Here is a 55446-nt window from a genome sequence, read left to right as displayed (position 1 = left end):
GCGTCACGTTTTCAAGTACGTTGAGGTATGGCAGCAAATTGAATTGCTGAAAGATATAGCCAATATGTTCAGCACGAAACAGATCGCGCTGACGGCCATTTAAACCAGTGAGATCGTGACCAAGAACGGTTACGTTTCCGCTTTGTGTGTGGTTGATGCCAGTCAGCAAGCTCAGTAGTGTCGATTTACCGCAGCCGCTAGGTCCTTTGATAAACACGTGCTCACCTCGTTCGATAGCCAGTTCATCAATGATTAGGGTCGGTTCACTATTGGCTTGCCATGCAAAACGTACGTTTTCGAGTCCAATCACCTTGGCGTTGGTTGAAATACTCATAACAAGTGGGGTCCTTCACAACACACCAACCTCAGAAGAGGTTGGTGTTTATCCAATTACAACTTAATCACCGTATTGTCTGGGGTTAGAGACAGGGCTGTTTGTAGCGAATCGGTGAGCAGATTAACGTCCAGTTTTTCTGTGTGTGTGAAGTGCGTAAACCATGAAGTATTAATCTGTTTGAGTTGATTAAAATCACCACATTGATAATGGTATTCCACACTAAATGAACCGTGACTACCATGATGCTCATGCTCATGCTCATGCTCATGCTCATGCTCATGCTCATGTGCGTCATCGTGATGATGAGAATCATGCTCTTCTTCATGGAGCTCATCATGGTCATGGTGTTCATCATGATCATGGTCTTCGTCGTGATGTGCTTCACCAGCAAGTGTATGCCTTACTTCGTGATGTTCAAGCTGGCAGTCAGCTTGCTGGCTCAGCTGCAAGACATTGTTCGGTTGATTTAACAGCGCAATGGCTTGCTCGAGTTGCTGCTGTTGCTCATCGGTGTTTGGCTGGTGTTCAAACCCAACAACATCAGCACCCGGCGCGGTAATTTCAACTAAAAGTTCGTTGCCATCTTGCGCAATGTTCAATTCGACGTGACCATGTACATGAGCTTCATGCTGGCGGTATTCTTCGTTGGCCAGGGCGCTGGTGCTTACTACCAGCCCAATTGCCAGTGCTAGTGATGTGTACGAAGACATATCATTTCCTTATTTGTTTGTATTTTAAAGTGGTTATAGCAAGTTAAGATGTCAAACAAATAACGGAGGAGAGCGGGGTTGGTAGTTAAAGTAGGTGGCAAATGCTGAGAGGGTTTCTTGTGTATGGGAGTGACGCTCGGGAACAGAGTTATCATGCCAGATGAAACTGCCGTTACAGGTTGCATGTTGCGCGTTAGCAAACAGCTGACAATCGTGGTGAAGATGATGCTCAGCCACGAGGTCTAAGTTATGCTCAATAGCAGCGAAATTAAGCCACAGTGTAAGTAGTACTGCACAAACGCTAAGCAGCTTTACTGTTTTTAATTTCACTTTATCAAACCATCGCCATACGCTAGACACTAAGCTGTTATACTATAACAGCTTAGTGGTTGCCGCAAAAACTTCTATAAAATTACAAGCTTTGCCCTACTAGTTTGATGACGTGTTCAATCTCTGCATCGCTTAATGGACCTTCTTTGACAAATAACACTTGGCCCTTTTTGTCCTGCACGACAATCGCTGATGATTCCGGTTTGAGTTGCCAAGTACTTGCAACAACACCATCTTCATCCAACACAATAGATGACCAAGAAAACTCTTGTTTACTGTCTTCAGCCGAGGACTTTACAAATGAACCAGTCCCCCACATTGCGTCATCTTGATTGATGATGGTGGTGGTTTGATAGTCCTGCTTAGGAAAATCCGCGTCGGTAATCGCGGACATGAGTGGCGCATTCATTTCTTTGGCACTGCTGCGACCAGCAATTGCCTGAATGACGCGGACTTTGCCTGTCATCTGCTGGCTTTGCCAAGTTTGATAAGCCGTGTCTTTTCCCTTCAAAATGACTTCACCATAGCGGTCAACATTGACACTCGGTACGTTGTGGCCAAGTTCGATGTTATGCGCTAGGGCGGGAGAGCAGATAAATAAAAGAGAGAGTAGTGTTTTAATTTTCATTATGTCGCTTCCTTTTGAATAAGCGCACAAAGTATAACCACAAAAGAATTACAGTGGTTTTTGTCAGGCTGCTTAATCCGGCAGATTGCTAGGAGGATCAAAAAAGGAGCACACAAAGCGCTCCTTTTTCGTTACTTCTCGCCGCTTATAGGTTTGGTGGGAAACACACACCAGTGCCACCTAAACCACAATAGCCTTCTGGATTCTTAGCCAGGTATTGTTGGTGGTAGGTTTCAGCGTAGTAATAGTCCCCAGCGGGAAGGATTTCTGTTGTAATCGGTTTATCTGCGCCCAGTAGTGTTTGATATTGCTGTTTTGAAGCCAGTGCTTGTTCGTGTTGCGCTTCGCTGTAAGTAAAGATGATTGAGCGATATTGAGTACCGAGATCGTTGCCTTGCTGCATGCCTTGAGTGGGATCGTGACGCTCCCAGAAGTGATGCAGCAGTTGCTCTAGAGAGATGGTCTTAGGATCAAAAACAACCCGAACAACCTCTGCATGACCAGTTTGACCTGTACATACTTCTTCATAAGTCGGGTTTGGTGTGTAACCGCCAGCGTAGCCAACCGAGGTGCTAACCACCCCATCAAGTTGCCAAAAGAGACGCTCTGCTCCCCAAAAGCAACCCATGCCAAGTAAGATTTGTTGCTGTTCACCTTGAGGCTGTGCGCTTAAACTACTTTGGTTAATAAAATGCGTATCATCGACAACTAAAGGCGTAGTGCGTCCAGGAAGGGCTTCTTCAGCCGAAATCATTGTTTGTTTTTTGTGCATGTGACTGTCCTTACTCTTAATTCTTACATCTACAACGTTAATTGACTGTTTTCGTACAGACTTATCATTAGACTAACGTTATCATTTGGGTACGTACTATGGATAGCCGTTAATTAAGCATGTTCACAAAGTCATTGCCAGTTTTTATCGCGATTTCATGTCTGTCGACTATGGCTCATGCGAAAGATATTGACCTTGTTGTTAACGGGTTAGATGGCAGCGTACAGCGTAATGTCGACGTATATCTGTCCTCCATTCCGCAAAAAGACTATTCGGCCGATTTGCGCTTTCAATCTCGAGTTCAAGATAGCATTAACGAAGCACTCAACGCTGTGGGTTACTACAACGCGACGTTCAGTTTTGTTTTTTCTAAAGCCGAGCAAACGCTGACGGTTAATATCGACTTAGGCGAGCCAACGCGTATTGCTGAGTTGGACATTGAACTGACTGGCGAAGCCCAAACAGACAAAGATTTTACGCAGGCGATAGAACGGAGTCCACTCCAAGTGGGAGAGGTGCTTAACCACAGCCAGTATGATTCTTTGAAGTCACAACTGCGTAATATGGCGTTGAAAAAGGGCTATTTTAATGCCAAGTATACAGCCAGTCGCTTGGAGGTCTCTCCGCCGCGTAACCAAGCTTTTTTACGCCTTCATTTTGACAGCGGCATGCGCTATCACTTTGGGCAAACGCATATCGATGGTAGCCAAATTGAATTGGATCGAGTGCACTCTCTACAACCCTACAAACGGGGTGAACCCTATTTGGTCTCCAAAGTGGGGAAATTTAACTCAAACCTTTCCAACACCGACTGGTTCTCGTCGATAGTGGTTGAACCTGATCTCAGTGATCTCGGCGATGATCGTGAATTACCCATCAATGTCTCGCTTGCACCGCAATCCCGTAATCAACTGGAAACGGGTATTGGTTATTCCACCGATGTTGGGGTAAGAGGTTCCCTGAAGTGGAACAAACCTTGGGTTAATTCACGTGGGCATAGTTTTGATAGTAGCTTTTCACTGTCCAAGCCAGAGCAGACCATTACCGCAGGGTATCGTATTCCGCTTGATGACGTGCTTCATCAGTACTATCGCATTCAATACGGAATGAAAAAAGTCGATAATCGCGACACCAATAGTTTGGAGTCGAATCTCCAGTTTGAACGTCATTGGGTGAAAGAGACCGGTTGGCACACGACCGCTTATATTCGGTACTTGGTCGAAAACTATGAACAAGGTTTGCAAGATGATACCGGGCAATTTGTTATGCCGGGGCTCTCTTTTAGCCGCACAAGAACCCGTGGTAGTGCCATGCCGTATTGGGGGGATAAACAGAGTGTCACTTTTGAATACGGTGACCGCTATGCATTATCGGAAACATCAGTATTGCGTATTATTGGTAGCAGTTCGTGGATTCGCAGTTTGAACGAAAATCATCGCGGATTATGGCGTATTAGTGGTGGGGTAAACTTAACTGAAGAGTTTGATAAGCTGCCACCATCGCTGCGTTTTTTCGCTGGTGGTGACAATAGCTTAAGAGGTTACGGTTACGAATCGATTTCACCAAGAGACTCAAGTGGCGCGTTGACAGGGGCGAAGTACTTACTAACTAACTCCTTAGAGTATCAATATCGTCTCGGAGGAAACTGGTGGGCGGCGCTATTTTATGACACGGGTGACGCATTTAATGATGAGCCGATTTTGAAAGATGGCGTTGGTATGGGGATTCGCTGGGGCTCACCCGTCGGGCCGATTGCTTTAGACTTTGCCTGGGGGCTGGATGCTGACTCAGGCGACGAGTTTCAAATTCACTTCTCTTTAGGGCCTGAACTATGACCAAAGCGGTTCTCAAATGGTCGAAGTGGCTATCGCTTTGTCTATTATCACTGTGCGTTGTGCTGGTGGTGTTGGTCGCGATACTGATGTTTACTTCTCCCGGCTTAAAGCTGGCGGTTTGGGGCGTCCATAAAGCGTTACCAGAACTCTCGATTGGTGAGGCGCAAGGCGCTCTGTTGCCAAGTTTTTCGCTGCATAACGTCGAATATCACAACCCAGATCTAAACTTAGATGCCAAGGTTGAGCGCTTATCTCTGGCGCTTAATCTGTCCTGTCTTACCGAGCCGTCACTGTGTGTGGATAATCTTTCACTACGTGGTCTTGACGTCAATTTACCCGAGCTGCCAGTGACTGGTGAAGACAGTAATCAGGCGCAAAGTGATGAACCTCTAGGTTCGATTACGGCACCATTGCCTGTGCGGGTTCAACGTTTAGCCCTAGGCAACATTAATCTTAATCTACTGGGCAATCAGGTGAGTTGGAAGCAATTGGTCACAGGGGCTGAATTCTCCGGAAACTTACTGCGCTTAAAGCCGACTGAGTGGCGGGATATTGCATTACGCTTGGCACCTAGTGACGCTGAGAGCAAGGAGCCGCCTGCGGTAAATCCTCCAACTTCGACGTCGCCACGTCAACCTCTCGTACTGCCGGAGGTGACCTTACCGCTACAAGTTGAAGTACCCAGTTTTGTGATTGAGTCATTCCGTTTGGAGCAAGCCCCTTCGCCGCTTGAGATCAATCAGCTGAAGTTAGCCGTCAGCGCGAAACAGCAATCGATCAATCTCAAACAGCTCGATGTCACTATGCCGCAAGGGACGGCGTTAGTGAAAGGTAACGCGACCCTCAAGGGCGATTACCCACTCAATCTACAGATAAATGCAAAGGTTGAAGATCCGATGGCCAAAGGTCAAAAGCTTGCTGTGAGTGCAACAGGAAGTGTCGCGGACTTAACGCTTAATGCTGATCTTTCGGGTCCGGCTCACGCTAAACTCAATGGGCATGTTGAAGCACTGAAAGCGAATGTACCCTTTGAGTTATCGCTGCGTGATGTAAATGCTCAATGGCCGCTTGTTGGCGAAAGCGAGTATCAACTCCAACGGACTCAAGCTCAGATTCAAGGCAATTTGGATGGTTACCAACTCTCGCTTAACAGTGAGATTGATGGCGCCGCGATTCCAGCCATCAAGGCCAAATTAAATGGACAGGGCGATGACCAGCATATTGCGCTTTCTGAACTGAATGTGGATAGCCTAGGGGGGCATCTTAAAGGCAGCGCAAAAGCTGATTGGGCCAAGTTGGTCAATTGGCAAGCGCAACTTGAGTTAACCGATATTCAGCCAGGATTACAGTGGCCTCAAGCCGAAGGTTCAATCAGTGGTCAACTGCGCACCCAAGGGCATCTTACGGCGGACAATGGGTGGCAGGTGTCTTTACCTGAACTGAATATTCAAGGTGTGCTTCGTGATTACCCTTTGACGATTCAAGGAGAAGCACACGCTCAAGACCTTAAAGGCAACGGTAACATTGAGATCGACACTCCGAAGTTAGTGCTAGCTCACGGCCCAAACCAGTTGATAGCCAAAGGGAAATTAGATCATCAGTGGCAAATGGATGTGAATGTGGATTTCCCCGATCTCGCAAAAACAGTTCCGGATTTAACCGGTCAAGTGGCCGGTGATATTAAGCTTGAAGGCGCAATACAGGAGCCCGATGTCGGGCTGAACTTAGCGGTTGAAAGCGTTACTTGGCAAAATCAAGCAAGTGTTGAAAAAATAACGCTTAACGGCCAAGTTAAACCAATGCCAACGCCACAAGGTAAGTTAGCGCTAACAATTGATAACGCAAAGTATGAAGACATTGATGTCAGTGAGGCGACTCTTGATTTCAACGGAGGCCAGAGTCAACACCAAGTGAGATTCGACCTTGCTTCGAATTTAGTGTCGACCAGCTTGGCACTCAACGGTAAGTTGCAACTCGATCCGAACTTAGTGTGGTCAGGCGAATTAGAGCGTGCCACAATCGAATCTAAACAGGGAGAATGGCGTTTAAACCACGCAACGCCACTGGCGTATAACGGCGAAAAAATTGAAGTCAGTGTTGGCCATCACTGCTGGCGTCAAGACGATTCTGCGCTGTGTCTCGATAAAGACTTAACCGCAGGGAGTTCAGGGCAAGCCACTCTGCGCGTTGAGCAGTTTAACTTTAATCAGTTAGCGATGTTCATTCCTGATACCACGAAGATTGAAGGCAGTGTCGATGCCAATCTTTGGGCTAAGTGGACGCCGCAAAATCCACCGCAGCTTAAAGCGCAAGTGACCTTGCCACAAGGAAAGGTGACCCAAAAAGCCGATAAACCAGTGACCTTGGGTTGGGATAGCATGGCATTTAATGCCCAAATCCAAAATAACAAACTGATGGCGGATTGGGACATTCAAGTGACAGACAATGGGGATTTAAACGGAAAACTGACTATTCCAGACTTAAAAGTTGAGAACAAGCAGTTAGACGGTGAACTCAATCTATCGCGGTTTAGTTTTGCGTTTCTCAGCCCATTATTGGGCCCATATAGTCAACTGGACTCGGTGCTCAGTGCGGACGTCGATATCAGCGGCCCGATGATGCAGCCCAAAGTACTCGGCCAAATCAAAATTGAAGATCTGTTGTTTGAAGGGGATGTCGCTCCCGTCGAAGTGAAATCGGGTGATATCGTCTTAGACTTAAGCGGCTATCAAGCCAAGCTAAGCGCTAAAATTAATACGCCGGACGGTCAGTTGAATGTCGATGGTGATGCCGATTGGCAAAATTTAAACGCCTGGGATACGCAAGTTCACGTGTTTGCTGATGACCTTAAAGTCGACTACCCGCCGATGGTTAAAGTACAAGTCCAACCGGATATGACGATTGCTGTAACGCCACAACATGCCAAGATTGACGGTAAAATCAACCTTCCTTGGGGGCGGATTACGGTTGAAGAATTGCCGCCTAGTGCAATAGGTGTCTCGAAAGATCAAGTTTTGCTGGATGAGTCACTGCAGCCAATCAATGATAGTGACAAGCTGCCGTTTGATATTGAAACGAATATTGATATTAATATTGGTGATGATTTTAAATTGTCTGCGTTTGGGCTCAACAGCGGTTTGAAAGGGTCACTTAAGGTCGCGCAAAAAGATCGTGGACCGCTGGTCAATGGTGAAATCAACATTGTTGATGGGTCCTACACCTCATTTGGGCAAGATTTGCTGATTCGTGAGGGGAAAATTTTGATGAATGGTCCGGTCGATCAGCCTTATGTGGACATCACTGCGGTGCGTAACCCTGAAACAACGCAAGATGATGTGGTTGCCGGAGTCAAAGTGACTGGGCCTGCTGATGAACCGCAGATGACAATTTTCTCGGATCCCGCCATGCCGCAAGCGAATGCGCTATCTTATCTATTACGGGGGCAGGATATCGACAGCGAGTCTGGCGGCAGCGCGATGACAACCGCATTGATTGGTTTGAGTTTGGCGCAAAGTGGTAAAGTCGTCGGTGAAATCGGCGAAGCCTTTGGAGTTCAAGACTTACAATTGGATACTGAAGGCGCGGGTGACGATTCACAAGTGACGGTGAGCGGTTATATTCTTCCGGGATTACAGGTCAAATATGGCGTTGGCATTTTTGATTCCGTCGGTGAATTCACGGTACGTTATCGTCTAATGCAAGATTTATACGTCGAAGCGGTGTCCGGGCTGGACAGTGCTGTTGACCTGCTATATCAGTTTGAATTTGATTAACGTGTAGAACAAGTAGTAAGCCAAGTCGGCTCTTAAGGATAGCTATGCAACATTTGGTTTTTGTGTATGGGACATTGCGTCAAGGAGAGAGCAATCACCATTTACTCGAGCACAGTGAACTGCTTGGTTCACATCAAACTCTCCCTGAATACGCATTGTATGATTTGGGGGCATATCCAGCGGTGATTCCTGGTCACCAAACCATTCGTGGCGAAGTTTATCTTATCGATAATCAGACGCTTTCTGAGCTTGATAAGCTCGAAGATGTTCCGGTTGAATACCGACGTGAGCAGATAGAGACACCGTTTGGGCTGGCATGGATTTATCTTTATCAAGATGCGAGTAATCTGGAATCTCTCATTGATTCAGGAGATTGGCGGCAAAAAGTGTAATCTGCTTTATCTTAATTTACGTTACTTTTCGTTACATTTACATTTATTTTGTGATCTCTTACATATCGAGACCTATACTGTATAAGTCTAATCAATGGGAGAACACAAAATGAAAGGACTACTAATTGCAGCGGCACTCGTACTTGCTGGCTGTAGCACTCAAGCGACTATGCCAATGGCACAGCAAAGCTGGCATGACTTCGGTTACCAACAAGCGATGGATGGCATGGCGAAGCAAATCAATGCCACGTTAGATGTTGATCAATCAACCTATGGTGAATACAGCGATGGTTATGAGCTCGGACGCAGCGAGTTTTGCCAGCAGGATGCTTTCCATCTTGGTTTGATAGGTCATCGTTATCAAGGCATTTGCGCCAGTGATCCCGCGTTCCACGATGAATATCAAGAAGGCTTATGGTGGGATGATGGTGCGAGTCTCGATTGAACGTCGCGTTTTCGTTTTGAGCGCAATGAAAAAAGCCAGTCCGTTGAAGACTGGCTTTTTTGATCGTTAAGCGAGAAGCAAATTATTTTTGCGCACGCTCGTATGAAGTTAGGATTTCTTGGCGTGCAGACTCTGCATTTTCCCAACCGTCAACTTTCACCCACTTACCGGATTCAAGCTCTTTGTAGCGCTCGAAGAAGTGCTTGATTTGCGCTTTCAGTAGCTCTGGCAAATCATCAACGTCATTGATGTGATCGTATTCTTTAGACAGCTTAGTGTGAGGAACCGCAACAACTTTCGCATCTTCACCTGATTCATCCGTCATCTTAAGAACGCCAACAGGGCGGCAGCGGATCACTGAGCCTGGCATCAATGGGTGCGGAGTAGGGACTAATACGTCTACTGGGTCGCCATCAAGTGATAACGTGTGGTTCACGTAACCGTAGTTACATGGGTAGAACATAGGAGCAGACATGAAACGGTCTACGAATACCGCGCCAGAATCTTTATCGACTTCATATTTGATTGGATCAGCGTTTGCTGGGATTTCGATTACAACGTAGATATCATCTGGCAGAGATTTACCCGCAGGTACGTTATTTAAGCTCATCGAAGGTTTCCTTTTAGAAAATTTATTTTGGGCTGAAATTACAACCGCACACTTTAGCCGTAAATAGTAGGATGTGTAAATAAACGATGTCGAGAATTGTTTCAAGTTTTATGTAAAAAGCGCTTAGACGAAGCTAAGCGCTGCAAGTGATCAACTTGAATTGTATTAAGAAAATCAGAACTTATTCCGAATCTGGGTAGTTAACCAAGAATTCTTCGACTTTTCGAACCATGTTTTTCGAACCGACAAAAAACGGCACACGTTGGTGTAGCTCTTGTGGGTCGATGTCCATAATGCGCATATTGCCGTCTGAGGCAATACCACCTGCCTGCTCGATTAAAAATGCCATCGGGTTACATTCATACAACAGACGTAACTTTCCTTGCGGATGGCTTTGGGTGCTCGGGTATAGATAGATACCCCCTTTGAGAAGGTTACGATGGAAGTCAGCAACCAGCGAGCCGATATAGCGAGAAGTGTATGGACGCCCCTCATCCGGTTGGCTTTCTTGGCAATACTTAATGTACTTTTTGACGCCTTGAGGGAAACGAATGTAGTTGCCTTCGTTGATTGAATAGATGTAGCCGTCATCTGGCACCATCATATTCTCATGAGACAAACAGAAAGTCCCCATTGAAGGGTCGTAAGTAAAGCCATTCACGCCATTTCCTGTCGTGTAAACCAACATAGTGGACGAACCATAAATGACATAACCCGCGGCGACTTGCTTGTTACCTGGCTGAAGAAAGTCTTCTTCCGTTGGCGGAGTTCCAATGGGTGACACTCGGCGGTAGATAGAGAAAATAGTACCAACTGAGACGTTGACATCAATGTTGGAAGAGCCATCAAGTGGATCCATCAATACCACGTATTTGGCGTTTTTGTTGAGCTGTTTACTAAACGTAACAGCTTCATCTTCCTCTTCACTGGCAACGCCACAAACTTGGTCTCGAGCTTCTAAAGCGGATTTAAATTTGTCGTTTGCATAAACATCGAGCTTTTGCTGAGCTTCGCCTTGTACATTCTCCGTACCGACGGCGCCAGTAATATCATCAACCAAACCTGCTTTATTGATTTCACGGTTGACGATTTTGGCTGCCAAACGAATGGAGGCTAACAGAGACGAAAGATCACCGCTTGCGTGGGGGAAGTCCGCTTGCTTTTCGACAATGAACTCGCCAAGGGTGCGCAATCCTGACATGTTTTTTCCTTTCATTAACAATTGTGGGGGTAGTGGGGCGTAATCTCATCTCTTACTGGATGTTATGCTCGGCCTCCTATTCGATTTTAAGCGGCGAATCTTTTTATTGGTAATGAAGTAACTGACTGAGATCTCAGTTTTTGATTTTTTTTGAAAATACGTTTCAGTAAAATTGAGCCATAAAAAAGTCGCTGTTATCACCATGTTGACGAAATGTGCAATGGCTCCATGGAATGCCAATAGAGTGATCAAAGCGACTCGCTTTTCTGATGTGTATGGGGATAATGGGCAGGTTATTGAGACTTTTCACAGGGTTAAATCTATGCATATTCATATCTTGGGTATTTGTGGCACTTTTATGGGGGGCGCGGCGGTACTAGCACGTCAGCTTGGGCATAAAGTCACAGGGTCAGATGCCAATGTTTATCCACCCATGAGTACCCTTTTAGAGTCTCAAGGTATTGAAATTATTGAAGGGTTTGATCCTTCTCAGCTCGACCCTCAACCGGACCTTGTCGTCATTGGTAATGCGATGAGTCGAGGAAATCCGTGTGTTGAGCATGTTCTCAATACCAATATTCGTTACACCTCTGGCCCGCAGTGGCTGCAGGAATTTTTACTCCATGACCGCTGGGTACTGGCTGTGGCAGGCACCCATGGTAAAACCACCACCTCGAGTATGTTGGCTTGGATTTTAGAAGATTGCGGTTATCAACCCGGTTTCTTAGTCGGGGGGGTACTGGGTAACTTCGGTGTATCGGCGCGTCTTGGCGAAAGTATGTTTTTTGTCGTGGAAGCGGATGAATATGACAGTGCTTTTTTCGATAAGCGGTCTAAGTTTGTGCACTACCACCCTCGCACTCTTGTGACAAATAACCTTGAGTTCGATCATGCCGACATTTTTGATGATCTTGAAGCGATCAAGCGGCAATTCCACCACTTAATTCGAACTGTTCCTGGTAATGGTCGCATTCTCATGCCGCAAAAAGACGTGGCGTTACAAGATGTTTTAAGTCGTGGTTGCTGGAGTGAGACCGAAACCAGTGGTGAGCAAGGGGATTGGCGAGCCGAGAAGATCACCAAAGAGGGTTCGCGGTTTGATGTTTATCTCAGTAATGAGAAAGTGGGACAGGTGAATTGGCATTTGGTGGGAGATCATAACGTGGATAATGCACTGATGGCGATCGCTGCGGCGCGTCATGTTGGTGTAACGCCAGAACTCGCGTGTGACGCACTGGGACGCTTTATCAATACTAAACGTCGTCTTGAGCTGAAAGGGGAAGTCAATGGGGTTACCTTGTACGATGATTTCGCCCATCACCCAACCGCCATTGAACTGACTTTGGATGGTTTACGTAACAAGGTGGGGGATAAAAAAATCATTGCGGTGGTTGAGCCTCGCTCAGCAACGATGAAGCGTGGAGTTCACAAAGACACGCTGGCCGCTTCGCTCGCTAAAGCGGATAGCGTATTTTTATTCCAGCCTAATAACATTGAGTGGTCAGTGAAAGATGTTGCTGAAAGTTGCTTACAGCCCGCCTTCGTTGGTCACCAGATTGATGATTTTGTCGCGGATATTGTGCGCCATGCTCACCCGGGGGACCAAATATTGGTAATGAGTAACGGTGGGTTTGAAGGTATTCATGACAAGCTGTTAACGCAATTAGCAACCGCACACGGATGAGTTCTATGACAGATTCAAAACGCATCACTTTGGCATGGACAGGCGCATCCGGTGCGCCTTATGGTCTGCGCTTGCTTGAAAGCTTACTCGCTGCTGATTATACCGTCTACTTGCTGATTTCATCTGCTGCGCGAGTCGTACTCGCCACCGAGCATCAGTTGCAATTGCCAGCTAACCCTGAAGCCGCGCAAAAGTTGTTGGTCGACCATTTTCAGTGTGATGCTCAGCAATTGGTGGTTTGTGGCAAAGAGGATTGGTTCTCCCCTGTCGCGTCCGGCTCTGCGGCGCCAAAACGGATGGTGGTATGCCCATGTTCGGCGGGTAGTGTGGCCTCAATCGCCCATGGCATGTCCGATAACTTGATTGAACGCGCCGCTGATGTCGTGATTAAAGAGAAAGGTCAGCTGGTGCTGGTTGTGCGCGAAACGCCATTTTCAGCGATTCACCTTGAAAACATGCTGACACTCGCAAAGCGTGGCGTCACCATTATGCCGGCCGCCCCTGGTTTTTATCATCAGCCAACCAGTATCGAAGACTTGGTTGATTTTATGGTGGCTCGAGTGCTGGACCATCTTGGTATTGAGCAAGGTCTCGTACCACGTTGGGGGTATGATCAACGCAGTTAATGGCTGCACTTATAGCCATTTCAGACATTAACCTTTACAATGCCGTTTCAACTCATCGGGGGGCTCATCATTCAAAGATGAATGACGCTGAGATCAAAGCTTGCTTTGGGACCCGTAAACCTGAACCAGATAATGCTGGCGTAGGAATTGAGTCTGGATACCTGCAAGTAACGCAACCCAACCTCAAGCCTGTGCCGCTCAAACAAGAGAGCGAGCCGTGAAACACGTAAAATATACCCTTCTTACTAGTATCTTGGTGGCGACTGCTGCCGTGTCTAATTCTGCGAACGCAGCGGATAACACATTAACCATTTATACCTATGATTCCTTTGCTTCAGATTGGGGGCCTGGCCCTAAAATCGAACAAGCATTTGAGGCTAAATGCGGGTGTGATGTTAACTTTGTCACGCTGGATGATGGGGTATCGATTCTCAACCGATTACGCCTTGAAGGTAGCAGTACTAAAGCGGATATTGTGTTGGGGCTCGATAATAATTTAATGAGTGAAGCCAAATCGACAGGGTTGCTAGCCAAACATTCAGTTGATACTCAAGCTGTTACGGTTCCAAATGGTTGGAATGACGAGGTGTTCGTTCCCTATGATTATGGTTATTTCGCGTTTGTGTACAATAAAACTCAGCTCTCCAATCCGCCTACGAGCCTCAAAGAATTGGTCGAAAAGCGTGATGATCTCAAGATCATTTATCAAGATCCGCGAACGTCAACACCAGGACAGGGGCTGCTTTTATGGATGAAATCGGTTTATGGAGATCAATCCCCGGCGGCTTGGCAGCAACTTGCTCAAAAAACCGTAACAGTAACCAAAGGCTGGTCTGAAGCTTACTCTATGTTTTTAGAGGGCGAGGCGGATATGGTGCTTTCCTATACCACCTCACCAGCTTATCATCTAATCGCGGAGCAAGATGATCATTACGCTGCCGCAAATTTTAGTGAAGGACATTACACTCAAGTTGAAGTGGCAGCGAAGGTGGCGAGCAGTGCACATCCACAGCTTGCCGATCAATTTATGGCGTTTATTCTCAGCCCTGAATTTCAAGGTGTGATTCCTACGACCAACTGGATGTATCCCGCGATGGATGTCGCGCTACCCGAAGGATTTTCGAGCTTAACGATACCGAGCAAAGCGCTGAGTTTCAGTGATCAGCAAGTTGCAGAAAAACGTAAAGCTTGGATTCGTGAATGGCGTAATGCGCTCACTCAATAGGCGTCGCTTTGAACTCAACACCTAAAATCGGTATCGGCGTTGCTTTTGTCATTGCAGCGCTGGTGATCGCTGCGCTTAGTGCGCTGTTAATGCGCGCGCCGCTCGGCGATATTAGCTTCTTATGGCAAGACAGCTATTATCGCCACGTGACGCAATTCAGTTTCTATCAAGCTTTCCTCTCGATGCTGCTTAGTGTGGGCGGGGCCTTGCCTGTCGCTTTGGCGTTATCACGGCGTCACTTCGCGGCGAAGAGCTGGATCATAAAAATATTTGGCACCACGCTGGTGATGCCAGTGTTGGTTGGCGTTTTTGGTCTATTAGCGATTTACGGCAACAGTGGTCTTGTGGCCAAGTGGCTTGAGCATTTCGATTTCACTCTGCCTTTTTCTATTTATGGCCTCGGCGGGATTCTACTCGCCCACGTGTTTTTTAATTTGCCCTACGCGACGCGCCTGTTATATCAATCGTTGGAAACCATACCCGGTGAACAGCATAAGTTATGCGCGCATTTGGGCATGTCAGCATGGGATAAATTCAAATGGGTTGAGTGGCCGCGGCTAAGGCAGCAATTACCTTCGGTATGTGGGTTGGTATTTATGCTGTGCTTTACCAGTTTCGCGACGGTGATGGCGCTCGGCGGAGGCCCCAAATCTACGACCATTGAATTGGCCATTTATCAAGCGATTAAGTTTGATTTTGACTTACAAAGTGGCGCACTCCTTGCGATGTGGCAAATGCTTTTATGTGGCACCTTAGCCTTGAGTATTCAGCGTTTTGCTAAGCCTTTACCAATCAACGGTATCAGCTATCGTCAAACCCAGTTTAAAGGGCGAGAGTCTATGTTGGTGAGAGTTTGGGATATGGGAGTCATCACAATAACGGTGATATTTGTTTTTTCACCTCTGCTGATGGTGTTTATCAGTGGCATCAACTCGGCATTTTTCAAAGTATTGGCAGATAGCGAGTTTTGGTCTGCACTTGGTGCATCACTACAAGTGGCCGTCATGTCGAGTGGCTTAGCATTAAGTGCGGGCATCGCCATTTTATCCACCAGTCGTCGCTGGCGTGTGCAAGACAAAAACCGTCGAGCAAACGGCATTGAGATGCTGGGGGCGATTATCTTAATTACGCCTGGTTTGGTATTGAGCACTGGGTTGTTTGTTTTGTTGCGTCAATTTACGGATGTCTTTCAACTGGCTTGGCTGATTGTGGTTGTGGTTAATGCATTAATGGGGCTGCCTTACGTTATCAAAACCTTGGCTCAGCCGATGTTGCATGTGGAGCAGCAATATCAATATTTGTGTGCTTCGCTCGGGCTCAAAGGTTGGCAGCGTTTTCGAGTCGTGGAATGGCGGGCTTTGCATAAACCCGTCGCGCAAGCGCTTTCGATTTGCTTTATGTTTGCGATTGGCGATTTAAGCGCTATCGCGCTTTTTGGTAGCCAAGAGTTTAAAACGTTACCGCTCTATTTATTCCAGTTGCTGGGGAGTTATCAAATGGCTTCGGCCGCGGTGGTATCGGTAGTCATGTTATTGCTGAGTATTGGCGTTTTCTCTCTGGTGGAATGGCTCATTAAACCCCGAAAAACGTCAATTATTGCTTCAAACACAGGTTTAAAGGAAACAACATGCTAGCCCTAGATAACGTTCTCTATGAGTATCAAAATGAGCATTTCTGTTTTGATTTACGTGTTACTGCAGGGGCGCGGGTGGCGTTACTTGGCCCGAGTGGGGCTGGAAAATCGACCTTACTGGCATTGATGGCGGGGTTTATTGAACCAAGCCGTGGTCGGATTGTCGCCAATCAACGTGATGTTGTCGGCCTGCCTCCTTATCAACGCCCCTTTGCAATGTTATTTCAAGAGCACAATTTATTTGCCCATTTATCGGTATTTGACAACATTGCTCTCGGGCTTAGTCCCAGTTTGAAGTTGTCCATCGACCAGCGTCAGCAAGTGGTGGACGCAGCCAAGCAGGTAGGCGTGAGTGAGTTGATGGAACGTCTTCCTGAACAGTTGTCGGGAGGTCAACGTCAACGGGTTGCTTTAGCCCGCTGCTTTGTACAATCACATCCTATCTGGTTATTTGATGAGCCGTTTTCAGCACTCGATCCTATATTGAGAGAAGATATGCTTGCCTTAGTGAATAAGCTAGCGATTGAACGTGAGATTACCTTGGTGATGGTGACCCATCATTTGAGTGACGTAAAAGCGATAGCGACGGATTTTGCGTATATCGACCAAGGTCATGTTGAGGTGAGTGACAAAGTGGGCAACTTGACGGAGCAACATGGTAATCCGAGATTGCAGGCGTTTATCCGCGCGGGGTTAGGTCAATTATAAAAAAAGCTGGCTCTAGGCCAGCTTTTTTTATACTGAAAAGGCGATTAGTATTCCTCGTCATTTAACTCTTTGAGAATTTGAAAAATCTCACGGTAGGCTTTAGCTGGTTTACCCGCTTGTTTTTCTTTTGCTGCTTGGCGAGCTAATTGACGTAGTCGCTGGCGATCTGCTTGTGGGTACAGCTCCATCACTTCTGCGATGGCTTCATCGCCTTTTTCCACGACGTCATCACGCAGCTTCTCAAGTTTATGCAGTACCGCTGTTTGCTGAGAGTGCTTGTTGCGTACTTTATCCAGCGCGGCTTGAATCGGCTCAGGGTCGATATTACGCATCAATTTACCGATAAACTGTAATTGTCGACGACGGGCTTCATTTTTAAAGCGTTGTGCGTCTTTGATGGCGTCAAACAGATCATCATCAAGAGGAAATTTTTCAAGGACTGAAGGTTTGAGCGCCACCAACTCTTCACCGAGTTGTTGTAGCTCTTCCATATCGCGCTTCATTTCTGATTTGCTGACCCAGATAATCTCTTCTTCTGGTTCCCATGGCGCTTTTTTATTCTTACGAGCCATTTTTTTGCCTGTATGTTCTATGAAATAATATTTCTCTATTTTAACAAGAATCGTGGGGAGAAAGCGAAATTCTTGTTATTCTATCTGTTCAACACAAAATGAATGAAAGAGATATGGACGTAAAACAGCAAGTCGCTCAGCAACGTGTTGAGCTTGAAGCCGCCGTTTCTAAAGCATTAGAGATTGCCGCCGAGAAGTCTGACGCCGCTGAAGTGGCGATCACCAAAAGTACCGGATTAAGCGTTTCTACTCGCATGCGTGAAGTCGAAAATGTTGAATTCAATAGCGATGGTGCTCTGGGCATTACCGTTTATCGGGGCCAATGCAAAGGCAGTGCATCCACCTCTGACTTAAGTGAAAAAGCGATTCGTGAAACGGTACTCGCCGCGTTAGACATTGCCAAGTATACCTCTGAAGACCCATTCGCTGGTCCTGCTCCTGCGGAGTTGATGGTTAAGGAGATTCCAGACCTCGATTTGTTCCATCCTGACACGCCTGACCCAGATTATGCTGCGCAGCAAGCGATTGAAGCTGAGCAACATGCACTGGGCTACAGCAGCAAAATCAAGCAAAGTGATGGAGCAAGCTATGACAGTCACTATGGTGTAAAAGTGTATGGCAACAGTCACGGCTTAGTGGCGAGCTATCCATCGAGCCGCCATAGCATCAGCTGCTGTGTTATTGGTCAAGGCAGCAACGGTGAAATGGAACGTGATTACAGCTACAGTGTCGCGCGCCACCGTGACGATCTTTTTAAGCCAGAGCAAGTCGGTCTGCAAGCGGCTGAAAAAACCGTAAGTCGTTTAGATGCCAAGCGTTTGGCTACCGGAAAGTATCCGGTGATGTTTGCAGCGGATGTTGCCACTGGCTTGATCGGCCATTTGGTGATGGCGATCAGTGGTGGCAACTTATATCGCAAATCTTCTTTCCTACTGGATAAGTTGGGTGAGCGTATTTTGCCGCAGTGGTTTAACATTGCTGAGCGGCCCCATATTCTGCGTGGTCTCGCGTCCAGTCCATTTGATAATGAAGGTTTGGCGACTCAAGATCGTGACATCATTACCGATGGTGTGTTGGCGACTTATCTTTTGACCAGTTACGCTGCGCGTAAAATGAAGATGACCCCGACGGGTCATGCTGGAGGGATTCATAACTGGTTTGTCTCGTCAACGGGGCAAGATTATCGTCAAATGCTACGTGAACTTGGTACTGGTTTACTTGTTACCGAAGTGATGGGGCAAGGGGTTAATACTGTGACCGGTGATTATTCTCGAGGCGCTGCAGGATTCTGGGTCGAAAATGGTGAGATTCAATACCCAGTTTCGGAGATCACGATTGCTGGCAACCTAAAAGATATGTTCAGTCAAATCGTGGCGGTGGGCTCAGACATCGAGACGCGCTCACAAATTCAAACGGGCTCTATCCTACTTGAATCGATGAAAGTCGCTGGTGAGTAAGTTTCTAGCTTTAAAAAAAGCCCAGCATTTGCTGGGCTTTTTCGTTGTAAAGACATCACACCAATCAAAACTATACAGATGAACTAGGTGAGCAAGATCGTCGCTAAACCTAAGAACACTGAAAGACCGATGACATCGGTCACGGTGGTTAAGGCCATTCCTCCGGCGAGTGCCGGATCAATATTCATCTTTTTGAGCAGTACCGGAATCATGACCCCAGCGACGCCGGCAACAAATAAGTTGGTGAGCATGGCGGCCGATATGATACCACCAAGCACCCAGTTACCTTTCCACGCGACCACGATACCGCCAATGATGGTGGCCCATAAAATACCGTTGAGTAAACCAACAGCGGCCTCTTTTAACAACAGTTCTCGGCGGTTCGCGTCACCGATATGACCGAGTGCTAAGCCGCGAATCACTAGAGCAACGGTTTGGTTACCCGCAACCCCGCCCATTGAAGGCACGATGGTCATCAATACGGCAATGGCCGCCATCTGTTCTAAGGTATTTTCAAACATGTTAGAAACAGAAGCTGCAGCCAGTGCTGCCAGCACGTTTGCGCCGAGCCAAATACTCCGTCTGCGAGCTGATTTTACGACCGGCGCAAAGGTATCTTCGTCATCATCCATACCCGCCATACTCATCATCGAGTGCTCAACGTCTTCACGAATAACGTCAACGACGTCATCGATGGTAATGCGGCCCACCAGTTGTTGATGCTCATCAATCACTGGAGCAGACACCCAGTTACGACGCTCAAACAAACTGGCGACATCGGAGTCACTCATTGTGACTTCAATCGCATCACTACTGCTTTCCATCACGTCGTGAACTTTTACATCAGGTTGCGTGGTGATAAGCGTGGTTAGTGACAAATAGCCAATTAGCTTATTTTCGGCATCGATGACATAAATGGCGTCGGTTGCTTCGGGAATTTCACCAAGAATCCGTAAATAGCGTAATACTACGTCCACATCCACGTCAGCACGAATAGTGATGACGTCGGTGTTCATCAAGCTACCGGCGGAATCTTCTGGGTAGGAGAGCGCGGTTTCGACCCGTAAACGGTCAGCGCTGTCCATCTGCGACAGGACTTCTTGTGAAAGATCGTCAGGTAGGCTTCGTAGTACGTAAGCCATGTCATCGGTATCCATCCCTTCAGTGGCTTCCACCAACATTTCGGGATCCATTTTGGAGACCAAATCGTCTTTCACATCCTCGTTTAACTCATCGAGGATGTCACCATAATCTTCGGGGTCAGCCAGTTGCCATAACACTTCACGGCTTTTTCGTGGCGAAGCTTCTAATAGATGGGCGATATCCTCCGGTTCCATGTCTTGCAATTGACGACGGACATGGACGAAACGGCCATTTTCCAGAGCCTCGCTGACTTCTTGGAGGGCTTGGTGAGCTTGGTCAAACTCTATTTGCTCTGCCATTGGTTCCCCCTGACTCTCTGTGTGTACAATGCTCTGAATAGTAACTTAATTTTAGAGCTTGTTTAACAAGTTAATAGGAAGGCGAACAAATATTTTTCTTTATTAGGGAGGGAGTTACTCACCTTCGTCGAATTTATCTTCAATAAGGTGACAAACCGCTTCTAGTGCGTCACTGGCATCAGGCCCCTGAGCATGAATCGTGACTTCTTCGCCTTGCGCCGATTCCAGCATCAACAAACCCATGACCCCATCGGCGGTGGCTTGTTTACCCTCACGGTTTTCTATGGTCAGTATCGATTCAAATGATTGAGCTAACTCGACGAGTTTGATGGCAGCACGAGCATGCAGCCCTAAGCGGTTTTGAATTAAGACAGTACGGCTTTCTTGCTGCGACATGTCGGTTATTCCTTGGGTTCTTTTTCAAGGCCAGTATGACGAATTTGTACTTGGTGTCCTAGGCTGGAAAAGTATTCACCCAACTGCTGAGCGATGTACACCGAGCGATGTTTACCGCCAGTACAGCCAATGGCAACAGTGAGATAACTGCGGTTATTTTTTTGTAGAAGATCGAGCCAGTTTTCAAAAAAGAATTGTATCTGCTGCTTGAGCTCGAGAACTTCTGGGTAGTTTTCTAAAAAGGATTTGATGGGAGTATCAAGACCAGTCATCGGACGTAAAGCGGGATCCCAATGCGGATTAGGCAGGAAGCGAACATCGAAGACATAATCGGCGTCACTGGGCAGGCCATATTTAAAACCAAATGACTCAAACACCATGATCAGCTTTTTCTGTTCGCGGCCTTCCACTCGCATGCGTACTGCCTCACTCAGCTCATGCAGGGATTTATTGCTGCTGTCGAGGATCAGATCTGCGTGATCGCGAAGTGGCAGAAGAACACGTTTTTCTTCTTCAATTGCTTGCTCGAGGGAGTTTTCCTGACCGATAGACAAAGGATGAATGCGACGAGTTTCGCTATAGCGTTTAAGCAGTGTTTCTTTACTGGCATCAAGAAACAGCACGTTCACTTCGGTGTCTTGCTTGAGTTGATCTAACGTGTCAGCGACCAGCTGCGGGTCTTTTGGGAGGTTGCGGATATCGAGGCTGACAGCCACATTCTGTTTGCTGTCTTCCACTGAGTCGATAAATGGAATCAACAGGTTGACTGGTAAATTATCAACACAGTAGTAACCTAAATCTTCAAGGACGCGCAGAGCGACACTTTTACCAGCCCCAGATTGACCGCTGACGACGATTAGACGCATAGCAAGGAGTTCTCTTACTGATTAACCATAATGTCGTAGAGCTCTTGATCACTTTGAGCCTTACGTAACTGTTTTAATACCTGCTTATCACTCAAGCGTTCTGCCATGCTGGATAGCGTTTTAAGATGCTCTTTGCACTGTTCATCTGGCACCAGCAAGGCAAACAACAGATCAACCGGACGGTTATCGACTGATCCAAACTCAATTGCCTCATCACATTGAAGAAGTACTGCAACCGCCTTTTGACTTGACTGCATACGCGCATGTGGAATGGCGATACCATTGCCAATTCCGGTGCTGCCCATTTTTTCGCGGCTGAGCATACATTCAAATAGCTCCGTTGAGCTTTGACCTGTTTGTTGGGCTACGAGTTCGCTGATCATTTCTAGAGCGCGTTTCTTACTCGTGCAGTGGACTGCACTTTTGGTGCAGTCCACTGTCAATATTTCATTTAGTCGCATGATTAATGATTGATTAGTTTTTCTTTGTGCTTATTCAACTGGCGCGTCAGTTTGTCGACCAGCGCATCGATAGCAGCATACATGTTTTCGTTTTCAGCGGAGGCGTGGATTTCGCCCTGACTTACGTGAAGGGTAGCTTCGGCGATTTGCGTGACTTTTTCAACACGCAGAACCACATGAACGTTGGTGATGTGATCAAAGAATCGTTCGAGCTTTTGAAACTTTTCGTTTACATAGTCTTGCATTGAATCGGTCAGATCAATGTTGTGGCCATTAATGTTGATTTGCATAGACTTTCCTTCTCGGTTGTAGGCCTTAAAGTAGGCGTTTACGCTGACTTGAAGGGGCAATACCTAGTGATTCACGATACTTAGCGATGGTTCGCCTAGCTACCTGAATCCCTTGGTCAGCTAGTAGTGCTGCAATTTTACTGTCACTCAGCGGTTTGGCTGTGTTTTCAGATGCGACCAATTTTTTAATCAGTGCGCGGATTGCAGTTGATGAACATTCTCCGCCATTGTCAGTACTGACGTGACTTGAGAAAAAGTATTTCAACTCAAAGATACCACGTGGCGTATGCATATATTTCTGGGTGGTCACCCGTGAAATTGTGGATTCATGCATGTCTACGGCCATGGCTACATCATTGAGCACCATAGGTTTCATGGCTTCTTCCCCATACTCAAAGAAATCGCGTTGATGTTCAACGATACACTTCGCAACTTTGAGTAAGGTTTCGTTTCGGCTCTCCAAACTTTTAATTAGCCACTTCGCTTCTTGCAAATTGGTTCGTATGTATTGACTGTCTGCGCTGTTACCTTTACCTAAACTGGCGTACTGCTGATTAACTTTTAATCGTGGTACGCTGTCAGGGTTGATGGTTACCACCCATTTTCCGTGATCCTTAAATACGGATACATCGGGAATCACGTATTCCGCATGGTCCGAGGCTATACGACTTCCCGGGCGTGGATCAAGTTGCTGAATGAGGCGAAGAACGTCTTTCAGATCCGTCTCTTTCAGTTTAGTGTCTTTAATGATTTGGCGATAGTCGCGGTTGCCGAGATGATCAATATAGTTGAGTAACACCTCTTTTGCTTCATTGAGCCACGGTGTATCTTCTGGATAGGTACCGAGTTGAAGCAATAAACAATCTTGCAAATTGACCGAAGCGACACCTAGCGGATCAAACTGCTGAATGCGCTTGCGCACCGCTTCCACTTCATCCAGTTCAACTTCTTCTTGCTCCACGCCTTCGGTATTGAGGCTTTCAACAATGTCTTCTAGTGACAGAGTGAGATAACCGTAATCATCGATGGCGTCGATTAATGACATGGCGATCATGCGGTCAGTGTCGCTAAATGGCGTCAAATCAAGCTGCCAAATTAGATAATCTTGTAAGGACTCGGTGGTTTCACCTTGATAAACAGGCGCATCATCATCAAGAGAAAGGCCTGTGCTACCGGAGTTGGCGCTATAGACATCGTCCCACGTCGTATCGATTTCCAATTCAGAACTAATTTCTGATTTCTCAATTAATTCTGAGCTATCTTGTGGGTCAGCTTCGCTATCGGCGACATCAACGGTTGGCTCTTTAACCTCATTTTCAGCTTCACTACTGCTATTGGCGCTATTGAGCTCATCATTTTGACCGCTCTCTTCAGCGCCTTCTTCGACTTCTAGCAGTGGGTTGGAATCCAACGCTTCTTGAATCTCCTGTTGAAGATCCAAAGTTGACAGCTGCAGCAGGCGGATCGCTTGCTGCAGTTGCGGTGTCATTGCTAACTGTTGGCCCAGTTTAAGTTGTAATGAGGGTTTCATTCAGTCGTACTTGCCTTAATCCTTAAGAATCTTACTGATATATTTTTATCATAGCCGGAACTGTTCGCCTAGATACACCTGTTTTACTTGCTCATTACTGAGGACTTGCTCAGGTGTGCCTTCGGCAATTAAGTTACCTTGGCTAACGATGTATGCTTTTTCACAAACATCTAGAGTCTCTCGCACATTGTGGTCGGTAATCAAGACTCCAAGACCTCTATCTCGTAAATGCTCGATGATCTTCTTAATATCGATAACTGAAATAGGGTCAACGCCTGCAAAAGGTTCATCCAAAAGAATGAATTTAGGGTTCGCGGCGAGCGCACGTGCTATTTCAACGCGTCGACGCTCACCACCAGATAGTGCCATACCTGCACTGTCACGAATGTGCTGGATATGAAACTCTTCCAATAAATCTTCCAGTCTATCTTGGCGCTGTTCGCGGGTCAGTTCTTCACGAGTTTCCAGCACTGCCATGATATTGTCGCGTACCGAAAGTTTACGAAAAATCGATGCTTCTTGCGGCAAATAGCCAATACCCATGCGTGAGCGGCTATGCATCGGCAGAATACTGATGTCGGTATCATCAATCATGATGCTACCTTCATCGCGTGCGACCAAACCAACAATCATATAGAACGAAGTGGTTTTTCCTGCTCCGTTTGGACCAAGTAGCCCCACAATCTGACCGGATTCCACCTGCAAACTGACATCGGAAACCACTCGGCGACTTTTATAACTTTTTGCTAAATGTTCTGCTTTCAATAAGGCCATAGTTACTCTTCAACGGCTTGAGGCTGTAATACGGTTGAGACACGATCGCCACTCTGTTTGCCATCGGCAATCAGCTTTTGCGAAGAGATTTTATAACGAATTTGTGAGCCTTTAATCACGCTATCGTCTTGCGAGAGCATGGCTTGGTTGATCATCGTTAGCTGGTCATCAGCCATTTTGTAGTACAACTCTTTGGCTTCACCGTATAAGGTTTTGCCATCATCGGTGAGCTGAGAAAATGTCGCGAGATTTCCATAGCCTTCAATTTCTTGAATTGCGCCATCTTTTGCGCCGCGAGTGACGATAATTTTATCCGCATTAATATTAATGCTGCCTTGCTTGAGCTTAACATCACCGGTAAAGGTGACTTTGTTGCTTTGCATATCCAGTTGCTGGCTATCGGAATCGATATAGACGGGTTGGTCCCGGTCTGTTGATAACGCCATTGCGCTCGATGAAACCATCAAGCAAGCCATGAGGCTAAGGTGTAAGAGTTTCATATCTACCTTGTACATGCTCGTAAAGAACAGCGGTGTTATCGGCAAAGTTGCCTTTCATTGCTTGTCCCACTGTTTCAAACTGCGGCCCAACCAGAGTGACCTGATTGTCTGCCCAAAAATCTCTATTGTCTAACTGAATGCTCAGCTCTATGGTGGTTAATGTATCAAAACCTGAGTCAGGAAGAAGGTTTTTTGCTTTTACATTGCCCTTTAGCGTTAGAACATGGTCTTTATCAAGAACACCTTCGTCTGCGGTGACTTCCCACTCGTGAATATCCCCTTCTTTGTACACTTTTAGCACCGGTTGTGCAAAAACAGTATCACCACTTTTAGCGAAGTGGTCGAGGTGTTCTGAGGTGATCACATAGCTGCGGATCCCCTCTTCATTATACGAAGTGTTGGTTAAGTTTTGGCCGCTAAACATTGGTAATTCGCTATTTGGTTCGACCTGTTGATCGTAACTTTCTTGGCGTTCAATAAGATAATATCCGCACCAGCAGACAACAAACACCAAAAGAACGTAACCAATACGAGTCAAACTCATATACTCAGTCCTTTATGCACATCTAGTTCACCGCGAGCTTGCAAGATCAGGTCGCACACTTCGCGCACTGCACCACGCCCGCCAGGAATGTGGGTGACGTAGTTGGCACGTTGGCGAAGTAGGGGGTGACCATCGGCAACGCAAACACGCAGTGCCACTTTTTCCATCACCGGCCAGTCGATCAAGTCATCACCAATATAGCCGGTATGCTGCGGGTCAATATTTAGCTGGCGGCAAATGTCTAGGTACGCTTTGACTTTGTCATCTTGGCCTTGATAAACCAAAGAAATACCCAGTGCACGCATGCGATTTTCTACGATCTTAGAGTTACGGCCGGTAATGATCGCCACTTCAATGTCAGCGTTCATCAGCGACTTAACGCCATAGCCGTCACGGGTGTGAAACGTTTTTAGCTCTTCGCCGTCATTTCCCATATACACCAGGCCATCGGAAAAGACGCCATCGACATCGCAGATCAGCAGTTTGATCTGTTTAGCGATAAGATAAGTGGACTGTTCGACTGGACCATACAGTGTTTCTACCATGGTTGTCATTACATTACCCCCGCACGCAGTAGATCATGCATATTGAGTGCACCAACCAGTTTATTGTGGTCACAAAGCAGTAAACCATTAATGCTCTTTGATTGCATTAAATTTAGGCCCTCTGCAGCCAACATGTCCGGATGGGCAACCGTTGGATTCTCGGTCATGACGTCACGGATTGCTGTGGTATGAATATCAATGCGTTTATCGAGAATTCGCCGTAAATCGCCATCAGTAAAAATACCCAGTAGGTGCTGTTTATCATCGATAACCGCGGTCATCCCTAAGCCTTTTTGGCTGATTTCAAGCAGGGCATCACGGATCAGAGTTTGAGGTGTGACCATGGGTAAATCATCGCCAAGGTGCATAATGTCAGACAATTTAAGCAGCAATTTACGTCCTAACGCACCGCCCGGATGGGAGAGGGCAAAGTCTTCGGCTGTAAAGCCGCGAGCTTGAAGTAAGGAGACCGCTAATGCATCCCCCATCACTAAGGTTGCGGTTGCACTTGAGGTGGGCGCTAACCCTAAAGGACACGCTTCTTTGGGAACATGAATACACAAATGCCCTTCAGACAACTTCGCCATATTCGATTGCGGATTGCCCGTCATACTGATGATTTTTATTTGTAAGCGTTTAAGAACGGGAAACAGGGCAAGAATCTCTTGTGATTCACCAGAGTTTGAAATTGCGAGCACAATATCACCAGGGGCAATCATCCCCAGATCACCATGCGCGGCTTCACCAGGGTGAACAAAAAACGCTGGCGTTCCGGTACTGGCTAAGGTTGCCGCTATTTTATTGCCGATATGGCCAGATTTACCTATGCCCATCACCACGACTTTGCCTTTGTTGGCCAAAATCATGTCACAGGCATCAAGGAAGTGCTGATCAAAGTACTGATCAAGCTGTTGCAGCGCTGCAATTTCGGTATTTAGTACTTCTAATGCGGCAGAGCGATAGTCAAACATTCAAGTTCTCCGAAAGACGGAAAGGCTTAGGCAGCCATGTTCATAAATAAATAGCTTTGGTAAGCGACAAAGCTCAAAAATAAAATCATTCCTTCGATACGGTTGATGCTACGAGATTTACCCAACGCCATCACGACAAGCAATAGGGATACACCAAGCATCACCCAAAAATCACGCCCCATCGCATACTCATTAATCACAGAAGGATTAATGATACCGGGGATGCCCATTACGGCGAGAATATTAAATACATTTGAACCGATGATGTTGCCCACTGCCATATCATCTTCGCCTTTGAGCACGCCTGCTAGAGAAGCCGCCAATTCTGGTAAGCTGGTTCCAATTGCGATGATGGTTAGGCCTATAACTAAGTCACTCATTCCGAAGTATTTGGCGATGATCACTGCATTATCAACCAGAATATCAGCAGAGACGGGGAGCAGAACTAAGCCGACAACAACCCAAAAAGCGGCTTTTCCATTACTGACACCTTGGGGAACCTCTGACTCTTGGTCAGACAACATGCTGTCGTTTTTGTTCTGATCTTTGCGGCTAATATGCATCATGGCGAGAATAAAAGCGGCGAATAGGACAAACAGCAGAACCCCTTCATAAAATCCGAGTAAGTCGTTCCACAAGATCGCCCCTGCCACGAGGGTGACGCCAATCATTAAAGGCAATTCTCTGCGCAGTACACCGGAACTAATAGACAGGGGTTTGATTAGAGCAGTAATCCCAAGAATGAGCGCGATGTTGGCGATGTTCGAACCAAGGACGTTGCCGACAGCGGTATCGGTTTTACCGCTAAGCGCTGCGGTCGCAGAAACCATCATCTCGGGAGCGGAAGAGCCCATTGCAAGAATCGTCATGCCGATGACCAAAGGTGAGATACCAAAGTTACGTGCAAGAGCTGCCGAACCGTATACTAATTTATCCGCACTCCAAACCAGTAATACTAAGCCCACAACGAGGAGCGCAACAGCTGTTAACATGACTATCCTTAAATAATTCTAAGACCAACAAATTAACCGCTAATTTTGACGGTTTGGATAGGAAAAGGGAAGCTGAACATCGCATTTAATGTCTGCTTTTTTTAAATCGGTTAAGGAATTTTTGCTCGATCCATCACCAAGCAAAGTAAAAGTAAATCAAGGGTAAATAATCGAACAGTGCTTTTAATTCGATTTCAATCTGCTTATGATTGCCATCAATAAACGCAGCATGCAAAGAGTTAACTATGAGCCAAGAAGATTTGGTCACAATAAAAAACTTAACCTTTTCAAGAGGTTCAAGGAAAATATTTGATGATATTAGCTTGCACGTGCCAAAAGGTAAGGTGACGGCGATCATGGGCCCTTCTGGTATCGGTAAAACAACCTTATTGCGTCTTATTGGCGGACAAATCGCGCCTGAAAAGGGTGAAATTTGGTTCGATAGCCACAATATACCAACATTAAGCCGTACTGAGCTTTATGCAGAACGTAAAAAGATGAGCATGCTGTTTCAGTCTGGCGCATTATTCACCGATCTGTCGGTGTTTGATAATGTCGCTTTTCCATTGCGTGAACATACGGATCTTGATGAAACGTTGATTCGTTCATTGGTTTTACTCAAGCTGGAAGCGGTTGGTTTACGCGGGGCCGCGCAGTTGATGCCTAGCGAGCTCTCAGGCGGTATGGCAAGGCGCGCTGCATTAGCGCGTGCGATTGCTCTTGATCCGCAAATGATCATGTTTGATGAGCCGTTTGTCGGCCAAGATCCGATCACGATGGGTGTGCTGGTGGAGCTCATCGGTAATCTTAATCAGGCGTTAGATTTGACCTCAATTGTGGTTTCCCATGATGTGCCTGAAGTCATGAGCATTGCTGATTGGGTTTATCTATTGGCCGATGGCAAAGTGATTGCGAGTGGTACGCCACAGGAATTGCGTCAAAATAGCGATCCGCGAGTCCAACAATTTTTGACTGGGGAAGCCGATGGACCCGTTCCATTTCGTTACCCAGCAGACAATCTAGCGAAGGATTTATTTGAATGATAGCCAGTATTACCGAGTGGGTGGCAGCGACTGGGCGACGCTCTTTATCGGTTTGCGCGGCTTTTGGGCGCGCCAGTTTAATGTTATGGGGAGCGGTTTGGTCAAAACCGCGGCCTATCAAGCACTTTCCGCTACTTATTCAACAACTTTATAGCGTTGGTGTTCAATCACTGATCATAATTGTCCTTTCCGGACTCTTTATTGGCATGGTGCTTAGCTTACAAGGCTATGTGATTTTAGTGGACTTCGGTGCTGAAGGTGCCTTAGGCCAAATGGTGGCGCTGTCGTTATTGCGAGAGCTGGGGCCTGTTGTGACCGCTTTGCTGTTTGCAGGACGTGCTGGCTCAGCGTTGACCGCTGAAATTGGGTTAATGAAAGCCACTGAGCAACTCTCGAGCCTCGAGATGATGGCGGTTGACCCTTTAAAGCGTATTATTGCGCCTCGCTTGTGGGCGGGGGTGATTTCAATGCCGCTACTGACCATGATCTTTATTGCGGTCGGTATTTGGGGCGGCCAATTGGTCGGCGTGGACTGGAAAGGCATTGATAATGGCAGCTTTTGGTCCGCGATGCAGTCCTCGGTCGAATTTGGCCAAGATATCGGCAACAGCTTAATTAAGAGTGCGGTGTTTGCGATTACCGTCACTTGGATCGCTTTATTTAACGGGTATGACGCGATTCCTACTTCAGAAGGAATCAGTCGAGCCACAACTAGAACCGTGGTTCACTCTTCACTTGCAGTTTTAGGCTTAGACTTTGTACTAACTGCTTTGATGTTTGGAAATTAATATGCAACCAACAAGAAAAACAGAATTATGGGTCGGCAGCTTTGTTCTGGCTGGAATTTGCGCAATTTTAGTCATGATTTTTCAAGTTGCTGACGTTAAGGGATTTGGATCGGGTGATACTTACACCCTGAAAGCAAGGTTCGATAACATCGGTAGCCTAAAAGTTCGGTCGCCGGTCAAAGTTGGCGGCGTGGTAGTTGGACGAGTGACTAACATCGATCTAGACCGCGAACGTTTGGTGCCGGTTGTCAGCATTGCTGTCGATCGTCAATTTGACCAATTTCCTGATACCTCGAGTTTACAAATACTGACCTCAGGATTAATTGGTGAACAATACTTGGGGCTGACGCCTGGATTTGTTTTTGATGATGAAGAGATGCTGAAAGAGGGTGACTTCATTGAAGATACGAAGTCAGCAATGGTGCTGGAGGATTTGATTGGTCAATTCCTTTACAGCAGTGGTAACTCAGATTCGGACCAGTAAGGAACTAAGTATGTTGAAAAATTGGATGATGGCGCTTGTCGCTGCACTGGGGCTATCGCTTTCGTTAGTAGGGCAAGCCGCTGAAATCGATAAAACTCAGCCGTATCAAATGATGAAGCAAGTGTCCGGACAGACTTTTGCTCGCTTAACCGCTGAGCAAACTCGTATTCATCAAGATCCTAACTACCTTAAAACGATTGTTGAAGAGGAGTTGATGCCGTACGTCAACAGCAAGTATGCGGCGTTGAAACTGTTAGGAACCAATTTGAAAGGCGCGAAGCGCGAAGATGTGGGTGAATTTATTGAGGCTTTTCATCAATACTTGGTCAGTTCTTATGCACAAGTTTTAACGCAATATACTGATCAAACAGTAAAATTTGGTCCTGAGCCCAAAATTGATGATCAAGAACGTATCACCAGCATTAAAGTCGATATTATTGATACACCACGACCAAACATTAATCTCGAGTTCAAACTACGCAAAGACAAAAGCGGAGATTGGGAAGCGTTTGATATGATTGCAGAAGGGATTAGCTTGTTGTCGAGTAAACAGTCGGAGTGGAGTGGAAAACTGCGCCAAGACGGTATTTTGTCGGTAGCAAAAGAGCTTGAGTCCTTGGCGGCACAGCCGATTCGTTTCGAGAGTAAGCAGTAATGACACATCCTCAGTGGCACCGCGCAGCGGATGACCAAGTGACTTTGTCTGGCGCTCTTGACCGATTAACAGTCCCTGCTCTTTGGTCGTATATAAAACAATGGACGCCTGAATCTGGTGGTATGGAGTTGTCTTTAGAGCGGGTTGACCGTGTCGATTCTGCTGGCATGGTATTGTTGATTCACTTAATAGAGCATGCAAAAAAACAAAACTGTCATATAATGCTGAGTTTTGTGCCAGAAAAATTGCTGATGCTAGTGAATCTCAGTAACGCAGACGCTATTCTGGCGGACCATATCAAAACAATTTAGGGGTGAAGTGTGGATAGCGCACAAGTACAACAAATACTCGCAGCGGCATTACAAATAGAAGAACTTCACGTAAAAGGCGAAGGCAGTCACTATGAAGTGATCGCTGTTGACGCGTGTTTCGATGGCATGAGCCGCGTGAAGAAACAGCAAATGATTTATGCGCCGCTGATGGAATACATTCAAAGAAACGACATTCACGCTGTATCCATTAAAGCTTACACGCCAGACGAGTGGGCTCGTGATAAGAAGTTGATGTCACTGTAAGGTTGATTAATGGAAAAGTTTCGAGTTATAGGGTCAGATAAACCGCTAAGTGGTGAAGTGACTATTTCAGGTGCCAAAAACGCCGCATTACCGATTTTGTTTGCTTCGATTTTGGCTGAAGAGCCTGTACAAGTGAGCAATGTTCCTCATTTGCGAGACATTGACACGACGATGGAGCTCCTCAAACGTTTAGGCGCCAAAGTTGAACGTAATGGCTCTGTGCACGTTGACCCAAGCCAGATTAACGAGTTTTGTGCACCGTATGATTTGGTGAAAACCATGCGTGCGTCAATTTGGGCACTGGGGCCTTTGGTTGCTCGTTTTGGTCAAGGCCAAGTCTCACTTCCTGGTGGTTGCGCGATTGGTGCTCGACCTGTCGATTTGCATATTCACGGGTTAGAGCAGCTGGGCGCGAAGATCGAACTTGAAGATGGTTATGTCAAAGCAAGTGTCGATGGTCGCCTCAAAGGTGCGCACATCGTTATGGATAAAGTTAGCGTTGGTGCCACGATTACCATCATGTGCGCGGCGACGTTAGCAGAAGGTAAAACGGTACTTGATAACGCTGCTCGTGAGCCTGAAATTGTCGATACTGCTGATTTTCTTAATACGCTAGGTGCCAAAATCTCAGGTGCTGGCACTGATACGATTACTATCGAAGGTGTCGAGCGTTTAGGTGGCGGACAACACGCGGTTGTCGCTGACCGTATCGAAACCGGAACTTTCCTTGTTGCGGCTGCAGTCTCTGGCGGTAAGATTGTCTGTCGCAACACCAAAGCGCATTTGCTTGATGCGGTGCTGGCGAAACTTGAAGATGCTGGCGCGAAGATCGAAATAGGCGATGATTGGATCAGCCTAGATATGACCGGACGTGAGCTTAAAGCGGTAACGGTGAGAACCGCGCCACATCCTGGCTTCCCGACAGATATGCAAGCGCAGTTTACGCTGCTTAACATGATGGCGAAAGGTGGTGGTGTGATCACCGAAACCATTTTTGAAAATCGTTTTATGCACGTGCCAGAGCTGATGCGCATGGGAGCAAAAGCAGAAATTGAAGGCAACACCGTGATCTGTGGTGATGTTGATCGCCTCAGTGGGGCACAAGTGATGGCGACAGACCTTCGTGCTTCAGCAAGTCTAGTGATCGCTGGCTGCATTGCCAAAGGCGAGACCATTGTTGATCGTATCTATCATATTGATCGTGGTTACGAAAAAATTGAGGACAAGCTCTCTGCTTTAGGCGCAAACATTGAGCGCGTGTCTGAGACAGGGTAAACTCATCACCGTTGAGACGTAAAGCCGAAACAACTGTTTCGGCTTTTTTATATAAAACGAGTTATCAGCATAATAGTTAACTTGATTTGGTCATTTTTTCGGAGACCCAGAATGATTGCACTGTTACGTGTATTGGCTGTCACGATTTGGGCAATTGTGATGTTTGTTTTTGGTTGTGGTTACTGCTTATTGAGTCCACGTAATCCAAAACATGTGTTTCGCTTTGGACGTTATTTTGCTTCCTTATCGCGCCTGTTCGGCATCAAACTAGAACTACGTTTACCGGAAGATGCATACTCTCGCGGTCAGCATATTTATATTGCTAACCATCAAAGTAACTGGGATATGTTCACCGTCTCTGCGGCTGTCACGCCAAAAGTCGTGACAGTGGGTAAAAAGAGCTTGGCATGGTTACCCTTGTTTGGTCAGCTGTACTGGTTAACCGGTAATATTCTGATTGACCGTGCTAATCGCTCTAAAGCGGTAGGGACCATTGACCAAGTTGTCGATAGTATTAAGAAAACGGATGTATCGGTATGGATGTTCCCAGAGGGCACGCGTTCTCGCGGTCGAGGCTTACTTCCATTTAAAACCGGTGCGTTTCATGCCGCGGTGGGGGCAGAAGTCCCTATTATTCCGATTGTCTGTAGCTCAACCGACGGGCTGAAATTAAACCGTTGGAATAATGGTCACGTGATTGTTGAGATGCTTCCAGTGGTTAGTACCGAGGATTACAGCAAGCAAAATGTTCGTCAATTAGCCAACCTCTGCCATCAGCAAATGAAAGATAAGCTCGCCGAGCTTGATGCTGAAGTCGCTCAGCGTAATCAAGCAGAAGGCGTAAAATAAACGCGAATACTTGAAAAACCAGTGAATCTTCACTGGTTTTTTGTTTCTGGGGTAGCGATAATATCGCTAGGTTAGCTCTATTCCTTGCTTCTGAAGGGGCCTGTGGCTGCACAGGACAAGACTTTATCGTTGATGCGTGACTTAGCCTAAATTAATGCGTATTGCTTTTCTCACGTAAATAGGCGAGTGATTTGTCTAAAGATTTATTTCGTCACGAGATACCTAGAGATGCTTAGATAAGAGAAAAGCCCAATCTGAAGAAGATGAGGCTTCCTAAAATGGCTCCCCGCGGGACTGAACGTGGCCGGCTAGGTCTGAGACAATGATTTGGTACAAATCAGGAGCTTTAGGTATAAAAAACCGCGTCTTGCGACACGGCTTTTTAAATTGGCTCCCCCTGCGGGACTGAACGTGGCCGACTAGGTCTGAGACAATGATTTGGTACAAATCAGGAGCGTTAGGTATAAAAAAACCGCGTCTTGCGACACGGCTTTTTTAAATTGGCTCCCCCTGCGGGACTGAACGTGGCCGGCTAGGTCTGAGACAATGATTTGGTACAAATCAGGAGCTTTAAGGTATAAAAAAACCGCGTCTTGCGACACGGCTTTTTTAAATTGGCTCCCCCTGCGGGACTCGAACCTGCGACATACGGATTAACAGTCCGCCGTTCTACCAACTGAACTAAGGGGGAATAAATTGTTTTATTTCTCTCTAAGAGAGAATGGTGCCGACTACCGGAATCGAACTGGTGACCTACTGATTACAAGTCAGTTGCTCTACCTACTGAGCTAAGTCGGCTCCGAATTCCATCAAGCAATGCTTAATGAAGAAAGTGGCTCCCCCTGCGGGACTCGAACCTGCGACATACGGATTAACAGTCCGCCGTTCTACCAACTGAACTAAGGGGGAATAAATTGTTTTAAAACTCTCTAAGAGAGAAATGGTGCCGACTACCGGAATCGAACTGGTGACCTACTGATTACAAGTCAGTTGCTCTACCTACTGAGCTAAGTCGGCCCAATTTTTTATGTTGCTCGTACTTTGCACCAACAACGTAAACATGGTGCCTCGAGGCGGAATCGAACCACCGACACGAGGATTTTCAATCCTCTGCTCTACCGACTGAGCTATCGAGGCAACGGGGTGTATTAAAAGACTTTTCGTCTTAGAGGTCAACATTAAAATAGAAAAAAAATATCGTTTGTTGTTTTTCTGTACTCAATGTGGTGTTTTTGCTCATTTATAAACAAAAAACGATGATGGGCAGGGGGCGTTGTGCTGTTTTCGTGATGACTTTAATCATGATTGTTAGCAAGAAAATCCCAACTAATGTTTTCTTTTAGTCACTAACGATACATTTGTGCTCAAAGTGCATACTTCGCTCTATCAAGAGCCAATTAGAGTGTGGCGCTTCAGACGTATCACTCTAGAGAGATGCATTTTTGAAATCAGAGCTGGGAAGTCGAGACTCACATTCAAGTCTCAAGCTTTAGGTCTAAAAAGGTGACGGGTTGTTGAAAGACTTTTTTGAAAGTGGCGCCCCCTGCGGGACTGAACGTGGCCGGCTAGGTCTGAGACAGTGATTTGGTACAAATCAGGAGCTTTAGGTATAAAAACCGCGTCTTGCGACACGGCTTTTTAAAAGTGGCTCCCCCTGCGGGACTGAACGTGGCCGGCTAGGTCTGAGACAGTGATTTGGTACAAATCAGGAGCTTTAGATATAAAAAAACCGCGTCTTGCGACACGGTCTTTTTAAAAGTGGCTCCCCCTGCGGGACTGAACGCGGCCGGCTAGGTCTGAGACAGTGATTTGGTACAAATCAGGAGCTTTAGGTATAAAAAAAACCGCGTCTTGCGACACGGTTTTTTTAAAAGTGGCTCCCCCTGCGGGACTCGAACCTGCGACATACGGATTAACAGTCCGCCGTTCTACCAACTGAACTAAGGGGGAATTATTTGTCTATGTTTCCTATTTAAAGGAACGATAGCACCAAATAATGGTGCCTCGAGGCGGAATCGAACCACCGACACGAGGATTTTCAATCCTCTGCTCTACCGACTGAGCTATCGAGGCAAAAGAATGGTGCCGACTACCGGAATCGAACTGGTGACCTACTGATTACAAGTCAGTTGCTCTACCTACTGAGCTAAGTCGGCACACTAATATTCTTTGTGCATATTGATATCTAAAGACACCAACAATCAAATTGTGGTGCCCGGAGGCGGAATCGAACCACCGACACGAGGATTTTCAATCCTCTGCTCTACCGACTGAGCTATCCGGGCAACGGAGCGCTATTAAACGGATTTTCGAGCTTGGCGTCAACTTGTTTTTGGAAAAAAAAACAAAAAACGAGTTAACTGCTGCGAATTTAGCCGATTTAAGTCATTGCGCTTAGCCGCCGTTAAATTCTCGTTTGTAATTGGTGACTTTTTGTAAATATCGTCGTGACTCAGAGTTCGGGTGTTTGTTGGTCAGTGCCCAATAAACTTGGTTTGGTTTGAGAGAATTTAAGTCTCGCATCGCTCGAGTTCGATTGGAGCTGAAAGTATTAAGCACGCCACCTGTGCCACCGTTGTAGGCGGAAATCATGCTGTACTCGAGAGAGGTTGCGTTACGTACATCTTTCAAGTATCGATTTTTAAGAATATAGAAATAGGCGGTGCCCGTGTCGATATTGTTTTCTGGATTAAACAAATATTCTGGTGACGGTTGACCACGCCGCTTCTTAACGATTTGAAAGACATCACGCCCTGCGGTTTTAGGTACGACTTGCATTAACCCATACGCGTTGGCCCAACTGACGGCATAAGGATTAAAGCTGCTTTCGGTTTTGATGATGGCGTAAATCAAGTCTTCTGGAATGTCATATTTGCGCGAAGCTCGGCGGACAATATCGGCGTATTTATAGCCGCGAATTTCTATCTGATTCTCGACCATAGGGATTTCAACGTAATACGCCTTTTTAAAATCCACTTGTTTGACTTTGAGATAGTGCGCGATCAAAAAGTCGGCATAACGATTTGCTCGCCAAGACCATTTAATCGGTTTTTTATCTTGGTCAACGACCTGATTGTAGAGAAATGGCTGGCCTTCAAGGCGAATCGATTTTGAAGAAAAAAGATCGACATTCGCCGGATCATCTGGCGTTAATAGTGTCGTGACAATGGCGTTTTTGAGGTGCGATTTCGGGTCGGTCGGAGAGACAGTTTCAACAACAATTGTCCCTTTAGAAAAGTTAACTTCTGAGCGACTGAGGTAATTATCGATGTACTTAACGTAGTTACTTTTGCCGGCGTATTTGATTTCCCGGCTACCCCACTTTTTTTCGATACTATTGGTAAAGTTGCCGATCAGAGAGTCCAGCGCTTTGGTGTCTTTGGTAAATTGACCGGGTAATTGGGCGAGATTTTTGGCAAATCGATTGGTGGGTTCGTAATCGACTTGATAAATACTTTCAACGAATTCTCGGCTACAGCCGGTCAAGACAAGCAGACTCAAAAAGTAGCAAAGCTTTCTCATACTTTTTTACCTAACATAAATGACACCAAAGCATCAGTAATGATGTCATTTATTATCAGGGATGCAAATATTCGTCCGACTAAATCAGAGAAATCTGAATCTAGTTCTATTTACTGCTCACTCGGAGGCGTGTAACCATCAATTTGCACATCTTTGCCTTCAAACAAGTAATTGACCATTTCCGTTTCGATCAGCTTACGATGTTCAGGATCCATCATGTTGAGTTTTTTCTCGTTGATCAGCATGGTTTGCTTATGTTGCCACTGAGCCCATGCTTCTTTTGAGATGTTATCAAAAATACGTTTACCCAGTTCTCCTGGATAAAGTTGAAAATCGAGCCCTTCGGCTTCTTTATTTAGTCGAGCACAAAATACAGTGCGGCTCATAACGACTCCTTGATTAAAGTTCGTACGGCAGAGTTTCTAGCAGCTGCTTCACTGGGGCTGCCAGCCCTACTTGTTCCGGTTGAGATAAGTTATACCAAAGACCTTTACTGCCTTCCATTATCACATGCGGTTGCTGTGAAACATCAACCAGTATTGGGGTAATGTCTAAATGGTAATGACTAAAGGTATGGCGAAATGCAATTAACGTTTTATGCTGAGTAATGATTGAGGAAGAAATGCCTCGGTTTTCCAATTGCTGAGTGATATCCGCGTCTGTGTTCTCGGGAAACGCAAAGAGCCCACCCCAGATTCCGCTTTGTGGACGTTGCTCAAGCCATACCTGATTATCATGGTGAAGCATGATAAACCAAGTCTCTTTGACGGGTTTGTCTTTTTTCGGCTTTTTGCCTGGGTAGTCGAGTGGATTGCCTTGTTTATAGGCCACACACATCGATTGAATTGGGCACAAAGTACATTTAGGCTTGCTGCGAGTGCAGACCATTGCCCCCATATCCATCATCGCTTGATTGTATTTATCGACATCGTGGTCTGGTGTGTGCGTTTGGGCGATTGTCCAAAGCTTATTCTCAACGGCTTTTTGTCCCGGCCAACCTTCCACTGCAAATGCACGCGCAAGTGTGCGTTTCACATTACCATCCAAGATAGCGTGAGGCTGTTTATGCACCGATGACAGAATCGCAGCTGCGGTTGAGCGGCCTATGCCTGGCAACGCATTCATTTGCTCGATGTCGGTTGGAAATTCACCAGCGTATTGCTTCGCAACCACTTGGGCCGCTTTATGCAGATTACGTGCTCTCGCGTAATAACCAAGTCCGGTCCATAGGTGCAGTACTTCATCTTGCTCAGCTTCGGCAAGGTCAGTCACGGTAGGAAAACGTTCAAGGAAGCGCTGATAATAGGGAATAACGGTTGCTACTTGGGTTTGCTGCAACATAATTTCCGATAACCAAACACTATAGGCGGTTTTGTTATGTTGCCACGGAAGCTCTTTACGCCCATAGGCGTCATACCAGTTTAAAATAGCCTTAGCAAAAGGAGTCACGACTTGCTCTACATGAGTTATACATATAATTAGGTGCAAAATTGCACCACATTCTGAGTGAAATGTACAACCGACATTTGGTGTGGTTTTATCTTTCTGCTTGCACCAAAGCTAATTCTTTGGATAATCACAAGCCCTTTGAGGCGAGAGCAAATTTTAAACAGGCGAAACCAATGAGTGAAGTGACCACCAACGAATATAACCAAGACGGCAAATTGATCCGTAAAGTACGCAGTTTTGTGCGTCGTGAAGGCCGTCTGACCAAAGGTCAAGAGGCAGCGATGAACGAGTGCTGGCCAACCATGGGTATTGATTACCAACCTCAACGGCTCAATTGGAATGAAGTGTTTGGTAACGACAACCCGGTTGTGCTTGAAATCGGTTTTGGTATGGGTGCTTCTCTAGTTGAAATGGCAAAAAATGCCCCAGAGAAAAACTTTATCGGCATTGAAGTTCATAGCCCGGGTGTGGGGGCATGTTTAGCTTCTGCACGTGACGCAGGCGTCACTAACCTGCGCGTCATGTGTCATGATGCGGTTGAAGTGTTTGAGCATATGATTCCTGATAATAGCTTAACGACATTGCAGCTGTTTTTCCCAGACCCATGGCATAAGAAACGCCACCATAAACGCCGCATTGTTCAGCTTGAATTTGCAGAAATGATTCGTCAAAAATTGATTCTTGGCGAAGGTATTTTCCATATGGCGACAGATTGGGAAAACTACTCTGAACATATGATTGAAGTGATGGAGCAAGCGCCTGGTTATCAGAACATTGCGCAAAATGGGCAATTTGTTGAGCGCCCTGACGATCGACCGTTAACTAAGTTTGAAGCTCGTGGGCAGCGTCTAGGTCATGGGGTTTGGGATATTAAATATCAGCGAGTTAGCTAAGTTTTAATCTCTGACGTTATCACGTATTCTAGCCAAGCCGACATTATTTAATGTTGGCTTTGTTGTTTTTATTAGCCAGCAAAATGTCATTTGCGACAGCAGGGTTTGTGAGGTAAGCACTAAATGAAACCGAACGCAGAAATGTTAACCGCGATACTGGAAGAAGTTCGTCCGTTAATCGGTCAAGGAAAGGTTGCAGATTATATTCCGGCGTTAGCCAAAGTCTCGAATCATAAATTGGGGATCGCGGTGTATACCAATCAAGGCGACATGATCACTGCTGGTGATGCGCATGAAGCATTTTCGATTCAGTCGATTTCTAAAGTGCTGAGCCTGACATTAGCGATGGGGCTATACCTGCCTAATGAGCTTTGGCAGCGAGTGGGCAAAGAGCCTTCTGGTCAAGCATTTAACTCAATGATTCAGCTTGAAATGGAGCAGGGGATTCCGCGTAATCCGTTTATCAACGCAGGCGCGATTATTGTTGCCGATATGCTGCAATCCCGCTTATCCGCACCGCGTCAGCGTTTGCTTGAATTTGTGCGTAAGTTATCGAGTAACCCGCATGTGGTTTATGACAAAGTGGTGGCCGCTTCAGAAATGATGCACAGTGATCGCAACGCCGCGATCGCCTACCTAATGCGAGCGTTTGGAAATTTTGACAACGAAGTCATTCCAGTACTCAATAACTACTTTCATGCCTGTGCGATCAAATTAAGCTGTGTCGATTTGGCTAGAACCTTCAGCTATCTCGCCAATAAAGGATGTATGGTTGATGGCGGTAAGCGCATTGTGACCGAAACGCAATCTAAACAGCTGAATGCTTTGCTGGCAACATGTGGTCTGTACGATGGTGCGGGTGAGTTTGCTTATCGTGTCGGTATGCCCGGTAAATCTGGAGTTGGCGGCGGCATTATTGCGATTGTGCCGGGGGATATGACGATCGCAGTATGGTCGCCAGAGTTGGATCGTTCGGGTAACTCTTTGGCCGGAACGCAGGCTCTCGAATTACTCTCCGAGCGGATGGGCCGATCCATATTTTAAGCTTAAAAAAGGGAGCGTGATGCTCCCTTTGCTTTGCTACTCGTCTTCAGGCATGAAGGCGGCTAATAGGTCGTTGAGAAACAGCTTACCTTGTTCCGTAATTTGCCAATGTGTTTCAGTTTGCTGTAAATAGCCCTTGTTCAAGGCCCAATCGATGGTGGGTTGAATCGTTTGCAGTGGCAACCCTGTGGTAGAGACAAAATCTTGTTTAGGGCAGGCTTCAAGCAGCCGAAAGCGATTCATAAAAAATTCAAAAGGACGGTCTTGGTCAGCCACAAACTGTTCATGATCCAAATACGGTTTGACCATATTTTGATAAGCCGCCAAGTAGCCGCGTGGGTGCTTAATTTTTGTGGTTCGAATGATACGTCCATCGGAGAAACTAAGCTTACCGTGAGCGCCGCAGCCTATACCAAGATAGTCCCCAAAGCGCCAATAGTTAAGATTGTGTTGGCATTGAAATCCTGGCTTGCTATAGCCGGAAATTTCATATTGCACATAGCCTGCCGCACTCAGTTTTTTGTGCCCTTGTTCAAAGATATCCCACAGATCATCGTCATCAGGCAACGTCGGCGGTTTATAGTAGAACATAGTATTAGGCTCAATCGTCAGCTGATACCAAGACAGATGCGGCGGGTCGAGTGCAATGGCTTGATCGAGGTCTGCCAATGCTTGTTCTATGCTTTGATCAGGCAAGCCATGCATCAAATCCAAATTAAAGCTGTTGAGGCCAATTTGATGCGCCAATTTCGCCGCATTCACCGCCTCTTGCTGACCATGAATTCGACCTAGGCGTTCCAGTTTTTGTTGTTCAAAGCTCTGAACGCCAATCGAAATACGCGTAATGCCGGCTTGTTGATAGGCTTTAAAGCGCTCAGCTTCTATCGTGCCGGGGTTCGCCTCCATGGTGATTTCAATCTGATCCTCAAATGCAATTCGCTTAGCAATGCCTTGTATTAGTTGGGCAATACCTTGAGCCGAAATTAAACTCGGTGTTCCGCCCCCGATAAAGATCGAATGTAATCGGCGTGGATTATTCGCTAGCTGATACCGATCGATATCTGTATCCAGATCTTCCAGTAGGGCATTGATATACCCCTCTTCAGGAATCTGTTCTTTGAGTTCATGAGAGTTGAAATCACAGTACGGGCACTTTTGTACACACCATGGGATGTGAACATACAAACTAAGTGCAGGAGGCGTGAGCATGACTATCTCGCTTATGATGAATGTAAAATTAAGACTGCTGTGAAAGTGTGGCGAACAGCTTTTTCAACGCTTTGCCACGGTGCGAAAGTTGTTTTTTCATTGCAGGCTCTAGCTCTGCTGAAGCACATTGATGCTCAAGTACGAAGAACACAGGATCGTAACCAAAGCCATTTTCGCCATGGGCTTTGGTGAGAATGCGTCCTTCCCATTGACCATGACACACGATAGGTGTTGGATCGTTTTCATGGCGCATTAACACCAACACGCAATGAAAGCGTGCAGTGCGCTGCGCTTCAGGCACGTCTTTCATCGCCTCAAGTAACTTATTGAGGTTTTTTTCGTCGGTAGCGCCTTCACCAGAGTAACGTGCGGAGTATACGCCAGGTGCGCCGTTAAGGTAATCTACTTCTAAACCTGAATCATCTGCAATTGCAGGTAGCCCAGTCTCTTTGGCGGCATGACGTGCTTTAATGATGGCATTTTCAATAAAGGTCGTGCCGGTTTCAGCCACATCAGAGACGTTAAATTCGCTTTGTGCGACAACATCAAAACCAAAATCTGCCAGTAGATCGGCCATTTCACGAACTTTGCCCTGATTACCAGTGGCGAGCACTATTTTTTTCATTTCTATCCCTATTGGTTGCGGGTTTCCTGAGGCGAAACCTTACTCTTCTACATAAAATTTTTGGGTGAATTTGAGTTTACCACTGCCTTTGATGCCAGCATCGACATCAATATCAAAACTCAAGGTCTCTTCGTTGGTGATTGGGAACTCGCTGAGGTAATAGATAGCGTCTCCCTCTTTCACTTGGCGAAAGGTTAACTGGCGCGTTTGCCCTAGGAGGTTTTTCGCTTGCCCGCTGAGTTTCACTGTTGTCGCAGGCTTACCCGGTTCACTGGTATCTAACACGCTGATATTAAGAATGGAGGAGTAGCCGTTACGCTTAAGTTGATAGCTGCGTGCAATGTTTGGTGTTAAAAAGCTGGAATTAAATGCGGAGTAGTGCACTTCTACCTGCTTTAGTTGCTTGAACTGAGCTGCCGACGCTGAAAAGCAGAAAAAGGCAGCCACAAGAAATCCAAATCGACTCAGTTTCATCATTCGTGCTCGTTAAAATGAAAAGCCATCACAAGATGGCTTTTATGTCTGCGGGGATGTGGCTGGGAGCGTGAACGCGAACTTGTTTATGGCGTCCAAGCTCGCCTTTTTCTATCTCTATTAGCCCTTTCGCCACTTTAAACTGTTTGGCTAAAAATTTGCTCAAATGAGCGTTAGCTTTACCGTCTACAGGTGGTGCAGTGATGGCAATTTTTAATTCTTCGCCATGCAAGCCGACGATTTTATCACGGCTTGCTTTGGGCTGAATATACAGGCGAAGAATGACATCTTCGCCGTCTTGCCATACCGCTGAAGACATTATAGCTGGTACCACAGTGGGCCAATGAGATCGCCCATTAGGAAGTTGGCAAATTGGAGCAAAATAAACAGAACCAGCACGCTGAAATCAAAGCCACCCATCGCAGGAATAAAGCGGCGAATCGGTGCAAGCATTGGCTCCGTTAGCTGGTGGAATACGTATTCAATTGGGCTGCGACCTTGGCTAACCCAGCTCAAGATTGCGCGGATCAACAATACCCAGAACAGCAAACCGCCCGCAGCTTTCAGTAAAGACAGACCCCCTAAGATCAAAAATGAAGAGTCAAAGGAGACCGAGCCTCGGGATTGAAGCAAAATCAGCGCAACGTATTTGAGTACACACAGTACATAGGCAAATAGGACGGTCGCGAGATCAATGCTACCAATTGATGGAATGAAGCGACGCAATGGGCCAACAATCGGCTGCGTTGCTTTCACGACAAACTGAGAGAATGGGTTATAGAAATCTGCGCGAGCCGCTTGTAACCAGATGCGTAAAATCACCACCATGATATACAAATCAAACAGCGTAGATATCAAAAAACTCATTGAATTCATAGATGACCCTTAGTTAAGTGCAGAGCAAAATTCTGCGTAATTAAAATAGTTTTTCCATCTCTTCAGCGCGAGTAACCGCAGCTTGCATGGCGCTCGCTACAATATCGGAAAGATGATGTTGATTAAAGGTGCGCAGTGCTTCAGCGGTTGTGCCGCCTTTTGAGGTCACTTGCTCGCGCAGTGTTGATAGCTCGGTGTCGGGGTTAGCAACGACCATTTCCGCCGCTCCAAGTGCGGCTTGCTGGACGAGGTTACGCGCAGTCTGAGCATCAAAGCCTTGAGCAATGGCTTCTTTTTGCATGGCTTCCATGAATAGGAAGAAGTACGCCGGAGCGCTGCCTGCTGCGGCAATGACATTATTGATGCCTGACTCTTGTTCCACCCAACAGATCTCACCCACTAAAGACATCAGATCTCCAGCAAATTGGCGATCAGTGCTGGTTACCGTATTTGGCGCGTAAAGGCCGCTCATCCCTTTGCCAATCAGCGATGGCGTGTTAGGCATGACGCGAACGAGAGTCAGCTTCGTTGCAAACATCTCATCAAAGCGCGCCGCATTAATGCCTGCCGCAATCGAAATAACCAGTTTGTCGCTGTAATCCACCGATTGAAGGCCTTCAGCGACAGTTGCCATCATTTGTGGTTTAACCGCTAAGACAATCACTTCGGCTTGTGTAGCGGCTGCGAGGTTATCATCCGTGGTGTTAATGGCATATTGGTTGGCAAGAGAATCACGTGTTGTTTGGCTTGGCGCTGTTGCGGTAATCAACTCTGCAGGGTAGCCGTTTGCGATCATTCCGGAGATGATTGAGCGCGCCATATTTCCCGCGCCGATAAAAGTGATTTTCTTGTGTTCCATAACGGTTTCTTCCTGACAGTGTGTGAGATGAGTCTGAATGTTGTATTACGCTTTGCTTGAGTAGTCACGAGCACCGAAAATAGCGGTACCAATTCGTACCATCGTACTCCCTGCTTCAATCGCTGCGTCCATATCGCCAGACATTCCCATCGATAGAGTATCGATATGAGCGTACTGCTCACCAAGTTGGGTTTGTAACGCAGCCAATTGTTTGAATGTCTCTAGCTGTTGTTGATGGTTATCTACGTTCGCGGGAATCGACATCAACCCTCTTAACGTGAGGCTGGGAAGTGATGAAATCAACTGGGCGAGGTCAAATATTTGTTGTGGCTCAACGCCGGACTTAGACGCTTCATCACTGATGTTCACTTGAATTAATACCTGCAGTGGCGGTAGGTGTTGTGGGCGTTGGTCGTTCAAACGCTGGGCGATTTTTTCACGGTCGATGGTATGTACCCAATCAAAGTGTTCGGCGACAAGGCGCGTTTTATTGGATTGGATAGGTCCGATGAAGTGCCACTCTAAGTCCAATTCAGGGTGGTTGGTCTGAAAGTATTGGACCTTATCGACGCCTTCTTGAACGTAGTTTTCTCCAAAGCGTGTTTGTCCAGCCTTGGCGGCATCAAGGATAGCTTGATTAGGTTTGGTTTTACTCACTGCCAGAAGTTGCACGGAGTCTCGAGCTCGTCCACACTTTTGTTGTACGTCGGCAATTTGTGAGGTGATATGTTCAATATTTTGTTGAATACTACTCATGGCTAACTTTACTAAGGAAAATAAATGGATATCGCTGAGTTATTGGATTTTAGTGTAAAGCATAATGCGTCAGATCTACATCTTTCTGCAGGTGTTTCTCCAATGGTACGTATAGATGGTGAAGTTAGGAAGCTTGGCGTACCAGCTTTGAGTCATGAAGAAGTGCATCGTTTAGTTTTTGAGATCATGAGCGATGCCCAGCGTAGTGAATTTGAAGCGCATCTTGAAGTCGATTTTTCCTGTGAGTTGCCAGCGATTGGACGCTTTCGAGTCAATGCGTTTAATCAGGCGCGTGGCTGCTCAGCGGTATTTCGAACCATTCCGACAGAGATTCCAAGCCTAGAACAGCTTGAAGCTCCGGAAATATTTACCAAAATCGCCAATTTTGAAAAAGGGTTAGTGTTGGTCACTGGGCCTACCGGGTCGGGCAAATCAACGACATTAGCGGCGATGGTGGATTACATTAATCGTCACCACAATAAACACATTCTCACCATTGAAGACCCTATCGAGTTTGTACATAGTAATCATAAGTGCTTGATTAACCAGCGTGAAGTGCACCGCGATACTCACAGTTTCAAAAATGCGCTACGTAGCGCGCTACGAGAAGATCCTGACGTGATTTTAGTCGGAGAGTTGCGTGACCAAGAGACCATCAGTTTGGCTTTAACGGCGGCGGAAACCGGGCATTTAGTTTTTGGTACCTTACATACCAGTTCGGCAGCCAAGACCATTGACCGTATCATTGACGTGTTTCCAGCGGGAGATAAATCGATGGTGCGCTCGATGCTTTCAGAATCTCTGCGTACGGTCATTGCTCAGAAGTTGTTGAAGCGAGTGGGGGGCGGACGCGTTGCTTGTCATGAGATCATGATGGCCAATCCGGCGATTCGTAACTTGATCCGCGAAGATAAAGTGGCGCAAATGGTCTCTGTCATTCAAACCGGTGCTGCGGCAGGGATGCAAACCATGGAGCAACACAGTAAGCAACTCTTAGCGCAAGGCATTGTTGCTCCAGAAGAAGTGGCACAAAAAATTGAAACTGATGGCTCAGCGAATTCACTGTTCTAGGAAAGCGCAATGGACATTAAACACTGTTTACAGGTTATGAGCGAATACAAGGCCTCCGATTTATACATCACGGTCGGCGCCCCAATTCACTATCGAGTCGACGGGCAGCTACAGCCCAAAGGCGCTGAGCTTAATCGAGATGACGTCAATCATTTACTGGCGCAAGCCATGGGTGAGGCTCGCTTTGATGAATACCTAGCTCAGCATGAAGCGAACTTTGCTTTAGTGACTGATGTCGGTCGTTTTCGTGTTAGTGGTTTTTTCCAGCGTGAATTGCCTGGTGCTGTGATTCGCCGGATTGAAACTGAGATTCCAAGTTTTGAACAGCTCAAACTTCCTGAAGCACTCAAGGCATTAGCCGTTGCCAAACGTGGATTGGTGCTGGTGGTCGGAGCTACAGGCTCAGGAAAATCGACCACCATGGCGGCGATGACAGGGTATCGCAATCAGCATAGTCATGGGCATATTCTCACTGTCGAGGACCCCATCGAGTTTGTGCATCCGCATCAAGGCTGTATCGTCACTCAGCGTGAAGTGGGATTGGATACTGAAAGCTATGAAGTGGCGCTAAAGAACTCCTTGCGCCAAGCGCCTGACATGATTTTGATCGGTGAGATTCGCAACCGAGAAACCATGGAATATGCGCTGAATTTTGCAGAAACGGGCCATCTGTGTTTGGCGACCTTACATGCCAATAATGCGAACCAAGCGTTAGAGCGTATCTTGCATTTAATGCCAAAAGGTCAGCGTGAACAGTTTTTGTTTGATCTGTCACTTAACTTGAAAGGGGTGATTGGTCAGCAATTGGTTCGTGATAAGCAAGGTAGCGGGCGCCATGGCGTGTATGAAGTATTGCTTAACTCACCTCGCGTCAGCGACCTGATTCGTCAGGGGGAGTTGCATGAACTGAAGACCACAATGGCGAAATCACGTGAGGCTGGCATGCAGACGTTTGATCAGGCGCTGTATCAATTATTAGTCGAGGATAAAATTAACCTTGAAGAAGCGCTACACAGTGCCGACTCAGCTAATGATTTACGGCTAATGCTCAAAACGCACAAAATGGATACAAATCTGCGAGGTGGAGCGCTTGACGGGGTCACGATTGATATGGATTAACCAATAAAAAAGCTTGGCAACGCCAAGCTTTTTTATCACTGAGCAATCAGTTATCGGTTGGTTATTCATCGCCCCATTGCGCTTCAAACCAGCTTTCTAAAATAACCACCGCAGATTGGCAGTCAATGTTGCCTTTGCTTAAGGCTTTATAACCACCGTGAGCAAAGAGTTCGGCTCTGGCTTCGGCGGTAGAGAGACGTTCATCATGCAGTTCAACGGGTAAGCCAAATCGGCCGTGCAAACGGTTGGCAAATTTTTTCGCTCGTGGGGTAATGGTTTCGAGCGCCTTACCATGTAAATCAGTGGGTAAACCGACCACGAGTAACTGCGGTTGCCACTCTTTGAGGATTTTTTCAATGTCATCCCAATTAGGAATGCCGTCGTTTGCTTTAAACGCACGGAGCGGTGAGGCCGTGCCTATAATTTCTTGGCCTATTGCACTGCCAATACTCTTGGTGCCAAAGTCAAAGGCAATGATGGTTCTTGATGTCATCGGTTTTCTGCTGTTCTAACAATGAAGGTCATGCCTAAGCATGACCTGATTCACTTGAGAGCTGAGTGGCGTTAATGCCGAGCATTTCAACGGCGCGATCCCAGCGTTCATTAATCGGCGTATCAAAAATAACATTTGGATCGGCTTCAATGGTCAACCATGAGTTCTCCGCCAGTTCAGTTTCTAATTGCCCAGCTTCCCAACCTGAATAACCGAGAGCAACCAAATAGTTACTCGGCTCAGCTTCGGTGCCGAGAACCGACAGAATATCACGTGAGGTGGTGACGTAAATTTGGTCGGTCATTTGTACACTCGACTCATAACGATCTTTGGGTTTATGTAAGATAAAACCGCGATCTTCTGAAACGGGCCCGCCATTGAGTACGGGTTTATCCAAACTCGCTGTATTGAGCTGAGGATGAACAGGATCAATCTCAACTTGTTTGAGCATTTTTCCGACGGTAATATCGACCGGAGCATTGATCATTAACCCCATTGCACCTTCTTCATTGTGTTCACACACATAGATGACTCGGTGCTGAAAGTAAGGATCTTTCATGCCCGGCATTGCAACTAAGAAATGATTGGTTAGATTCATAGCAACTCCAATCCAAAAAGTGGCATCCAATAGGATTATTGATGCCATGTTATCGTTAGTTAGCCCTGATTAACGCGGCGTTCGATGGCATCCATCAGCTTGCCAGTGATAGAGATATCATACGCCGCTTCGATTTCTCGAATACAGGTTGGGCTAGTGACATTAATCTCAGTGAGCTTATCGCCGATGACGTCTAATCCAACGAAAATCAGACCTTTTTCTTTAAGTGTAGGCGCTACAGCGTTCGCTATCTGTTTATCTGTCTCACTTAATGGGCGCGCTTCTCCACGACCACCGGCAGCAAGGTTACCGCGTGTTTCACCTTTGGCTGGAATTCGCGCTAAGCAGTATGGCATTGGTTCACCGTCAACGACCAGAATACGCTTGTCACCATTGCTAATATCTGGAACAAAGGTCTGTGCCATCGCGTAGTTTTGACCATGATTGGTCAAGGTTTCAATGATCACTGACACATTCGGATCATTCTCTTTGACGCGAAAGATAGACGCGCCGCCCATTCCGTCTAAAGGTTTAAGGATCACGTCCCCATGTTGTTCGCGAAATTCTTTAAATTTCTCTGCCTTACGTGTCACCATCGTGGTTGGTGTGAGCTCAGGGAACCAAGCGGTAAACAGCTTTTCGTTACAGTCACGCAGGCTTTGCGGTTTGTTGACGATCAATGTGCCTTTTTCTTCTGCACGTTCGAGAATGTAAGTTGCGTAGATAAACTCGGTATCAAAAGGCGGATCCTTACGCATTAATACGGCATCAAGCTCAGAAAGCTCAATCGATTGTTCAGATTTAAACTGATACCAGCCGTTTGGATCCTCTTTTAGCTCTACGATTTTGGTGTCAGCCATTGCAACACCTTGATCTAAATGTAGATCATTCATTTCCATGTAGTGAATTTCATAGCCACGACGCTGTGCTTCAAGCAGCATGGCAAAACTAGAATCTTTTTTGATATTGATGTCCGAGATCGGGTCCATCACTATGCCGAGTTTAATCATTGAGCTTCTCCGGTTTAACCAAGGTCACCAAAGCGAACTTGGAGGGCAGTAATTGCGGTAAGAGCCGCGGTTTCGGTGCGTAGTACGCGAGGTCCAAGCAGCGTCTCTTCAAATTGGTATTGGTGTGTCATGTCTATTTCTTGTGCCGAAAGCCCACCTTCGGGACCAATTAATAGGCGCACTTTTGTTACAGGCGCTGGTAGCGTATTGATTGAGTAGGTTGCTCGTGGATGCAAATTGAGCTTCAAGCCGTCGTACTCTTCTTCACACCATTGCTCAAGTTGCATGATGGGACGAATTTCAGGCACTCGGTTACGACCACTTTGTTCACAAGCGGCAATGGCTATTTTTTGCCATTGAATCAGTTTCTTCTCAAACCGCTTTGGATCGAGTTTAACACCGCAACGTTCTGAAATCAGTGGAGTAATCGTGTTTACCCCTAACTCAACCGACTTTTGGATGGTGAATTCCATCTTGTCACCACGGGAAATGACTTGGCCTAAATGTAAATCAAGGGGAGACTCGACATCACGTTCGACCCGCTCTTGAGGTTTTACCAGCACATTCTTTTTGCTGACCTCTTCAATCACAGCTGGGAATTCAGCGCCACTACCATCAAATAACAACACTTCTTGCCTAGGTTTCATTCGCAGTACACGGCCTACGTGGCCAGCTGCATCTTCACTTAAAGGCAGAGTGTCTAGATGATGAATGATTTCAGGGTGATAAATTCGAGGGATGCGCATGGTTATTTGAATTTTCCTACAAATAGTTAATGACTAACATGGATGCTTTATATCGAAAAAACAAGGGCAAACCACCAAAGCCATGGGGATTTGCCCTTGTGCAATGGGGTCTAAGTTTAGTGCTTTTGGCAGGCTTTGACGACAAACGGGTTATGATTCCCTTGAACTTCGGCGATCCGCCTGTCACGTTCACACTCCCATCCATCTGCGGGATAGGTGTTATTCCATGCGTTCATCAGGTTTGTTTGCTGTTTTGAAAGGCGAAACCCGTATTTTTGGCTCATATACAGATAGGTTCTGGCAATCGAGCCACGCGCGCGATCCGGTGGCATGACTTTACGTTGTTTGAAGTTGACTTGCATGTCACAGCGACCGTAGGTCACACCATCAACGCCATTCCACTGGCTAAAATTATAGTTGGAACGATCGCCATTCACTTCTCCAATCGCTGGCGTTAGGTTATGGAGATCCGCTTCCATCAAGCGAAATGTTTGATCATGACGCGTGCAGTTTTTACGTCCTCCTTGTTGCCAACATTGACGCTGATGACCAAATTGCCAAGCTGGAACAACGTGCTCCCACTCAATTCGGCTTGCGCGTTTGGGCTGTTTTCTTACTTGATAGCCACAGTTAATCAGCTCTGGCTTGCCTTTTTTACCTTGCCACTCGATATCACAGCCACAATAGAAACTTACCGGATGGGTTTGATAGATTTTAACGGCTTGACGTTTGGCACTTGAGAATGAGGTTGGGTGTCCTGCCCAAACAGAAAAGGCCATCATTGCGATAACGCAAGCAGACCCGAGACGAACAATCGACATGATTTAAAAGTATTAGAAAAGTATGACAATGTGCATTCTATCATGCATTTTTAGAGTGAAATATTGTCATTGCTTTTCAAAACTTTGAAGCAGGCTGGCATTAAGTCAGTTGTTTACCCGTAAACGACAAAGTTTGTTGGCATTGCTGGCAACGGTATTGAGCTTGACCTTTGAGTATTTTGTTATGACGACGAATGGTTAAGGCATGTTGACGACAGCCACATTGATATTCAAACGTTTTGCCTTGTACTGACGTAACTGAAAATTGATGGGTGGTGTTGGCCGAAACGCCAAAGACTTGCTCCATGACCATCTGCCATTCTTTACCGTGTGGGCGTACGCGACCAAATAACTGCCAAGTGAGTAAATGTGCGGTTTCATGAGGTACTACTTCGTCGATAAACGCCTGCGGATTTTCAGCAAACAACGTTGGGTTGAGGCGAATTTCGTTGAGCTGAAGTAGTGCTTTACCTGCGCTTCTTCCTCTCAATTTGTAGTTCAGTTTAGGTAAGGAAAAGTCACGTTTAAAGTATTCACTCGCTTGGGTAATACAGTGTTGCATGCGCGCGACAGCGCGATAGTGAAGCTCAAAGTTATCCATCAAATCTCTCAAATAGAAAAAAACTCGGCGCGAAGCCGAGTAATACATCATACCAGTTGGAGATAGATGTTAGGAGTCATCATGGAGTATGTTTTTTCTTTATTGTTTCTTGGTAGGCGTGCCAAGTTCCGTAACCGAGTAGCGGCATTGTCACTAACATTCCTATGCCGTAAGTTGCAAAGCCGATCAATAATCCGCCAGCGATCAGTGCTGCCCAAACGATCATTGCCGGGATATTGGATTTAACTGCGTTGAAGCTGGTGAATACGGCGGTCATCATGTCGACTCGGCGTTCCATCATAAGAGGGATAGAAAAAGCGGAGATACTAAAGACAATGGCAGCCAGCACTAGACCGACTAAACTACCAATCACTAAAAATGGTAGAAATTCGGTGAGCGGCGCGCCTTGTACCGAAGGGTAGAGTGCGTGAAGCAGCGCAGCAATGCGCATCCAAAAAATCATCGCGACGGCGAGCAGAACCGCAAACGCCCATTGGGAGGTTGAATTGCGTCCAATAGCTCGCATTGAGTGCATTAGCTTGGCTGAGTGGCCTTTTTCTCGCTCCCAGCTCGCATCGTACAAGCCTAGCGCTAAAAATGGCCCAATCAACATATAAACAACCAAACTGGGCATCACCACTAAGTGAGTGCCTTGCCATTGGATAAGTAGCACAATACCGATGGCTGCTCCCATAAAACACAGGCCATAAAAAGCACTAATCAGTGGCATTCGAATTAAGTCATTGAGGGCAAGGCTAAGCCAGTGAAAGGGCGCGCTAACAGCCAGTGTATTGCAGGGGATGGTACGAGCGTATTCGGAGTCGGGCACCGGTTTGCTCGGCATATTTGATGGGTTAACAGTACGAGGCATAACTCCTCCTGAAACGAACAAAATGGAGAGTCAACGAAAGTTGGTATACAAACCAAGCGTAGACTCGCCAAGGTTGGCTAACGAAAGCACGGATTTAACGTTTATTTAACTATTGTCCGAGATCCCTAAAAATACAATGTGCATCAAGAGAAATTTCCTTTCTTCAACAAAAAAGCCTCGGCTTAAACCGAGGCTTTAAAATGTAACTGATTAAATCTACTTATTTAATTCCAGCGAAGTCACGTAGGATAGCGGCTTTATCCGTTTTCTCCCAAGGGAACTCTTCACGACCAAAGTGGCCGTATGCTGCTGTCTTCTTGTAAATAGGTTGTAACAAGTTAAGCATTTCTTGTAGGCCGTATGGGCGTAGGTCAAAGTGTTGACGAACCGCTTCAACGATGATGTCAGAAGCGACTTTTTCAGTTCCGAACGTTTCCACCATGATAGATGTTGGCTCTGCAACACCAATCGCGTATGAGAGTTGGATTTCACAGCGATCCGCAAGACCTGCCGCAACGATGTTTTTCGCTACGTAACGTGCTGCGTAAGCGGCACTACGGTCAACTTTGGATGGATCTTTACCTGAGAACGCGCCGCCACCATGACGAGCAGCGCCGCCGTAGGTATCAACGATGATTTTACGACCCGTCAAACCACAGTCACCCATTGGACCACCGATAACAAAACGACCCGTTGGGTTGATAAAGAATTTTGTCTCTTTATTTAGCCACTCTGATGGCAGCACTGGCTTGATGATCTCTTCCATGACCGCTTCGCGTAGGTCTGGCGTTGAGATTGAATCAGCGTGTTGGGTAGATAGTACGACTGCATCAATACCGACAATCTTACCTTGGTCGTATTGGAACGTAACCTGAGATTTCGCATCAGGACGAAGCCAAGGCAGTGTACCGTTTTTACGTACTTCTGCTTGCTTTTGAACAAGGCGGTGTGAGTACGTGATTGGCGCAGGCATCAGCACGTCGGTTTCATTACATGCATAACCAAACATGATGCCTTGGTCGCCCGCACCTTGTTCTTTAGGATCGGTTTTGTCAACGCCTTGGTTGATGTCAGGTGACTGCTTACCAATAGTGTTGAGTACGGCACAAGAGTCCGCATCAAAGCCCATGTCTGAATGAACATAACCGATTTCACGTACGGTTTTACGAGTTAACTCTTCGATGTCAACCCAAGCCGAGGTGGTGATTTCACCGCCGACCATTACCATGCCGGTTTTCACGTATGTTTCACATGCTACACGTGCTTTTGGATCTTGTTCGAGAATGGCATCAAGAACAGCATCAGAAATTTGGTCTGCGATTTTATCTGGATGACCTTCTGAAACAGACTCAGAAGTAAACAGGTGCTTAGCCATGAGAGCTCCACTATTGATTAAGTTGACGATACTCGTCGTTCGACCAATATCGCAATAGACAAAATTGTAGGCGTTTCTACATCTAGACGTCTATTCTAATTTTAAATACTCGAATTACAAGTTATTTTTTTGAACGAGAATAGTTAATCGATTGCATTTAAACCTGATGAAATACCGTTACATCTTAAATTAGCCTAGTTCAATAGCGTGATTTTGGTGATAAATCCTCGCCAAAAGGTTTGCACGCATATAGGGGCTTTGCGACAATGCTGGCAGTTTTTTCTTACTGTTTTTAAAGACACTCAGGAGCAGACATGTCTTCCAGCAATTCTCTTTCACGTCGTGAGTTAGCGAACGCGATTCGTGCCCTCGCAATGGATGGCGTTCAAAAAGCAAATTCAGGTCACCCAGGTGCCCCGATGGGGATGGCGGATATCGCCGAAGTACTTTGGCGTTCACACCTAAACCACAACCCATCGAACCCAAACTGGGCAGACCGTGACCGCTTCGTGCTGTCTAACGGTCACGGCTCAATGCTGATCTACTCTCTGCTTCATCTTTCTGGCTACGACTTGCCAATCGAAGAACTAAAGAACTTCCGTCAGCTGCATTCAAAAACACCAGGTCACCCTGAATATGGTTATGCGCCGGGTATTGAAACGACCACCGGTCCACTTGGCCAAGGTATTAGCAATGCGGTTGGTATGGCACTGGCTGAAAAAGCATTAGCCGCGCAGTTTAACAAAGAAGGTCACGATATCGTTGACCACTATACTTACGCGTTCCTTGGTGATGGCTGTTTGATGGAAGGCATTTCTCATGAAGCAAGCTCACTAGCAGGCACGCTTGGCCTTGGCAAATTAATTGCGTTCTGGGATGACAACGGCATTTCTATCGATGGCCACGTTGAAGGCTGGTTCTCTGACGATACTCCAAAACGTTTTGAATCGTACGGCTGGCATGTGATCCCTGCGGTTGATGGCCACGATCCTGAAGCGATTAATGCCGCCATTGAAGTCGCGAAAGCGGAAACGGCTCGCCCAACGCTGATTTGTACTAAAACCATTATCGGTTTTGGCTCACCAAACAAATCGGGCTCACATGACTGTCACGGC

The 55446-nt window shown here is 46.4% G+C and carries 61 protein-coding genes, 9 tRNA genes and 1 riboswitch (1 of these 71 only partly in view); of the genes, 23 read left to right on the top strand and 47 right to left on the bottom strand.

Annotated elements, in window-relative coordinates; genetic code table 11:
• The 5 genes from ACFFUV_RS21740 to msrA form a co-directional block, all read right to left on the bottom strand.
• On the bottom strand, window positions 1–334 hold the 5' portion of the coding sequence (locus ACFFUV_RS21740) for an ABC transporter ATP-binding protein (RefSeq protein WP_390197439.1). The gene continues 374 nt to the left of window position 1, outside the view; the window shows 334 of its 708 coding nt (coding positions 1–334); it begins with the start codon at window positions 332–334; its stop codon lies beyond the left edge, outside the window.
• A 56-nt stretch (window positions 335–390) separates the two neighbouring features.
• Window positions 391–1047 carry a zinc uptake protein ZrgA gene (zrgA, locus tag ACFFUV_RS21735; protein WP_390197436.1) on the bottom strand — a complete coding sequence of 219 codons (657 nt, stop codon included), beginning with the start codon at window positions 1045–1047 and terminating at the stop codon, window positions 391–393.
• A gap of 51 nt (window positions 1048–1098) precedes the next feature.
• Window positions 1099–1377, bottom strand: coding sequence for a DUF2607 family protein (locus ACFFUV_RS21730; RefSeq protein WP_390197433.1), 279 nt, complete (start codon window positions 1375–1377; stop codon window positions 1099–1101).
• An 82-nt stretch (window positions 1378–1459) separates the two neighbouring features.
• A complete protein-coding gene (locus tag ACFFUV_RS21725; protein ID WP_390197430.1) occupies window positions 1460–2005 on the bottom strand; it encodes a YtfJ family protein in 546 nt (181 codons plus the stop codon).
• 145 nt (window positions 2006–2150) lie between these two features.
• Window positions 2151–2777: a peptide-methionine (S)-S-oxide reductase MsrA gene (msrA, locus tag ACFFUV_RS21720; RefSeq protein ID WP_390197427.1), complete on the bottom strand. Its 627-nt coding sequence runs from the start codon at window positions 2775–2777 to the stop codon at window positions 2151–2153.
• A 119-nt stretch (window positions 2778–2896) separates the two neighbouring features.
• On the opposite strand from msrA, the gene tamA reads away from it, so the two are divergent.
• The 4 genes from tamA (at window position 2897) to ACFFUV_RS21700 (ending at window position 9222) form a co-directional block, all read left to right on the top strand.
• Window positions 2897–4612, top strand: a complete 1716-nt coding sequence (gene tamA / locus ACFFUV_RS21715) for an autotransporter assembly complex protein TamA (RefSeq protein ID WP_390197423.1) — start codon at window positions 2897–2899, stop codon at window positions 4610–4612.
• Window positions 4609–8385: an autotransporter assembly complex protein TamB gene (gene tamB, locus ACFFUV_RS21710; protein WP_390197420.1), complete on the top strand. Its 3777-nt coding sequence runs from the start codon at window positions 4609–4611 to the stop codon at window positions 8383–8385. The genes tamA and tamB overlap by 4 nt, the downstream gene beginning before the upstream one ends.
• Before the next feature lie 44 nt (window positions 8386–8429).
• The gene (locus tag ACFFUV_RS21705; protein WP_390197418.1) at window positions 8430–8777 is read left to right on the top strand and encodes a gamma-glutamylcyclotransferase family protein; all 348 of its coding nucleotides are present in this window, start codon (window positions 8430–8432) and stop codon (window positions 8775–8777) included.
• A gap of 109 nt (window positions 8778–8886) precedes the next feature.
• Complete coding sequence (locus ACFFUV_RS21700; protein WP_390197416.1) at window positions 8887–9222, top strand: DUF2799 domain-containing protein; 336 nt, start codon at window positions 8887–8889, stop codon at window positions 9220–9222.
• 82 nt (window positions 9223–9304) lie between these two features.
• On the opposite strand, the gene ppa is transcribed toward ACFFUV_RS21700, so the two are convergent.
• Window positions 9305–9832 (bottom strand): inorganic diphosphatase, encoded by a 528-nt coding sequence (ppa, locus tag ACFFUV_RS21695; RefSeq protein ID WP_390197413.1) that lies wholly within the window; start codon window positions 9830–9832, stop codon window positions 9305–9307.
• Window positions 9833–10013: 181 nt separating this feature from the next.
• Complete coding sequence (gene fbp / locus ACFFUV_RS21690) at window positions 10014–11033, bottom strand: class 1 fructose-bisphosphatase (protein ID WP_390197411.1); 1020 nt, start codon at window positions 11031–11033, stop codon at window positions 10014–10016.
• 322 nt (window positions 11034–11355) lie between these two features.
• Between fbp and mpl the strand changes: the two genes are divergently transcribed.
• The 5 genes from mpl (at window position 11356) to thiQ (ending at window position 16909) form a co-directional block, all read left to right on the top strand.
• Window positions 11356–12717 carry a UDP-N-acetylmuramate:L-alanyl-gamma-D-glutamyl-meso-diaminopimelate ligase gene (gene mpl, locus ACFFUV_RS21685; protein WP_390197408.1) on the top strand — a complete coding sequence of 454 codons (1362 nt, stop codon included), beginning with the start codon at window positions 11356–11358 and terminating at the stop codon, window positions 12715–12717.
• 5 nt (window positions 12718–12722) lie between these two features.
• On the top strand, window positions 12723–13343 hold the full coding sequence (locus ACFFUV_RS21680) for a flavin prenyltransferase UbiX (RefSeq protein WP_390197405.1): 621 nt from the start codon (window positions 12723–12725) through the stop codon (window positions 13341–13343).
• 46 nt (window positions 13344–13389) lie between these two features.
• Window positions 13390–13507: riboswitch (TPP riboswitch) on the top strand.
• 53 nt (window positions 13508–13560) lie between these two features.
• Window positions 13561–14568: a thiamine ABC transporter substrate binding subunit gene (gene thiB, locus ACFFUV_RS21675; RefSeq protein ID WP_390197403.1), complete on the top strand. Its 1008-nt coding sequence runs from the start codon at window positions 13561–13563 to the stop codon at window positions 14566–14568.
• Between the two features lie 8 nt (window positions 14569–14576).
• Window positions 14577–16202 carry a thiamine/thiamine pyrophosphate ABC transporter permease ThiP gene (gene thiP, locus ACFFUV_RS21670; RefSeq protein WP_390197400.1) on the top strand — a complete coding sequence of 542 codons (1626 nt, stop codon included), beginning with the start codon at window positions 14577–14579 and terminating at the stop codon, window positions 16200–16202.
• Complete coding sequence (gene thiQ, locus ACFFUV_RS21665; protein ID WP_390197397.1) at window positions 16196–16909, top strand: thiamine ABC transporter ATP-binding protein; 714 nt, start codon at window positions 16196–16198, stop codon at window positions 16907–16909. The genes thiP and thiQ overlap by 7 nt, the downstream gene beginning before the upstream one ends.
• A gap of 44 nt (window positions 16910–16953) precedes the next feature.
• On the opposite strand, the gene yjgA is transcribed toward thiQ, so the two are convergent.
• A complete protein-coding gene (gene yjgA / locus ACFFUV_RS21660) occupies window positions 16954–17481 on the bottom strand; it encodes a ribosome biogenesis factor YjgA (protein WP_390197394.1) in 528 nt (175 codons plus the stop codon).
• Between the two features lie 113 nt (window positions 17482–17594).
• Between yjgA and pmbA the strand changes: the two genes are divergently transcribed.
• On the top strand, window positions 17595–18938 hold the full coding sequence (gene pmbA / locus ACFFUV_RS21655; RefSeq protein WP_390197391.1) for a metalloprotease PmbA: 1344 nt from the start codon (window positions 17595–17597) through the stop codon (window positions 18936–18938).
• An 83-nt stretch (window positions 18939–19021) separates the two neighbouring features.
• Here pmbA and mgtE read toward each other — a convergent pair whose 3' ends face one another.
• The 12 genes from mgtE to ACFFUV_RS21595 form a co-directional block, all read right to left on the bottom strand.
• Window positions 19022–20380: a magnesium transporter gene (gene mgtE, locus ACFFUV_RS21650; RefSeq protein WP_390197388.1), complete on the bottom strand. Its 1359-nt coding sequence runs from the start codon at window positions 20378–20380 to the stop codon at window positions 19022–19024.
• A 114-nt stretch (window positions 20381–20494) separates the two neighbouring features.
• Complete coding sequence (locus tag ACFFUV_RS21645; RefSeq protein WP_390197386.1) at window positions 20495–20776, bottom strand: HPr family phosphocarrier protein; 282 nt, start codon at window positions 20774–20776, stop codon at window positions 20495–20497.
• A gap of 5 nt (window positions 20777–20781) precedes the next feature.
• Window positions 20782–21642 (bottom strand): RNase adapter RapZ, encoded by an 861-nt coding sequence (rapZ, locus tag ACFFUV_RS21640; protein ID WP_390197383.1) that lies wholly within the window; start codon window positions 21640–21642, stop codon window positions 20782–20784.
• Between the two features lie 14 nt (window positions 21643–21656).
• Window positions 21657–22103, bottom strand: a complete 447-nt coding sequence (gene ptsN, locus ACFFUV_RS21635; protein WP_390197380.1) for a PTS IIA-like nitrogen regulatory protein PtsN — start codon at window positions 22101–22103, stop codon at window positions 21657–21659.
• A 2-nt stretch (window positions 22104–22105) separates the two neighbouring features.
• Window positions 22106–22393: a ribosome hibernation promoting factor gene (gene hpf, locus ACFFUV_RS21630; RefSeq protein ID WP_390197378.1), complete on the bottom strand. Its 288-nt coding sequence runs from the start codon at window positions 22391–22393 to the stop codon at window positions 22106–22108.
• A 25-nt stretch (window positions 22394–22418) separates the two neighbouring features.
• A complete protein-coding gene (locus tag ACFFUV_RS21625) occupies window positions 22419–23924 on the bottom strand; it encodes an RNA polymerase factor sigma-54 (RefSeq protein ID WP_390197376.1) in 1506 nt (501 codons plus the stop codon).
• Between the two features lie 48 nt (window positions 23925–23972).
• Entirely contained in the window at window positions 23973–24698 is a 726-nt protein-coding gene (gene lptB, locus ACFFUV_RS21620; RefSeq protein WP_390197373.1) for an LPS export ABC transporter ATP-binding protein, read from the bottom strand.
• Between the two features lie 2 nt (window positions 24699–24700).
• Window positions 24701–25198 (bottom strand): lipopolysaccharide transport periplasmic protein LptA, encoded by a 498-nt coding sequence (gene lptA, locus ACFFUV_RS21615; protein WP_390197370.1) that lies wholly within the window; start codon window positions 25196–25198, stop codon window positions 24701–24703.
• Window positions 25179–25742, bottom strand: coding sequence for an LPS export ABC transporter periplasmic protein LptC (gene lptC, locus ACFFUV_RS21610; RefSeq protein ID WP_390197367.1), 564 nt, complete (start codon window positions 25740–25742; stop codon window positions 25179–25181). Before lptC ends, lptA begins: the two co-directional genes overlap by 20 nt.
• Window positions 25739–26296, bottom strand: a complete 558-nt coding sequence (gene kdsC / locus ACFFUV_RS21605) for a 3-deoxy-manno-octulosonate-8-phosphatase KdsC (protein ID WP_390197364.1) — start codon at window positions 26294–26296, stop codon at window positions 25739–25741. The genes lptC and kdsC overlap by 4 nt, the downstream gene beginning before the upstream one ends.
• The gene (gene kdsD / locus ACFFUV_RS21600) at window positions 26296–27258 is read right to left on the bottom strand and encodes an arabinose-5-phosphate isomerase KdsD (RefSeq protein ID WP_390197361.1); all 963 of its coding nucleotides are present in this window, start codon (window positions 27256–27258) and stop codon (window positions 26296–26298) included. Before kdsD ends, kdsC begins: the two co-directional genes overlap by 1 nt.
• A gap of 26 nt (window positions 27259–27284) precedes the next feature.
• Window positions 27285–28250, bottom strand: a complete 966-nt coding sequence (locus ACFFUV_RS21595; RefSeq protein WP_390197359.1) for a calcium/sodium antiporter — start codon at window positions 28248–28250, stop codon at window positions 27285–27287.
• A gap of 245 nt (window positions 28251–28495) precedes the next feature.
• On the opposite strand from ACFFUV_RS21595, the gene mlaF reads away from it, so the two are divergent.
• The 8 genes from mlaF to ACFFUV_RS21555 all read left to right on the top strand — a co-directional run bounded on the left by mlaF (window position 28496) and on the right by ACFFUV_RS21555 (window position 33919).
• A complete protein-coding gene (gene mlaF, locus ACFFUV_RS21590) occupies window positions 28496–29293 on the top strand; it encodes a phospholipid ABC transporter ATP-binding protein MlaF (protein WP_390197355.1) in 798 nt (265 codons plus the stop codon).
• Window positions 29290–30081 (top strand): lipid asymmetry maintenance ABC transporter permease subunit MlaE, encoded by a 792-nt coding sequence (mlaE, locus tag ACFFUV_RS21585; protein ID WP_390197352.1) that lies wholly within the window; start codon window positions 29290–29292, stop codon window positions 30079–30081. The genes mlaF and mlaE overlap by 4 nt, the downstream gene beginning before the upstream one ends.
• Before the next feature lies 1 nt (window position 30082).
• Complete coding sequence (mlaD, locus tag ACFFUV_RS21580; RefSeq protein WP_390197350.1) at window positions 30083–30565, top strand: outer membrane lipid asymmetry maintenance protein MlaD; 483 nt, start codon at window positions 30083–30085, stop codon at window positions 30563–30565.
• Window positions 30566–30590: 25 nt separating this feature from the next.
• A complete protein-coding gene (locus ACFFUV_RS21575) occupies window positions 30591–31220 on the top strand; it encodes an ABC transporter substrate-binding protein (RefSeq protein ID WP_390197485.1) in 630 nt (209 codons plus the stop codon).
• A complete protein-coding gene (locus tag ACFFUV_RS21570; protein WP_390197347.1) occupies window positions 31220–31531 on the top strand; it encodes an STAS domain-containing protein in 312 nt (103 codons plus the stop codon). The genes ACFFUV_RS21575 and ACFFUV_RS21570 overlap by 1 nt, the downstream gene beginning before the upstream one ends.
• A 9-nt stretch (window positions 31532–31540) precedes the next feature.
• A complete protein-coding gene (ibaG, locus tag ACFFUV_RS21565) occupies window positions 31541–31795 on the top strand; it encodes a BolA family iron metabolism protein IbaG (protein WP_390197344.1) in 255 nt (84 codons plus the stop codon).
• A gap of 9 nt (window positions 31796–31804) precedes the next feature.
• Window positions 31805–33070 carry a UDP-N-acetylglucosamine 1-carboxyvinyltransferase gene (murA, locus tag ACFFUV_RS21560; protein ID WP_390197341.1) on the top strand — a complete coding sequence of 422 codons (1266 nt, stop codon included), beginning with the start codon at window positions 31805–31807 and terminating at the stop codon, window positions 33068–33070.
• 111 nt (window positions 33071–33181) lie between these two features.
• Entirely contained in the window at window positions 33182–33919 is a 738-nt protein-coding gene (locus ACFFUV_RS21555; protein WP_390197338.1) for a 1-acylglycerol-3-phosphate O-acyltransferase, read from the top strand.
• 615 nt (window positions 33920–34534) lie between these two features.
• Here the strand turns inward: ACFFUV_RS21555 and ACFFUV_RS21550 are convergent.
• The 12 genes from ACFFUV_RS21550 to mutY all read right to left on the bottom strand — a co-directional run bounded on the left by ACFFUV_RS21550 (window position 34535) and on the right by mutY (window position 38890).
• Window positions 34535–34610 (bottom strand) — tRNA-Asn (locus ACFFUV_RS21550).
• A gap of 31 nt (window positions 34611–34641) precedes the next feature.
• Window positions 34642–34717: transfer RNA gene (locus tag ACFFUV_RS21545), tRNA-Thr, on the bottom strand.
• A 35-nt stretch (window positions 34718–34752) separates the two neighbouring features.
• Window positions 34753–34828: transfer RNA gene (locus ACFFUV_RS21540), tRNA-Asn, on the bottom strand.
• A 32-nt stretch (window positions 34829–34860) separates the two neighbouring features.
• Window positions 34861–34936: transfer RNA gene (locus tag ACFFUV_RS21535), tRNA-Thr, on the bottom strand.
• 44 nt (window positions 34937–34980) lie between these two features.
• Window positions 34981–35056 (bottom strand) — tRNA-Phe (locus ACFFUV_RS21530).
• A 737-nt stretch (window positions 35057–35793) separates the two neighbouring features.
• Window positions 35794–35869, bottom strand: a tRNA-Asn gene (locus tag ACFFUV_RS21525).
• Window positions 35870–35916: 47 nt separating this feature from the next.
• A tRNA-Phe gene (locus tag ACFFUV_RS21520) sits at window positions 35917–35992 on the bottom strand.
• A gap of 7 nt (window positions 35993–35999) precedes the next feature.
• Window positions 36000–36075 (bottom strand) — tRNA-Thr (locus ACFFUV_RS21515).
• 53 nt (window positions 36076–36128) lie between these two features.
• Window positions 36129–36204: transfer RNA gene (locus ACFFUV_RS21510), tRNA-Phe, on the bottom strand.
• 109 nt (window positions 36205–36313) lie between these two features.
• Window positions 36314–37441 (bottom strand): membrane-bound lytic murein transglycosylase MltC, encoded by a 1128-nt coding sequence (mltC, locus tag ACFFUV_RS21505; protein WP_390197335.1) that lies wholly within the window; start codon window positions 37439–37441, stop codon window positions 36314–36316.
• 110 nt (window positions 37442–37551) lie between these two features.
• Window positions 37552–37827: an oxidative damage protection protein gene (locus tag ACFFUV_RS21500; protein WP_390197332.1), complete on the bottom strand. Its 276-nt coding sequence runs from the start codon at window positions 37825–37827 to the stop codon at window positions 37552–37554.
• Window positions 37828–37840: 13 nt separating this feature from the next.
• On the bottom strand, window positions 37841–38890 hold the full coding sequence (gene mutY / locus ACFFUV_RS21495) for an A/G-specific adenine glycosylase (RefSeq protein WP_390197330.1): 1050 nt from the start codon (window positions 38888–38890) through the stop codon (window positions 37841–37843).
• A gap of 173 nt (window positions 38891–39063) precedes the next feature.
• On the opposite strand from mutY, the gene trmB reads away from it, so the two are divergent.
• Window positions 39064–39783: a tRNA (guanosine(46)-N7)-methyltransferase TrmB gene (gene trmB / locus ACFFUV_RS21490; protein WP_390197327.1), complete on the top strand. Its 720-nt coding sequence runs from the start codon at window positions 39064–39066 to the stop codon at window positions 39781–39783.
• Between the two features lie 123 nt (window positions 39784–39906).
• A complete protein-coding gene (glsB, locus tag ACFFUV_RS21485) occupies window positions 39907–40827 on the top strand; it encodes a glutaminase B (RefSeq protein WP_390197323.1) in 921 nt (306 codons plus the stop codon).
• 36 nt (window positions 40828–40863) lie between these two features.
• On the opposite strand, the gene hemW is transcribed toward glsB, so the two are convergent.
• Genes hemW through ACFFUV_RS21450 form a run of 7 tightly spaced genes read right to left on the bottom strand, consistent with a single transcriptional unit; the run spans window position 40864 to window position 45626 of the window.
• A complete protein-coding gene (hemW, locus tag ACFFUV_RS21480) occupies window positions 40864–42036 on the bottom strand; it encodes a radical SAM family heme chaperone HemW (protein WP_390197319.1) in 1173 nt (390 codons plus the stop codon).
• A 28-nt stretch (window positions 42037–42064) separates the two neighbouring features.
• Entirely contained in the window at window positions 42065–42661 is a 597-nt protein-coding gene (locus tag ACFFUV_RS21475) for an XTP/dITP diphosphatase (RefSeq protein ID WP_390197315.1), read from the bottom strand.
• A gap of 39 nt (window positions 42662–42700) precedes the next feature.
• On the bottom strand, window positions 42701–43135 hold the full coding sequence (locus ACFFUV_RS21470) for a DUF4426 domain-containing protein (protein WP_390197483.1): 435 nt from the start codon (window positions 43133–43135) through the stop codon (window positions 42701–42703).
• 28 nt (window positions 43136–43163) lie between these two features.
• Window positions 43164–43454, bottom strand: coding sequence for a DUF167 family protein YggU (yggU, locus tag ACFFUV_RS21465; RefSeq protein ID WP_390197312.1), 291 nt, complete (start codon window positions 43452–43454; stop codon window positions 43164–43166).
• Window positions 43454–44011 carry a YggT family protein gene (locus ACFFUV_RS21460; protein ID WP_390197309.1) on the bottom strand — a complete coding sequence of 186 codons (558 nt, stop codon included), beginning with the start codon at window positions 44009–44011 and terminating at the stop codon, window positions 43454–43456. The genes yggU and ACFFUV_RS21460 overlap by 1 nt, the downstream gene beginning before the upstream one ends.
• Before the next feature lie 40 nt (window positions 44012–44051).
• Entirely contained in the window at window positions 44052–44870 is an 819-nt protein-coding gene (gene proC, locus ACFFUV_RS21455) for a pyrroline-5-carboxylate reductase (RefSeq protein ID WP_390197306.1), read from the bottom strand.
• 45 nt (window positions 44871–44915) lie between these two features.
• Window positions 44916–45626, bottom strand: coding sequence for a YggS family pyridoxal phosphate-dependent enzyme (locus ACFFUV_RS21450; RefSeq protein ID WP_390197303.1), 711 nt, complete (start codon window positions 45624–45626; stop codon window positions 44916–44918).
• 24 nt (window positions 45627–45650) lie between these two features.
• Here ACFFUV_RS21450 and ACFFUV_RS21445 point away from each other — a divergent pair, with 24 nt between their 5' ends.
• On the top strand, window positions 45651–46697 hold the full coding sequence (locus ACFFUV_RS21445; protein ID WP_390197300.1) for a type IV pilus twitching motility protein PilT: 1047 nt from the start codon (window positions 45651–45653) through the stop codon (window positions 46695–46697).
• A gap of 9 nt (window positions 46698–46706) precedes the next feature.
• Entirely contained in the window at window positions 46707–47816 is a 1110-nt protein-coding gene (locus tag ACFFUV_RS21440) for a PilT/PilU family type 4a pilus ATPase (RefSeq protein ID WP_390197297.1), read from the top strand.
• Between the two features lie 61 nt (window positions 47817–47877).
• On the opposite strand, the gene ruvX is transcribed toward ACFFUV_RS21440, so the two are convergent.
• The 8 genes from ruvX to metK form a co-directional block, all read right to left on the bottom strand.
• Window positions 47878–48309: a Holliday junction resolvase RuvX gene (gene ruvX / locus ACFFUV_RS21435; protein WP_390197294.1), complete on the bottom strand. Its 432-nt coding sequence runs from the start codon at window positions 48307–48309 to the stop codon at window positions 47878–47880.
• Between the two features lie 34 nt (window positions 48310–48343).
• Window positions 48344–48907: a YqgE/AlgH family protein gene (locus ACFFUV_RS21430; protein WP_390197291.1), complete on the bottom strand. Its 564-nt coding sequence runs from the start codon at window positions 48905–48907 to the stop codon at window positions 48344–48346.
• 59 nt (window positions 48908–48966) lie between these two features.
• Window positions 48967–49917 carry a glutathione synthase gene (gene gshB, locus ACFFUV_RS21425; protein WP_390197289.1) on the bottom strand — a complete coding sequence of 317 codons (951 nt, stop codon included), beginning with the start codon at window positions 49915–49917 and terminating at the stop codon, window positions 48967–48969.
• A gap of 14 nt (window positions 49918–49931) precedes the next feature.
• Window positions 49932–50663, bottom strand: coding sequence for a 16S rRNA (uracil(1498)-N(3))-methyltransferase (gene rsmE, locus ACFFUV_RS21420; protein ID WP_390197286.1), 732 nt, complete (start codon window positions 50661–50663; stop codon window positions 49932–49934).
• 116 nt (window positions 50664–50779) lie between these two features.
• The gene (locus ACFFUV_RS21415; RefSeq protein WP_390197480.1) at window positions 50780–51445 is read right to left on the bottom strand and encodes an endonuclease; all 666 of its coding nucleotides are present in this window, start codon (window positions 51443–51445) and stop codon (window positions 50780–50782) included.
• Window positions 51446–51584: 139 nt separating this feature from the next.
• Window positions 51585–52085, bottom strand: a complete 501-nt coding sequence (locus tag ACFFUV_RS21410) for a SprT family zinc-dependent metalloprotease (protein ID WP_390197284.1) — start codon at window positions 52083–52085, stop codon at window positions 51585–51587.
• A gap of 79 nt (window positions 52086–52164) precedes the next feature.
• Window positions 52165–52956, bottom strand: coding sequence for a DUF2189 domain-containing protein (locus ACFFUV_RS21405; RefSeq protein WP_390197281.1), 792 nt, complete (start codon window positions 52954–52956; stop codon window positions 52165–52167).
• A gap of 220 nt (window positions 52957–53176) precedes the next feature.
• Window positions 53177–54331, bottom strand: a complete 1155-nt coding sequence (gene metK / locus ACFFUV_RS21400) for a methionine adenosyltransferase (RefSeq protein WP_390197278.1) — start codon at window positions 54329–54331, stop codon at window positions 53177–53179.
• Window positions 54332–54645: 314 nt separating this feature from the next.
• On the opposite strand from metK, the gene ACFFUV_RS21395 reads away from it, so the two are divergent.
• Window positions 54646–55446, top strand: an 801-nt coding sequence (locus tag ACFFUV_RS21395; protein WP_390197275.1) for a thiamine pyrophosphate-binding protein, incomplete at its 3' end; no start/stop codon positions are given.

It is taken from the genome of Vibrio olivae (assembly GCF_042428525.1).
GTDB classification, from domain to species: domain Bacteria; phylum Pseudomonadota; class Gammaproteobacteria; order Enterobacterales; family Vibrionaceae; genus Vibrio; species Vibrio olivae.
The sequence above is the reverse complement of the archived record's forward strand: the minus strand, read 5'-3'. Positions and strand labels throughout refer to the sequence as shown.

What these genes read in the sequence shown, in the direction of transcription:
- ACFFUV_RS21475 (WP_390197315.1), bottom strand. Translation starts at nt 42,661, where the DNA reads ATGAAAAAAATAGTGCTCGCCACTGGTAATCAGGGCAAAGTTCGTGAA.
- ACFFUV_RS21700 (WP_390197416.1), top strand. Translation starts at nt 8,887, where the DNA reads ATGAAAGGACTACTAATTGCAGCGGCACTCGTACTTGCTGGCTGTAGC.
- mgtE (WP_390197388.1), bottom strand. Translation starts at nt 20,380, where the DNA reads ATGGCAGAGCAAATAGAGTTTGACCAAGCTCACCAAGCCCTCCAAGAA.
- thiQ (WP_390197397.1), top strand. Translation starts at nt 16,196, where the DNA reads ATGCTAGCCCTAGATAACGTTCTCTATGAGTATCAAAATGAGCATTTC.
- mlaD (WP_390197350.1), top strand. Translation starts at nt 30,083, where the DNA reads ATGCAACCAACAAGAAAAACAGAATTATGGGTCGGCAGCTTTGTTCTG.
- zrgA (WP_390197436.1), bottom strand. Translation starts at nt 1,047, where the DNA reads ATGTCTTCGTACACATCACTAGCACTGGCAATTGGGCTGGTAGTAAGC.
- ACFFUV_RS21445 (WP_390197300.1), top strand. Translation starts at nt 45,651, where the DNA reads ATGGATATCGCTGAGTTATTGGATTTTAGTGTAAAGCATAATGCGTCA.
- ACFFUV_RS21460 (WP_390197309.1), bottom strand. Translation starts at nt 44,011, where the DNA reads ATGAATTCAATGAGTTTTTTGATATCTACGCTGTTTGATTTGTATATC.
- yjgA (WP_390197394.1), bottom strand. Translation starts at nt 17,481, where the DNA reads ATGGCTCGTAAGAATAAAAAAGCGCCATGGGAACCAGAAGAAGAGATT.
- fbp (WP_390197411.1), bottom strand. Translation starts at nt 11,033, where the DNA reads ATGTCAGGATTGCGCACCCTTGGCGAGTTCATTGTCGAAAAGCAAGCG.
- mlaE (WP_390197352.1), top strand. Translation starts at nt 29,290, where the DNA reads ATGATAGCCAGTATTACCGAGTGGGTGGCAGCGACTGGGCGACGCTCT.
- glsB (WP_390197323.1), top strand. Translation starts at nt 39,907, where the DNA reads ATGAAACCGAACGCAGAAATGTTAACCGCGATACTGGAAGAAGTTCGT.
- hemW (WP_390197319.1), bottom strand. Translation starts at nt 42,036, where the DNA reads ATGCTCACGCCTCCTGCACTTAGTTTGTATGTTCACATCCCATGGTGT.
- ACFFUV_RS21415 (WP_390197480.1), bottom strand. Translation starts at nt 51,445, where the DNA reads ATGATGGCCTTTTCTGTTTGGGCAGGACACCCAACCTCATTCTCAAGT.
- lptC (WP_390197367.1), bottom strand. Translation starts at nt 25,742, where the DNA reads ATGAGTTTGACTCGTATTGGTTACGTTCTTTTGGTGTTTGTTGTCTGC.
- ACFFUV_RS21570 (WP_390197347.1), top strand. Translation starts at nt 31,220, where the DNA reads ATGACACATCCTCAGTGGCACCGCGCAGCGGATGACCAAGTGACTTTG.
- kdsC (WP_390197364.1), bottom strand. Translation starts at nt 26,296, where the DNA reads ATGACAACCATGGTAGAAACACTGTATGGTCCAGTCGAACAGTCCACT.
- gshB (WP_390197289.1), bottom strand. Translation starts at nt 49,917, where the DNA reads ATGATTAAACTCGGCATAGTGATGGACCCGATCTCGGACATCAATATC.
- ACFFUV_RS21555 (WP_390197338.1), top strand. Translation starts at nt 33,182, where the DNA reads ATGATTGCACTGTTACGTGTATTGGCTGTCACGATTTGGGCAATTGTG.
- tamA (WP_390197423.1), top strand. Translation starts at nt 2,897, where the DNA reads ATGTTCACAAAGTCATTGCCAGTTTTTATCGCGATTTCATGTCTGTCG.
- ruvX (WP_390197294.1), bottom strand. Translation starts at nt 48,309, where the DNA reads ATGACATCAAGAACCATCATTGCCTTTGACTTTGGCACCAAGAGTATT.
- proC (WP_390197306.1), bottom strand. Translation starts at nt 44,870, where the DNA reads ATGGAACACAAGAAAATCACTTTTATCGGCGCGGGAAATATGGCGCGC.
- lptA (WP_390197370.1), bottom strand. Translation starts at nt 25,198, where the DNA reads ATGAAACTCTTACACCTTAGCCTCATGGCTTGCTTGATGGTTTCATCG.
- yggU (WP_390197312.1), bottom strand. Translation starts at nt 43,454, where the DNA reads ATGTCTTCAGCGGTATGGCAAGACGGCGAAGATGTCATTCTTCGCCTG.
- murA (WP_390197341.1), top strand. Translation starts at nt 31,805, where the DNA reads ATGGAAAAGTTTCGAGTTATAGGGTCAGATAAACCGCTAAGTGGTGAA.
- mpl (WP_390197408.1), top strand. Translation starts at nt 11,356, where the DNA reads ATGCATATTCATATCTTGGGTATTTGTGGCACTTTTATGGGGGGCGCG.
- metK (WP_390197278.1), bottom strand. Translation starts at nt 54,331, where the DNA reads ATGGCTAAGCACCTGTTTACTTCTGAGTCTGTTTCAGAAGGTCATCCA.
- msrA (WP_390197427.1), bottom strand. Translation starts at nt 2,777, where the DNA reads ATGCACAAAAAACAAACAATGATTTCGGCTGAAGAAGCCCTTCCTGGA.
- kdsD (WP_390197361.1), bottom strand. Translation starts at nt 27,258, where the DNA reads ATGTTTGACTATCGCTCTGCCGCATTAGAAGTACTAAATACCGAAATT.
- ACFFUV_RS21595 (WP_390197359.1), bottom strand. Translation starts at nt 28,250, where the DNA reads ATGTTAACAGCTGTTGCGCTCCTCGTTGTGGGCTTAGTATTACTGGTT.
- rsmE (WP_390197286.1), bottom strand. Translation starts at nt 50,663, where the DNA reads ATGCGCATCCCTCGAATTTATCACCCTGAAATCATTCATCATCTAGAC.
- ACFFUV_RS21645 (WP_390197386.1), bottom strand. Translation starts at nt 20,776, where the DNA reads ATGTCGCAGCAAGAAAGCCGTACTGTCTTAATTCAAAACCGCTTAGGG.
- ptsN (WP_390197380.1), bottom strand. Translation starts at nt 22,103, where the DNA reads ATGCGACTAAATGAAATATTGACAGTGGACTGCACCAAAAGTGCAGTC.
- tamB (WP_390197420.1), top strand. Translation starts at nt 4,609, where the DNA reads ATGACCAAAGCGGTTCTCAAATGGTCGAAGTGGCTATCGCTTTGTCTA.
- ACFFUV_RS21470 (WP_390197483.1), bottom strand. Translation starts at nt 43,135, where the DNA reads ATGAAACTGAGTCGATTTGGATTTCTTGTGGCTGCCTTTTTCTGCTTT.
- mlaF (WP_390197355.1), top strand. Translation starts at nt 28,496, where the DNA reads ATGAGCCAAGAAGATTTGGTCACAATAAAAAACTTAACCTTTTCAAGA.
- ACFFUV_RS21575 (WP_390197485.1), top strand. Translation starts at nt 30,591, where the DNA reads ATGATGGCGCTTGTCGCTGCACTGGGGCTATCGCTTTCGTTAGTAGGG.
- ACFFUV_RS21450 (WP_390197303.1), bottom strand. Translation starts at nt 45,626, where the DNA reads ATGAGTAGTATTCAACAAAATATTGAACATATCACCTCACAAATTGCC.
- pmbA (WP_390197391.1), top strand. Translation starts at nt 17,595, where the DNA reads ATGGACGTAAAACAGCAAGTCGCTCAGCAACGTGTTGAGCTTGAAGCC.
- ACFFUV_RS21725 (WP_390197430.1), bottom strand. Translation starts at nt 2,005, where the DNA reads ATGAAAATTAAAACACTACTCTCTCTTTTATTTATCTGCTCTCCCGCC.
- ACFFUV_RS21500 (WP_390197332.1), bottom strand. Translation starts at nt 37,827, where the DNA reads ATGAGCCGCACTGTATTTTGTGCTCGACTAAATAAAGAAGCCGAAGGG.
- trmB (WP_390197327.1), top strand. Translation starts at nt 39,064, where the DNA reads ATGAGTGAAGTGACCACCAACGAATATAACCAAGACGGCAAATTGATC.
- ACFFUV_RS21705 (WP_390197418.1), top strand. Translation starts at nt 8,430, where the DNA reads ATGCAACATTTGGTTTTTGTGTATGGGACATTGCGTCAAGGAGAGAGC.
- ACFFUV_RS21680 (WP_390197405.1), top strand. Translation starts at nt 12,723, where the DNA reads ATGACAGATTCAAAACGCATCACTTTGGCATGGACAGGCGCATCCGGT.
- ACFFUV_RS21430 (WP_390197291.1), bottom strand. Translation starts at nt 48,907, where the DNA reads ATGAATCTAACCAATCATTTCTTAGTTGCAATGCCGGGCATGAAAGAT.
- mltC (WP_390197335.1), bottom strand. Translation starts at nt 37,441, where the DNA reads ATGAGAAAGCTTTGCTACTTTTTGAGTCTGCTTGTCTTGACCGGCTGT.
- rapZ (WP_390197383.1), bottom strand. Translation starts at nt 21,642, where the DNA reads ATGCGTCTAATCGTCGTCAGCGGTCAATCTGGGGCTGGTAAAAGTGTC.
- ppa (WP_390197413.1), bottom strand. Translation starts at nt 9,832, where the DNA reads ATGAGCTTAAATAACGTACCTGCGGGTAAATCTCTGCCAGATGATATC.
- ACFFUV_RS21625 (WP_390197376.1), bottom strand. Translation starts at nt 23,924, where the DNA reads ATGAAACCCTCATTACAACTTAAACTGGGCCAACAGTTAGCAATGACA.
- ACFFUV_RS21410 (WP_390197284.1), bottom strand. Translation starts at nt 52,085, where the DNA reads ATGGATAACTTTGAGCTTCACTATCGCGCTGTCGCGCGCATGCAACAC.
- hpf (WP_390197378.1), bottom strand. Translation starts at nt 22,393, where the DNA reads ATGCAAATCAACATTAATGGCCACAACATTGATCTGACCGATTCAATG.
- ACFFUV_RS21440 (WP_390197297.1), top strand. Translation starts at nt 46,707, where the DNA reads ATGGACATTAAACACTGTTTACAGGTTATGAGCGAATACAAGGCCTCC.
- lptB (WP_390197373.1), bottom strand. Translation starts at nt 24,698, where the DNA reads ATGGCCTTATTGAAAGCAGAACATTTAGCAAAAAGTTATAAAAGTCGC.
- ACFFUV_RS21405 (WP_390197281.1), bottom strand. Translation starts at nt 52,956, where the DNA reads ATGCCTCGTACTGTTAACCCATCAAATATGCCGAGCAAACCGGTGCCC.